Annotated in this window: 46 protein-coding genes; 25 read left to right on the forward strand and 21 right to left on the reverse strand. The window is 67.7% G+C overall.

Annotated features, from left to right (window positions below; all coding sequences use genetic code 11):
* Window positions 1–241 (forward strand): hypothetical protein (locus tag U9J39_RS21220; protein WP_326347976.1); only part of this gene is annotated, 241 nt, incomplete at its 5' end.
* A gap of 256 nt (window positions 242–497) precedes the next feature.
* Here the strand turns inward: U9J39_RS21220 and U9J39_RS21225 are convergent.
* The 10 genes from U9J39_RS21225 to U9J39_RS21270 form a co-directional block, all read right to left on the reverse strand.
* Window positions 498–974, reverse strand: coding sequence for a hypothetical protein (locus U9J39_RS21225; protein WP_115710808.1), 477 nt, complete (start codon window positions 972–974; stop codon window positions 498–500).
* A 38-nt stretch (window positions 975–1012) separates the two neighbouring features.
* Window positions 1013–1960, reverse strand: coding sequence for a carbohydrate kinase family protein (locus tag U9J39_RS21230; protein WP_012353878.1), 948 nt, complete (start codon window positions 1958–1960; stop codon window positions 1013–1015).
* Window positions 1961–2087: 127 nt separating this feature from the next.
* Window positions 2088–2588, reverse strand: a complete 501-nt coding sequence (gene tpx / locus U9J39_RS21235) for a thiol peroxidase (RefSeq protein ID WP_115681133.1) — start codon at window positions 2586–2588, stop codon at window positions 2088–2090.
* 98 nt (window positions 2589–2686) lie between these two features.
* Window positions 2687–4108: a DUF3426 domain-containing protein gene (locus U9J39_RS21240; RefSeq protein ID WP_116313065.1), complete on the reverse strand. Its 1422-nt coding sequence runs from the start codon at window positions 4106–4108 to the stop codon at window positions 2687–2689.
* Window positions 4109–4117: 9 nt separating this feature from the next.
* Entirely contained in the window at window positions 4118–5011 is an 894-nt protein-coding gene (prmA, locus tag U9J39_RS21245; RefSeq protein ID WP_115710805.1) for a 50S ribosomal protein L11 methyltransferase, read from the reverse strand.
* Between the two features lie 51 nt (window positions 5012–5062).
* Window positions 5063–6415 (reverse strand): acetyl-CoA carboxylase biotin carboxylase subunit, encoded by a 1353-nt coding sequence (gene accC / locus U9J39_RS21250; protein WP_115710804.1) that lies wholly within the window; start codon window positions 6413–6415, stop codon window positions 5063–5065.
* 240 nt (window positions 6416–6655) lie between these two features.
* Complete coding sequence (gene accB, locus U9J39_RS21255; protein WP_115681129.1) at window positions 6656–7123, reverse strand: acetyl-CoA carboxylase biotin carboxyl carrier protein; 468 nt, start codon at window positions 7121–7123, stop codon at window positions 6656–6658.
* Between the two features lie 167 nt (window positions 7124–7290).
* Window positions 7291–7788 carry a type II 3-dehydroquinate dehydratase gene (gene aroQ / locus U9J39_RS21260; RefSeq protein WP_116313063.1) on the reverse strand — a complete coding sequence of 166 codons (498 nt, stop codon included), beginning with the start codon at window positions 7786–7788 and terminating at the stop codon, window positions 7291–7293.
* A 196-nt stretch (window positions 7789–7984) separates the two neighbouring features.
* Window positions 7985–8533 carry a TlpA family protein disulfide reductase gene (locus tag U9J39_RS21265; protein ID WP_115710802.1) on the reverse strand — a complete coding sequence of 183 codons (549 nt, stop codon included), beginning with the start codon at window positions 8531–8533 and terminating at the stop codon, window positions 7985–7987.
* 35 nt (window positions 8534–8568) lie between these two features.
* Window positions 8569–9258, reverse strand: coding sequence for a UDP-N-acetylmuramate--alanine ligase (locus U9J39_RS21270; protein ID WP_116313062.1), 690 nt, complete (start codon window positions 9256–9258; stop codon window positions 8569–8571).
* 185 nt (window positions 9259–9443) lie between these two features.
* Here U9J39_RS21270 and mpl point away from each other — a divergent pair, with 185 nt between their 5' ends.
* From mpl to mtgA, 8 genes are all read left to right on the forward strand, one after another.
* Window positions 9444–10832: a UDP-N-acetylmuramate:L-alanyl-gamma-D-glutamyl-meso-diaminopimelate ligase gene (gene mpl, locus U9J39_RS21275; RefSeq protein ID WP_326347977.1), complete on the forward strand. Its 1389-nt coding sequence runs from the start codon at window positions 9444–9446 to the stop codon at window positions 10830–10832.
* Window positions 10833–10843: 11 nt separating this feature from the next.
* Window positions 10844–11458, forward strand: a complete 615-nt coding sequence (locus tag U9J39_RS21280) for a YqiA/YcfP family alpha/beta fold hydrolase (RefSeq protein ID WP_116313060.1) — start codon at window positions 10844–10846, stop codon at window positions 11456–11458.
* Window positions 11455–12120 carry a chorismate--pyruvate lyase family protein gene (locus tag U9J39_RS21285; protein ID WP_116313059.1) on the forward strand — a complete coding sequence of 222 codons (666 nt, stop codon included), beginning with the start codon at window positions 11455–11457 and terminating at the stop codon, window positions 12118–12120. The genes U9J39_RS21280 and U9J39_RS21285 overlap by 4 nt, the downstream gene beginning before the upstream one ends.
* Window positions 12117–12857, forward strand: coding sequence for a 3-oxoacyl-ACP reductase FabG (gene fabG, locus U9J39_RS21290; RefSeq protein WP_115688020.1), 741 nt, complete (start codon window positions 12117–12119; stop codon window positions 12855–12857). The genes U9J39_RS21285 and fabG overlap by 4 nt, the downstream gene beginning before the upstream one ends.
* Window positions 12858–13107: 250 nt before the next feature.
* Window positions 13108–15210, forward strand: a complete 2103-nt coding sequence (locus U9J39_RS21295) for a ribonuclease catalytic domain-containing protein (protein WP_115710797.1) — start codon at window positions 13108–13110, stop codon at window positions 15208–15210.
* 123 nt (window positions 15211–15333) lie between these two features.
* Window positions 15334–16266 carry an energy transducer TonB gene (locus U9J39_RS21300; RefSeq protein WP_115710795.1) on the forward strand — a complete coding sequence of 311 codons (933 nt, stop codon included), beginning with the start codon at window positions 15334–15336 and terminating at the stop codon, window positions 16264–16266.
* Window positions 16266–17153: a shikimate dehydrogenase gene (gene aroE, locus U9J39_RS21305; RefSeq protein WP_116313056.1), complete on the forward strand. Its 888-nt coding sequence runs from the start codon at window positions 16266–16268 to the stop codon at window positions 17151–17153. Before U9J39_RS21300 ends, aroE begins: the two co-directional genes overlap by 1 nt.
* An 89-nt stretch (window positions 17154–17242) precedes the next feature.
* Window positions 17243–17944 (forward strand): monofunctional biosynthetic peptidoglycan transglycosylase, encoded by a 702-nt coding sequence (gene mtgA, locus U9J39_RS21310; RefSeq protein ID WP_115681498.1) that lies wholly within the window; start codon window positions 17243–17245, stop codon window positions 17942–17944.
* A gap of 11 nt (window positions 17945–17955) precedes the next feature.
* Here the strand turns inward: mtgA and corA are convergent, their stop codons facing one another.
* Together corA and U9J39_RS21320 are read right to left on the reverse strand one after the other, a co-directional pair.
* Complete coding sequence (gene corA, locus U9J39_RS21315; protein WP_012353861.1) at window positions 17956–18918, reverse strand: magnesium/cobalt transporter CorA; 963 nt, start codon at window positions 18916–18918, stop codon at window positions 17956–17958.
* A 568-nt stretch (window positions 18919–19486) separates the two neighbouring features.
* Complete coding sequence (locus U9J39_RS21320) at window positions 19487–20386, reverse strand: DMT family transporter (RefSeq protein ID WP_115710793.1); 900 nt, start codon at window positions 20384–20386, stop codon at window positions 19487–19489.
* Between the two features lie 226 nt (window positions 20387–20612).
* Between U9J39_RS21320 and pyrF the strand changes: the two genes are divergently transcribed.
* Complete coding sequence (gene pyrF / locus U9J39_RS21325; protein WP_018006326.1) at window positions 20613–21431, forward strand: orotidine-5'-phosphate decarboxylase; 819 nt, start codon at window positions 20613–20615, stop codon at window positions 21429–21431.
* A gap of 77 nt (window positions 21432–21508) precedes the next feature.
* Here the strand turns inward: pyrF and U9J39_RS21330 are convergent, their stop codons facing one another.
* The 3 genes from U9J39_RS21330 to thiL all read right to left on the reverse strand — a co-directional run bounded on the left by U9J39_RS21330 (window position 21509) and on the right by thiL (window position 23724).
* Window positions 21509–22006 carry a CinA family protein gene (locus U9J39_RS21330; protein ID WP_012353857.1) on the reverse strand — a complete coding sequence of 166 codons (498 nt, stop codon included), beginning with the start codon at window positions 22004–22006 and terminating at the stop codon, window positions 21509–21511.
* Window positions 22007–22051: 45 nt separating this feature from the next.
* Complete coding sequence (locus U9J39_RS21335) at window positions 22052–22618, reverse strand: phosphatidylglycerophosphatase A family protein (protein ID WP_115710791.1); 567 nt, start codon at window positions 22616–22618, stop codon at window positions 22052–22054.
* Window positions 22619–22743: 125 nt separating this feature from the next.
* Window positions 22744–23724 (reverse strand): thiamine-phosphate kinase, encoded by a 981-nt coding sequence (gene thiL, locus U9J39_RS21340; RefSeq protein WP_115710789.1) that lies wholly within the window; start codon window positions 23722–23724, stop codon window positions 22744–22746.
* A gap of 392 nt (window positions 23725–24116) precedes the next feature.
* On the opposite strand from thiL, the gene U9J39_RS21345 reads away from it, so the two are divergent.
* From U9J39_RS21345 to U9J39_RS21355, 3 genes are all read left to right on the forward strand, one after another.
* Complete coding sequence (locus tag U9J39_RS21345) at window positions 24117–26438, forward strand: NADP-dependent malic enzyme (protein ID WP_018006329.1); 2322 nt, start codon at window positions 24117–24119, stop codon at window positions 26436–26438.
* Between the two features lie 378 nt (window positions 26439–26816).
* The gene (locus U9J39_RS21350) at window positions 26817–27188 is read left to right on the forward strand and encodes a ribonuclease domain-containing protein (RefSeq protein ID WP_115711726.1); all 372 of its coding nucleotides are present in this window, start codon (window positions 26817–26819) and stop codon (window positions 27186–27188) included.
* Window positions 27185–27802, forward strand: coding sequence for a barstar family protein (locus U9J39_RS21355; RefSeq protein WP_018006331.1), 618 nt, complete (start codon window positions 27185–27187; stop codon window positions 27800–27802). The genes U9J39_RS21350 and U9J39_RS21355 overlap by 4 nt, the downstream gene beginning before the upstream one ends.
* 81 nt (window positions 27803–27883) lie before the next feature.
* Here U9J39_RS21355 and U9J39_RS21360 read toward each other — a convergent pair whose 3' ends face one another.
* Genes U9J39_RS21360 through U9J39_RS21370 form a run of 3 tightly spaced genes read right to left on the reverse strand, consistent with a single transcriptional unit; the run spans window position 27884 to window position 29741 of the window.
* Window positions 27884–28501: a YidB family protein gene (locus tag U9J39_RS21360; protein WP_115710787.1), complete on the reverse strand. Its 618-nt coding sequence runs from the start codon at window positions 28499–28501 to the stop codon at window positions 27884–27886.
* Between the two features lie 56 nt (window positions 28502–28557).
* Window positions 28558–29316, reverse strand: coding sequence for a 16S rRNA (uracil(1498)-N(3))-methyltransferase (locus U9J39_RS21365; RefSeq protein ID WP_326347978.1), 759 nt, complete (start codon window positions 29314–29316; stop codon window positions 28558–28560).
* On the reverse strand, window positions 29316–29741 hold the full coding sequence (locus U9J39_RS21370) for a VOC family protein (RefSeq protein ID WP_115710783.1): 426 nt from the start codon (window positions 29739–29741) through the stop codon (window positions 29316–29318). The genes U9J39_RS21365 and U9J39_RS21370 overlap by 1 nt, the downstream gene beginning before the upstream one ends.
* 312 nt (window positions 29742–30053) lie before the next feature.
* On the opposite strand from U9J39_RS21370, the gene tkt reads away from it, so the two are divergent.
* From tkt to U9J39_RS21385, 3 genes are all read left to right on the forward strand, one after another.
* A complete protein-coding gene (tkt, locus tag U9J39_RS21375) occupies window positions 30054–32087 on the forward strand; it encodes a transketolase (protein ID WP_172581756.1) in 2034 nt (677 codons plus the stop codon).
* 84 nt (window positions 32088–32171) lie between these two features.
* Entirely contained in the window at window positions 32172–33170 is a 999-nt protein-coding gene (gene gap / locus U9J39_RS21380) for a type I glyceraldehyde-3-phosphate dehydrogenase (protein WP_012353847.1), read from the forward strand.
* Between the two features lie 373 nt (window positions 33171–33543).
* On the forward strand, window positions 33544–34539 hold the full coding sequence (locus U9J39_RS21385; protein WP_115681497.1) for a LysR family transcriptional regulator: 996 nt from the start codon (window positions 33544–33546) through the stop codon (window positions 34537–34539).
* Window positions 34540–34628: 89 nt separating this feature from the next.
* On the opposite strand, the gene fur is transcribed toward U9J39_RS21385, so the two are convergent.
* Window positions 34629–35060: a ferric iron uptake transcriptional regulator gene (gene fur, locus U9J39_RS21390; protein ID WP_012353845.1), complete on the reverse strand. Its 432-nt coding sequence runs from the start codon at window positions 35058–35060 to the stop codon at window positions 34629–34631.
* A 246-nt stretch (window positions 35061–35306) separates the two neighbouring features.
* On the opposite strand from fur, the gene U9J39_RS21395 reads away from it, so the two are divergent.
* From U9J39_RS21395 to U9J39_RS21435, 9 genes are all read left to right on the forward strand, one after another.
* Entirely contained in the window at window positions 35307–35954 is a 648-nt protein-coding gene (locus U9J39_RS21395; protein ID WP_326347979.1) for an outer membrane protein assembly factor BamE, read from the forward strand.
* A gap of 108 nt (window positions 35955–36062) precedes the next feature.
* On the forward strand, window positions 36063–36860 hold the full coding sequence (gene dapB, locus U9J39_RS21400; protein WP_326347980.1) for a 4-hydroxy-tetrahydrodipicolinate reductase: 798 nt from the start codon (window positions 36063–36065) through the stop codon (window positions 36858–36860).
* A gap of 170 nt (window positions 36861–37030) precedes the next feature.
* Window positions 37031–39652, forward strand: coding sequence for a leucine--tRNA ligase (gene leuS, locus U9J39_RS21405; protein ID WP_326347981.1), 2622 nt, complete (start codon window positions 37031–37033; stop codon window positions 39650–39652).
* 44 nt (window positions 39653–39696) lie between these two features.
* Window positions 39697–40212 carry an LPS-assembly lipoprotein LptE gene (locus U9J39_RS21410; RefSeq protein ID WP_115681108.1) on the forward strand — a complete coding sequence of 172 codons (516 nt, stop codon included), beginning with the start codon at window positions 39697–39699 and terminating at the stop codon, window positions 40210–40212.
* A gap of 18 nt (window positions 40213–40230) precedes the next feature.
* The gene (gene holA, locus U9J39_RS21415) at window positions 40231–41289 is read left to right on the forward strand and encodes a DNA polymerase III subunit delta (RefSeq protein ID WP_326347983.1); all 1059 of its coding nucleotides are present in this window, start codon (window positions 40231–40233) and stop codon (window positions 41287–41289) included.
* A 195-nt stretch (window positions 41290–41484) separates the two neighbouring features.
* On the forward strand, window positions 41485–42765 hold the full coding sequence (locus U9J39_RS21420) for a glutamate-5-semialdehyde dehydrogenase (RefSeq protein ID WP_326347984.1): 1281 nt from the start codon (window positions 41485–41487) through the stop codon (window positions 42763–42765).
* Between the two features lie 52 nt (window positions 42766–42817).
* Entirely contained in the window at window positions 42818–43240 is a 423-nt protein-coding gene (locus U9J39_RS21425) for a CopD family protein (RefSeq protein ID WP_326347986.1), read from the forward strand.
* A 65-nt stretch (window positions 43241–43305) separates the two neighbouring features.
* Window positions 43306–43911: a 2-hydroxychromene-2-carboxylate isomerase gene (locus U9J39_RS21430; RefSeq protein WP_326347987.1), complete on the forward strand. Its 606-nt coding sequence runs from the start codon at window positions 43306–43308 to the stop codon at window positions 43909–43911.
* 63 nt (window positions 43912–43974) lie between these two features.
* Window positions 43975–45228 carry a THUMP domain-containing class I SAM-dependent RNA methyltransferase gene (locus tag U9J39_RS21435; RefSeq protein WP_326347988.1) on the forward strand — a complete coding sequence of 418 codons (1254 nt, stop codon included), beginning with the start codon at window positions 43975–43977 and terminating at the stop codon, window positions 45226–45228.
* A gap of 27 nt (window positions 45229–45255) precedes the next feature.
* On the opposite strand, the gene U9J39_RS21440 is transcribed toward U9J39_RS21435, so the two are convergent.
* Window positions 45256–46302, reverse strand: a complete 1047-nt coding sequence (locus U9J39_RS21440) for a response regulator (protein ID WP_018006347.1) — start codon at window positions 46300–46302, stop codon at window positions 45256–45258.
* Between the two features lie 244 nt (window positions 46303–46546).
* The coding region (locus tag U9J39_RS21445) for an NAD(P)(+) transhydrogenase (Re/Si-specific) subunit beta (RefSeq protein ID WP_326347989.1) at window positions 46547–46723 on the reverse strand (177 nt) is incomplete at its 5' end.

Below are 46723 nucleotides of genomic sequence, written 5' to 3' on the forward strand. Positions count from 1 at the left end.
GGCCAAGAAGGCAGCCGCCAAGAAGGCGCCCGCCAAGAAGGCCGCTGCCAAGAAGGCTGCGCCGGCCAAGAAGGCTGCTGCGAAGAAGCCGGCCGCCAAGAAGGCTGCTGCCAAGAAGCCGGCTGCCAAGAAGGCTGCCGCCAAGCCTGCCGCGGCCCCTGCCGTTGCTCCCGCTTCGGCTGCCAAGACCGCGCTGAACCCGGCTGCTGCCTGGCCGTTCCCGACGGGCAACCGTCCGTAAGCTGCGCCGCCACGGCGTGGACCTTAGCTGTTCCGCAAGGAACCACCACGGCACGCAAGTCGTGCCTGCATGACCGGATACCGCGTATCCGGTCCGCAAGACACCTGAGTCTTGCCGACCCGCCGATGGCAACCGCCCGGCGGGTTTTTTCATGGGCGCACGCGGGCCACGTCCGCCAGAGCGGCCAAAGAAAAAGCGCCGCACCCTTGCGGGTACGGCGCCCGGGGTGCGCCTTGGGTGAGGGCCTGCGCGGCCGTCAGTGCGTGACGCGGGTCACGCCGCCGGAGGACAGCAGCCGCACCCGTTCGCCAGGGCGGAAGGCTTCGTCGGCCTCCTGCGTGATGGCGCGCATCTCGCCGTTGTCCAGGCGCACGGTGATCTCCAGCGCGCGGCGCTGGTTGATCTTGTTCTCGGCCGCGCTGCCGGCGATGCCGCCCAGCACCGCACCGAGAATGCCCGCCGCCACCGCGCCGTTGCCGCCGCCGATGGTGCTGCCGGCCGCGATGCCGCCGATGGCGCCGCCGGCCAGCGTGCCAGCGCCGGTCTGGCCGCCCTGGATGGTGACCTCGCGGATGCCTTCGACCACGCCGTAGCGCACGGTCTGCTCACGCTGCGCCTGGCCGGTGCCGTAGACGCTGTTGGAATTGGATTGCGTGGCGCAGCCGGCCGCCAGCGTGGCAACCAGGGCCGCCCCAAGGACGGCAAGCGCGCCGCCGCGTAGCGTGTTGTTCATGTCAGTTCCCGAAAAATTCGCCACGCGCCGGCCGCAGGTCAGGCGTAGCGGTACCCGAATGCAGACTGGAACCGGTTGCCGATTTCGTCGCGCGACAACCAGTGGTTCTGCGGACCCTGCTGCGCGATCTTGACCGACCCCATCAGCGATGCGAGGCGGCCGGTCGTTTCCCAGTCTAATCCGTTTTCAATGCCGAAGAGCAGGCCGCCGCGGAAGGCGTCGCCACAGCCGGTCGGGTCGACGATGCGCTCGGCCACGACGGCCGGGATCGCGTACTGGCGGCCATCGGCAAAGATGCTGGCGCCGCGTTCGCCGTGCGTGACGATGAAGGCACGAACCTTGGCGGCAACCTCGGCGCTGGTCCACGCGGTGCGCGACAGCAGGACCTGCGCCTCGTAGTCATTGACGGTTACGTAACTGGCGAGTTCAACGAACTCCCGCAGGTCGTCGCCATTGAACAGCGGCATGGCCTGGCCCAGGTCGAAGATGAACGGCACGCCGGCTTCGGCGAACTGGCGCGCGTGGTGCAGCATCCCTTCGCGGCTGTCGGGCGCAACGATGCCGAGGCTCGGTGCCTGCGCGCCGCCCAGCGCGTCCTTGACGTGGTTCAGCTGCGACTGGCTCATTGCGCCAGGGTGGAAGGCGGTGATCTGGTTGTTGTCCAGGTCGGTGGTGATCATGGCCTGCGCGGTGAAGGTCTCCGGCAGCACGCGGATGTGGCCGGTGGGGATCTCCAGCTTGCGCAGGTATTCCAGATAGGGTTCGGCGTCGATGCCGACGGTGGCCATCACCACCGGATCGCCGCCCAGCATCTTGAGCGTGTAGGCGATGTTGCCGGCGCAGCCGCCAAACTCGCGGCGCATGCCGGGCACCAGGAACGAGACGTTCAGCATGTGGATCTGGTCCGGCAGGATGTGTTCGCGGAAGCGTCCGTCGAACGTCATGATGGTGTCGTAGGCGACGGAGCCGCAGATCAGGCTGGCCATGCTCTCTCCAGGTGTCGGGTTGGTTTCGGTGGATCGGCGCCCTCGCGGGCAGAAGCAGTAACGCAGAAAACAGAAGCGGCCGCCCCGTGGTCGCGGGCGGCCGCTGACATCGCAGGCGCGCCGCCTGTTACTTCAGCGCGGCCAGGGCGGCGTCGTAGTCGGGCTCGGACTTGATCTCGGGCACCAGCTGGCTGTACTTGACGGTGTCATTCTCGTCCAGCACCACCACGGCGCGCGCGGTCACGCCGGCGAGCGGGCCGGTCTTGATGTCCACGCCATAGTTGCCCTTGAACTCGGCGCCGCGCATGGTCGACAGCGGCACCACGTTGGCCAGGCCTTCGGCGCTGCAGAAGCGGCCCATGGCGAACGGCAGGTCGGCGGAGATGGTCAGCACCACGGTGTTGGCCAGGCCGCTGGCGGCTTCGTTGAACTTGCGCGCGGACGCCTGGCACACCGGCGTATCCAGGCTCGGGACGATGTTCAGCACCTTGCGCTTGCCGGCGAAGTCGGCCAGCGTGACGTCCTTCAGGTCCTTGCCGACCAGCGAGAAGGCCGGGGCCTTGTCGCCGGCTTGCGGGAACTTGCCTGCGACTTCGATGGCGTTGCCGCCGAGGGTGACGTTGCTCATGTCTACTCCTTGATATCTGATGGGTTTCCGGTTGCGGTCCGGAGCGGGGGCAAGGCTCGCTGCAAGACTCGGATTCGGTCCGGCGGCGGGCCAGGAATTCAGGGATAAAAAATCAGCACGCGATAGTTGGCTGGCGCCTGCTGCGTCCGGAATCGTACCCGAACCGGCAGCTCCATGCCCGCGCGCAGCCCTTGCGCGGCAAAGGCCTGCTGCGACGGTTCCAGGTATTCCGCGGGCTGCAGCACCCGTCGCAGCAGCAGCTGGTCCTGCAGGTCGGTCATCACCAGCTCGATCGCCGGCAGCGCGGTGCTGGCGCGGCCCAGGTTGCGCAGCGTGACGGCCAGCAGGTAGGTGTCGCCGCCTTCATCCTGGCGCTGCAGCTGCGAGGTCTCGATGCGCAGCGCATCGATGTCGCGCCACGGCGGCACCGTGCAGCCCAGCGGCGCGCATGCCGCCTCGAGTGCCGGGCGCAGCATCGGAAAGTGCCCGGCGAGCTGGCTGCGCCCCAGGTACGCAAGCTGCAGCAGCGCGGCGATGGCGAGTACCACGGCTGCCACGCGCCACGCGGCGCCGGGCACGGCAATGGGCCGGCGCGGCTGGCGTTCACGCTCGCGCTCGCGCGCGTGCCGCAGGAAGTCAGGGGCGAACACCGGGCCGGCCGGTGCTTCGGCGCGGACCCAGCGGCGCGTCGCCTGCTCGCGCGCGACCGCGCCGCCGGTGACGCTGGCAAGGGTGTCGGGGCCGGCGGAGCGCGCTTCGTCCTGCTCGCCGACGGCGGGCAATGCGTTCGGCGGCGTGGCGGCCGGAGCCTGGTCGGCCGGGCGTTGCGTGTGATCTGGCCACGGCGCCGGCTCGGATGCCTGATCGGCCGATGCCGCGCGCAGGAATTCGCTCGCGCTCGGGATGGCGCCGGGGACCGGCGCAGCGGGTTTTTCGACCGGGCTATCGAGCGTGCCGTGATCGAGCGCCGGCCAGGCGGCTGCCGGGGCGGGCGGCTGTGCCGCCGGTGCCGGGGCCGCTTCGGCCACCGGGCTGGCAGCCTCTCGCTGCGCGTCGCGCGCATCGCGGTCGGCGACGGCTGCGTTGGCTTCGCGCAGCGCGCGCTCGATCTCGGCATCGTCCATGCCGGCCTGCGGCGGCACGGCGATGTCCTCGGGCGACGACATCAGCATGGTCGGCGCATCCAGCGCCGGCACGTCGTAGCCGGGGTCGATGGTCGGTGTGAAAGCGGGAGTCGGGGTCGGCGCGGGTGCCGCGGATGATGAGGCGGGCGGCGCGGTGGATTCAGCTGCAGCGGGGGCAGGTGCGGCGGTCGCTGCCGGTTTCTGTGCCGGTGCCGGGGCGCTGCCCGCAGTGGTGCCCGCTGGCAGCGGAATCTCGATCAGGTGCTCGCGCGCGTCGAACACCGTTTCGCACTGGCCGCAGCGCACCAGCCCCTGGCGCAGCCGCAGCTGGTCGGCGACCAGCCGGAAGGCGGTGCGGCAGGCCGGGCAGCGCGTGACTAGCTTGACGGCGGCCATCTGGCGGAATCAGGGGCGAATGCCGTGCAGGCAGACCCAGCCTTCCTCGCTGCGCCATACCGTCAGCGGCAGCCAGGGTGCGTAGGCCGCGGCGACTTCCTCGGCCTGGCGCTCGAGCACGCCGGACAGCACCAGCCGCCCGCCGGCGCGCACGCGCGCGCTCAGCATGGCCGCCATCAGCTTGAGCGGGTTGGACAGGATATTGGCGACCACCAGGTCGTAGCTGGCGTCGGACACCGATTCCGGCAGCGCGAACGAGGCCTCGACGTGGTTGCGTTCGGCGTTGTAGCGCGATGCTTCCACGGCGTTGGGGTCGATGTCGATGCCGACCGTGTCGCCCGCGCCCAGCTTGCGCGCCACGATCGCCAGGATGCCGGAGCCGCAACCGTAGTCGAGCACGGTCTCGCCTGGCTTCAGGTTTTGTTCCAGCCACTGCATGCACAGCCGCGTGGTGGGGTGGCTGCCGGTGCCGAAGGCCAGGCCCGGGTCCAGCTCCAGCACCACGGCGTCGGGTTCGGGCGCGTCGTGCCACGACGGCACCACCCAGATGCGCTCGCCCACGCGGATCGGCTCGAACTGCGATTGCGTCAGCCGGACCCAGTCCTGGTCCTCGACCGCGCGCAGCTGGTACGGCGGCACCGGGTCGATGCCGAGCTGGTTGGCGGCGGCTGCCACCACCACGGCCGGATCGGCGTCGTCGCCGAACAGCGCGACCACGCGCGAGCGGTTCCACGCGAGTTGCTTCGGTTCCAGCCCGGGCTCGCCAAACAGCGGCTGCTCGTCGGGCGTGTCGGCGTCGGCGTCTTCCACCGAAACCGACAGCGCGCCGAGGTCGAACAGGGCGTCGGACCAGGCTTCGGCCTGGTCCTGCGCCACTTCGATCACACATTCCTGAAATGCCACGGGCTTCCTTCTGTTGCTGCCTATTGCTCAGGCCGATGCTCAGGCCGATGCTCAGGCCTTCGCGCGTTCTGCCAGCCGATGCTCGAGATAATGGATGCTGGTGCCGCCCTCGACGAAGTTGGCGTCCATCATCAGCTCGCGGTGCAGCGGCACGTTGGTCTGGATGCCGTCCACCACCATTTCCGACAGCGCGATGCGCATGCGGGCGATAGCCTGCTCGCGCGTGGCGCCGTAAGTGATGATCTTGCCGATCATCGAATCGTAGTTGGGCGGGACGAAGTAACCATCATACGCGTGCGAGTCGACCCGCACACCCGGGCCGCCGGGCATGTGCCAGGCGGTGATGCGCCCCGGCGACGGCGTAAACTTGAACGGGTCCTCGGCGTTGATGCGGCATTCGATCGCGTGGCCGCGGAACTGCACGTCCTTCTGGCGGAAGCGCAGCTTCTCGCCGAAGGCGATGCGGATCTGCTCCTGCACGATGTCGATGCCGGTGATCATCTCGGTGACGGGGTGCTCGACCTGCACGCGCGTGTTCATCTCGATGAAGTAGAACTCGTTGTTCTCGTACAGGAATTCGAACGTGCCGGCGCCGCGGTAGCCCATCTTCTTGCAGGCCTCGGCGCAGCGGTCGCCGATGCGCTCGATCAGGCGGCGCGGAATGTGCGGCGCGGGGGCTTCCTCGATCACCTTCTGGTGGCGGCGCTGCATCGAGCAGTCGCGCTCGCCCAGCCAGATGGCCTGCTTGTGCTGGTCGGCCAGGATCTGGATTTCAACATGGCGCGGGTTCTCGAGGAACTTCTCCATGTAGACCTCGGGATTGCCGAAGGCGCGGCCGGCTTCTTCGCGCGTCATGTTGACGGCGTTGATCAGCGCGGCTTCGGTATGCACCACGCGCATGCCACGGCCACCGCCGCCGCCCGCGGCCTTGATGATCACCGGGTAGCCGACGCGGCGCGCGGTCGCCAGGATTTCCTTCGGATCGTCGGGCAGGGCGCCGTCCGAGCCGGGCACGCACGGCACGCCGGCCTTGATCATGGCCTGCTTGGCCGAGACCTTGTCGCCCATCAGGCGGATGCTGTCGGCGGTCGGGCCGATAAAGACGAAGCCGGACTTTTCCACGCGCTCGGCAAAGTCCGCGTTCTCGGACAGGAAGCCGTAGCCGGGGTGGATGGCCTGCGCATCGGTCACCTCGGCGGCCGAGATGATGGCGGGCATGTTCAGGTACGACAGCGGCGACGGGGCCGGGCCGATGCAGACGGCTTCGTCTGCCAGGCGCACGTACTTGGCCTCCTTGTCGGCCTCGGAGTACACCACGACCGTCTTGATGCCCAGCTCGCGGCAGGCGCGCTGGATGCGAAGAGCGATTTCGCCGCGGTTCGCGATCAGAATTTTTTCAAACATGGTCTCTCTCTGCGAGAACAGTAGCGGTCCCGCTGCGTGGCGCCATGGCGCGCCGGGCGCGCGCCGCGATGGCCTGTGGCCATCCGGGCGGCGAGACTGCGGGAACTGCATGGAACTGCACGGAACGGGCCGCGAACAGCGTCCGTGGCGCGGAAGCGCCCCGGCATGCCGTGCGGGCAGGGGCCGCAGTGGACCGCTGGCGCGGGCGGCTGCAGCATGGGCCCGGCATGCCGGTCAGGATCAGCCGATGACGAACAGCGGCTGGCCGTATTCCACCGCCTGGCCGTTCTCGACCAGGATTTCCTTGATGACGCCGGCCTTGTCGCACTCGATCTCGTTGAGCAGCTTCATGGCTTCGATGATGCAGACGGTCTGGCCTTCCTTGACCGTGTCGCCGACGTTGACGAAGGGCGCGGCGCCCGGCGACGGGGCACGGTAGAAGGTGCCCACCATCGGCGAGGTCACCACATGGCCGGCGGGAAGCTGCGCAACCGGCTCGGCAGCCGGTGCTGCGGCGCTGGCCGGGGCGGCCGCGGCCTGCGCGGCGGCGGGCAGGGCCTGCATCTGCGGCATGGCCATCGGCGCGGCGATGACTTGCGGCGGTTGCTTGACGATGCGTACCTTGCCGTCGCCTTCGGTGACTTCCAGCTCGGAGATGCCGGATTCGGCCACCAGGTCGATAAGCGTCTTCAGCTTGCGCAGGTCCATCTTTTTATCCTCCTGAATCGGGTTTTCCGCCGCTGCCCGGGACGGGCCGTGGCGGAACAATCGTTGTGCCGGCCACCGGAAATCCGCACCCGCCGTGCCGAGGCACGCCAACGGGCGCAGGCCGCCGGGCGGCGCGCGCAGGTTGTCGAAAAAATCCTTGTGGGGGTTCAGCTCCCCGAACTCTCGGGTGGAGGCTGCTCCTGGCCCAGTACATAGTCCAGCGCCAGCAGGTAACCCTGCCAGCCAAGCCCGCAGACCACCCCGACCGCCACGTCCGAGAAGTACGAGTGGTGCCGGAAGCTTTCGCGCCGGTGCACGTTCGACAGGTGCACCTCGACGAACGGGATCGCCACGCCGGCCAGCGCATCGCGCAGCGCCACGCTGGTATGCGTATAGGCAGCCGGGTTGATGAGGATGAACTCGACCCCTTCCGCGCGGGCGGCGTGGATGCGGTCGACCAGCGCTCCCTCGTGGTTGGACTGGAACGTCTCCAGCGACGCGCCGGCTTTCGCCGCGCGTTCGGACAGGGCCGCGTCGATATCGGCCAGCGTGGTGTGCCCGTAGGTCTCCGGCTCGCGCGTCCCCAGCAGGTTAAGGTTGGGCCCATGCAGGACCAGCACCTTGCGGTAGCGGGGTGAGCGACGGATAGAGCGGGATGCAGTCACGGCGGCTCGACCAGATCAACGAAATTGCGCGGAGATTACCGTAGCTTAGAGGGATTTGTCTAGCACGGGATACAGGCCTCGGCGACCCCTGCGCGCTCTTGGCGGCCCTTTGAGCACTTTCGCACCAAAGCACTCCGCAGCCGAGACAAATCCATCAGGAAAGCCGAAATTACCCGATGTTCGCGGATGAAGTGAATCAAGTGCGCGGCAGCACGGCACGCAGTTCGTCCGCGGTGACGCGGCCCATCTTGCGATACTTCACCGAACCGTCCGGATTGATGACGACGGTATAGGGCAGGCCACCTGCGCTGTTGCCGAAATTGCGGGACAGCTCGGTGCCGGCGAAGCCAGCCACGGCCAGCGGATACGCAACCGGTACCTTCTGCGTGAACTGCTGGATGTTGGCCGCGGAATCGATACCGATGCCGACAAATTCCACTTGGCGATGCTTGAACTCCTCATGCAGGGCGGTCAGTTCCGGCATTTCCTCTACACAAGGTCCGCACCAGGGGGCCCAGAAGTTGACCACCACGGTCTTGCCGCGCAGCTTGCCAAGATCGAGTTCCGTGCCAGCCGGGTCGGGCAGCCGCGACTGGAACAAGGTTTCCACGGCCTGGTCATTGGCTGGCTTGGGCGAAAAAACGAAATGCCCGGCCAGCGCGCCGGCGGCACAGGCAATCACGGCGACAGCGATCCACAACCAGAGGCGGGAGCGGCGGGCGGGCGGGGCGATGGTTTCAGTCATGGAATGGCTGGGGACCGGTAAAGATAAGAAGGGCTTCAGGCGTTGCCGGCGCCGTCAGCGGCATCGAGCAGGGCTTGCACGGCCTGCACATCGGCGCGTACGGCGCGCCCGGAGGCGTCTGCCCGCATGGCGCCGCGTTCATCGACCGCATCATACAGGGCTATATGGATGCCCACTGGCGCACCCAGTTCCGCGCGGACCTCGCCGGCCAGCAGACGCGCCTCGCGGCGGTCGGGCCACTGGCCTTTCCACAGGAAGCTGAGGGTTTCGACCTCGCCACGGCCGCCGAAGTGGCGGCTTTCGCTGGTTTCGAAGTCGACCCCGGCATTGATCAGGTGCAGCGCGGCATCCTTGGCGCTGTCGCAGAAGCACTGCAGATAGATGTCGGAGTGCTCCGTGGCGGTGCCATTGAGCACCGCGCCGACCAGGTAAGGCCGGAACGGCGCCAGGTCTTGCATTGCCATCACCGCCAGCCGGCGCAGCAGCGCCAGCACGCGCGGCTGGCTGTCGGCGTGGAACAGCGCCTGGTAGGCGCGCACCTCGGCCTCGACCTGCTCGTTGTCGGGAAGCCATTCGCCCGGCACGCGTTGTTCGCCCAGCACCTGGCGCGCTGCCTTGCGCTTGGCGGTGGCGTAGTCGGCACCGTCCTCGGCAATCATGCGGGCGGCGGCCTGGGCGATTTCCTCGCGCAGGCGGGTGGGGTCTGGGGCGGTACGTCGGTTCATGCCCCATGATACCGGAGGCGTATGCCGCCGCGCGCGCTGCCGCAGTGCAGCGAAGGGCGCTGGCGCTCGGGTACAATCGGAGGCTTCCTGCCCGGCCGCCGCCGCGCCGCAAGGCTCCAACCCAGCCGCCGCGCCGCCGGGCCCGAATCCCCACGCCTGCGGGCTTCAAGTCTTTCCGGGAACCCATGCATATTCATATCCTTGGCATCTGCGGCACCTTCATGGGCGGCCTGGCGGTGCTGGCCAAGCAGGCTGGCCACCGCGTCACCGGCTGCGATGCCAACGTCTACCCGCCGATGAGCACCCAGCTCGAAGCCCAGGGCATCGAACTGATCGAGGGCTTTGACCCAGCGCAGCTGTCGCTGAAGCCGGACCTGTTCGTGATCGGCAACGTGGTCTCGCGCGGCAATCCGCTGATGGAAGCCATCCTCGACCGCAACCTGCCTTATGTGTCGGGCCCGCAATGGCTCGGCGAGCACGTGCTGGCGCGCAAGTGGGTGCTGGCGGTGGCCGGCACGCACGGCAAGACCACCACCACCTCGATGCTGGCCTGGATCCTGGAGGATGCCGGCTACAACCCCGGCTTCCTGGTGGGCGGGGTGCCGCAGAACTTCGGCATCTCGGCGCGCGTGACGGAATCGGACTTCTTCGTGATCGAGGCCGACGAGTACGACACCGCGTTTTTCGACAAGCGCAGCAAGTTCGTCCACTATCGCCCGCACACCGCCATCCTGAACAACCTGGAATACGATCACGCCGACATCTTCCCGGATCTGGCCGCGATCGAGACCCAGTTCCATCACCTCGTGCGCACCGTACCAGGCCAGGGCCGGATCGTCGTCAATGGCGTGGAAGAGAGCCTGGCGCGCGTGCTTGAGCGCGGCTGCTGGAGCGAAGTGGAGCAGTTCGGCGTCGGCGACTGGCGCGAGAGCGACGCTGCCGGCAGCGAGGCGGCGCCGGGCAAGGACGCATTCGATGTGTGGTTCGGCGACGCCGTCGAGGGCACGGTGGTGTGGGACCTGCAGGGCACCCACAACCGCATGAACGCGCTGGCCGCGATCGCCGCCGCGCGCCATGTCGGGGTGCCGGCCGCGCAGGCGATCGCATCGCTGTCGCGCTTCGCCAACGTCAAGCGCCGCATGGAGGTGCGCGGCGTGGCCGGCGGCGTCACGGTCTACGACGACTTCGCCCACCATCCCACCGCGATCCAGACCACGCTGGACGGGCTGCGCCGCCGCGTCGGCAATGCCCGCATCCTGGCGGTGCTGGAGCCGCGTTCCAACACCATGAAGCTGGGCGTGATGAAGGCGCAGCTGCCGGCCAGCCTGGAGCAGGCCGACCTGGTGTTCGGCTACGGCGCTCCCGCCGGCAAGGACGCGCTGGGCTGGGACCTGGCCGAAGCACTGGCGCCGCTGGGCGCTACGGCGACCGCGTTCCAGGACCTGGGCGCGCTGGTGCAGGCGGTGCGCGCCGCGGCGCGGCCGGGCGACCATGTACTGGTGATGAGCAACGGCGGGTTTGGCGGCGTGCACCAGAAGCTGCTGGACGCGCTGGCCCAGGGCACGGCCGGCTGACCGGACCCGCCATGCTGCTGTATCTGCACGGATTCCGCTCTTCGCCCCAGTCGTTCAAGGCCCAGCTGGTGCAGGCACGCATGCGCGAGTGGGGCGTGGGGCGCTATTACGCCTGCCCCACGCTCAATGTCTCACCGGCGCTGGCCGTGGCCCAGGCCGAGGCGGCGATCCGCGCCGCGCGAGCGGGCGGCGACCAGGAAATCGCCATCGTCGGCTCGTCGCTGGGCGGCTTCTATGCGCGCTGGCTGGGCGAGCGGCACGGCTGCAAGACCGTATTGCTCAATCCCGCCATCCATCCCTGGACCGACCTCGAAAGCTACCTGGGCGAACAGCCGTTGTGGCACGGCGGCGGTTCGGTCACGGTCGAACGCCGCCACCTGCAGGAACTGCTGGACCTGCGCGTGGACACCCTCACCCGGCCCGAACGCTACTACCTGATCGCGGCCACCGGCGACGAGGTGCTGGATTACCGCGAAATGGTCGATGCCTGCCCCGGCGCGAAGATCCGCGTGATCGAGGGCAGCGACCACGGCATCAGCGAGTTTGCCGACTACGTCGACGATGTCCTCGCCTTCTGCGGCTATGGCCCCGGCGGCAAGACGCCGGCCGGCACCGGCGCGGCATGAGCGCGCAGTCCGTGCGCCGCTGCGGCTGGAGCCCGCACCTTGCCTTCGACGCGGCCATCCCGCCCAACCTGCGGCGCTGGGTCACCGGCGATGACGGCTCGCTGACGGCGCGGCTGGTGGCTGCCTCCGCGCGCTTTCGCGTGGCGCGCCTGCTGCAGGCGCCGCAGCGCCCGCTCGCCGACGAATGGCAGGCGCTGGGTCAGCCGGACCGCACCCCCGCGCTGACGCGCGAGGTCCTGCTGATCTGCGACGACATTCCCGCCGTGTTCGCCCACACCGTGGTGCGCCTGCGCCATGCGCGCCGCGACTGGCCGTTCCTGCGCGGCTTGGGCGAGCGTCCGCTGGGCGGGCGCCTGTTCGTCGATCCGGCGGTGCGGCGCGAGCCGTTCCAGTTTGCGCGGCTGCTGCCGCACCACCCGCTGCGCCAGGCCCTGCACCGCGTGCTGCCGGCCATGGCGTCAGTGCCCATGCTGACCGCGCGGCGCTCGGTGTTCCGGCGCGGCGACGGCGTCATGCTCGTGACAGAAGTGTTCCTGCCGGACCTGCTGTCGCGGCCATCCCCGGGGACCGAGGCGGTTCCGCATCCCAAATACATGCGGACGACAGACCGAAGCCCTGTTTCGACACACACTACCGAAACCAAGAAAGAGACCACGAGATGAAACTGCAGGGTCGGGTTGCCATCATCACCGGTGCCGCCGCCGGCATCGGCTTTGCCACCGCGCAGCGCTTTGCCGAAGACGGCGCCATCGTCGTGCTGTGCGATGTACAGGAAGCGCGCGTGCGCGAGGCCGCCGCCAGGCTGGCGGCCACCGGCGCCACCGTATCGGCCTACCGCGTCGACGTGACGCGCCGCGACGAGGTCGACGCCATGGTCGCCGCCGTGCTGGCCGCGCACGAGCGTGTCGATATCCTGGTCAACAACGCCGGTATCACCAAGGACGCGCGCCTGGCCAAGATGACCGAGGCCCAGTTCGATGCCGTCATCGACGTCAACCTGAAGGGCGTATTCAACTGTGCGCAGGCGGTGGCCGGGCTGATGACCGAGCAGGGCAAGGGCGTGATCCTGAACGCCTCCAGCGTGGTCGGCTTGTACGGCAATTTCGGCCAGACCAATTACGCGGCCAGCAAGTTCGGCGTGATCGGCTTCACCAAGACCTGGGCGCGCGAGCTGGGCCCCAAGGGCGTGCGCGTGAACGCGGTGTGCCCGGGCTTCGTCAACACCGAGATCCTGCAGACCGTGCCGGACAAGGTGCTGGACGGCATGAAGTCGTCTTGCTGGCTGCGCCGGCTGGCCGAGCCGGCCGAGATCGCCAGCATCTATGCCTTCCTGGCCAGCGATGATGCGAGCTACGTCAACGGCGTGGCGATCGAGGCCAGCGGCGGCATGTCGCTCTGAGCCCGGCGGGCGGCCGGACCGGGGTGCGGTATCATGCCAGGTCTCAGGCCGGTCCTTGGCGGCGCGGCCGCCGGTGCGCCACAGGCTGCCGGCAGGCCGCCGACAGGCCCGCGCGCCCCGCACCCGTTCCCGTTCGCACGCGTTGATGTCCGGGTGCGCGCGGTGGCACCATTTCTCCCACAGGATCCGCTCCAGCGCTGGCCACAAGGCCGCCCGGCGCGGTTCCGCGCATAGTTGAAAGTACCGATCGATGCAGTTGCTGTTCGAAGAAGGCGGCGAGATCCGCGCCGGCACCGTGCTGAACCAGCAGGGCGAGGCTTACCAGGTGGAGCTGCCGGCCGGCAAGCGCACCAAGGTCAAGTCGCGCGACGTGCTGCTGCAGTTCGCGCAGCCGTCGGCGCCCGAGCTGGTACGCCAGACCGGCGACATGGTGGCCGAGATCGACCTGGACTTCCTGTGGGAATGCGCGCCCGAGGCCGAGTTCGGCTTTGCCGAGCTGGCCGCCGAATACTACGGCGCCGAGCCCGGCGCGGTGCAGCAGGCGGCGCTGGCGATGGCGCTGCACGGCAACCCGGTGTACTTCCGCCGCAAGGGGCGCGGCCGCTACCAGCGCGCGCCCGAGGACCAGCTCAAGGCTGCGCTGGCCGCGCTCGAGCGCAAGCGCCAGCAGGCGCTGGTGCAGGCCGAGTATGAGGAACAGCTGAAGGCGCTGACGTTGCCGGAATCGTTCCGCAACAAGGTGCTGCAGTTGCTGTTCAAGCCCGACAAGAACAGCCTCGAATACAAGGCCATGGACGCGGCCTGCACCGCGCTCGGCATGTCGCCGATGCGGCTGATGGTGGCCGCTGGCGGAGTTGCCAGCGCGCGCGCGCTGCACGAGGCCAAGTTCCTTGCCGAGTGCTTCCCCAAGGGCACCGGCTTTCCCGATACCGACGTGCCCGAGCCGCCGGCCGACCTGCCGCTGGCCGAGGTCGAGGCGTTCTCGATCGACGATGTCACCACCACCGAGATCGACGACGCGCTGTCGGTAACGCAGCTGCCCGACGGCAAGCTGCGCATCGGCATCCATATCGCCGCGCCGGCGCTGGGCATCCGCCGCGGCGAGCCGCTCGACGCGATCGCACGCCAGCGCCTGTCGACGGTCTACTTCCCGGGCGACAAGATCACCATGCTGCCGGACCCGGTGGTGGAGCGCTACACGCTGCAGGAAGGCCGGGTTTGTCCGGCGCTGTCGCTGTACGTGACGGTGGACCCGTCGGTGTGGCTGATCACCGGCAGCGAAACCCGCGCCGAGATGGTGCCGATCGCCGCCAACCTGCGCCACAACCTGCTCGACGATGTCATTACCGAGGCCTCGCTCGCCGAGGGCACCGGCGACTACCCGTTCCGCGAGGCGCTGACCCGGCTGTGGCACTTTGCCGGCTACCTGTACGACGAGCGCCAGAAGGCGCGCCTGGCCAGCGGCCTGCGTCCCGAGACCCACAACCGCGCCGACTTTAACTTCTATCTCGACGACCAGGCCGACGGCAGCCAGCGCGTGCGCATCGAGCAGCGCAAGCGCGGCTCGCCGCTGGACAAGATCGTGGCCGAGATGATGATCCTGGCCAACAGCACCTGGGGCAAGCTGCTGGCGGACCATGGCGTGCCCGGCATCTACCGCACCCAGAAGGCATGGGGCATGCACCGCACGCGCATGCAGACCTACCCGGCGCCGCACGAAGGCCTGGGCGTGGCGCAGTACGCGTGGAGCACCTCGCCGCTGCGCCGCTATGTCGACCTGGTCAACCAGTGGCAGATCCTGGCGGTGGCCCAGCATGGCGTGACCGCCAAGCTGGTGGCGCCGTTCAAGCCCAAGGACGCCGACCTGCTGGCCGCGGTGGCCGACTTCGAAGGCACCTACGCCGCCTATGCCGACCACCAGTCGACCATGGAGCGCTACTGGTGCCTGCGCTGGCTCAAGCAGGAAAACCGCGAGCGCATGGTGGCCTCGGTGCTCAAGGAAGGCGCGGTGCGCTTTACCGAGATTCCGCTGGTGACGCGCGTGCCCGAACTGGTGCAGGCGCAGCGCGGCACCCAGGTGCTGCTGGAGATCGGCGAGACCGACGAGATCACGCTGGAGGTCTCATGCCGGGTGCTGGAGATCTTTGCCGGTGAAGGCGAAGTCCCCGAGGAAGAGCTGGAAAGCGACGAGGAAGCCGCTGAAATGTCTGCCGAAGCCGCAGCCGAGGCGGCGGCCGAGGAAGCCGCCGAGCACGCCGCGGGCGTGCCGGATCAGCAGCCGGCCGAAGCGGACGGCGACGCCGGCGGCGAGGCGTCGGGCGAGCGCGACACTGGCACCCCGGCGGCCGGCTGAAGCCTTCGGAAATCCGCGGGGCTCCCTTACAATGCGGGTCTGATCCGGGGCCCGCTGCCCCGCTCTGCCAGCCGGCACCGGCCATAGCGCCGCGCTGGTCTCCCGAGCCCTCATCCATCCATCGTGAACGCCACTCTTGCCGCTTCCCGCCCCTGGTGGCATGCCAGGTGGCACAACAGCAGTATGCTGGCCCGGGCGCTGGCCATTTCCGTGGCCGTGCACGCACTGCTGCTGATGGTGCGGGTGGCCGCGCCGGAAGTGTTCGAGATCAAGCGCAGCGACGCCGCGCTGGACGTGGTGCTGGTCAATGCCAAGTCCGCCCAGAAGCCGCGCAACCCGACCGCTTTGGCGCAGGCCAACCTCGACGGCGGCGGCGACCATGACCTGCAGCGCGCCACCACGCCGTTGCCGGCGCAGACCCTGACGCAGGAGGGTGACCTGGTGCGCCAGGTGCAGCGCCGCGTCGAGCAGCTGGAACAGGAGCAGCAGCGCCTGCTGACCCAGACGCGCGAAGCCGCCCCAGCGGTGCGCAACCAGCCGCTCAAGCCGGGCGAGAAGCGCCAGGACACACCGCAGCGCGGCCAGGACGAGCGCACCTCGGCAGACGAGATGGCCAGGCTGGAAGCCGAGATCGGCCGCAACCTGGAGCACTACGCCAAGCGGCCCAAGCGTTTCCAGCTGACCGCCACCAGCGCGCAGGCGGTCGACTACGCGCAGTACTACGACCGGCTGCGCCGCAAGATCGAGGCGCGCGGCACCACGGACTTCCCGCAACGCAACGGCAAGCCGCTCTACGGCCAGCTGATCCTGGTGATCAACGTCAACCGGCAGGGCAAGCTCGGCTACAACCGCGATGGCTATAACGTCGATGCCATCGACGTGGTCAAGAGCTCGGGCGATCCCGCGCTGGACCGCCAGGCGGTGGCGATCGTGCGCGCGGCCGCGCCGTTCGGCGCCTTTACCGCGGAGATGTCGGCGCGCCAGGACATCCTCGAAGTCATATCCACTTTCAAGTTTTCGCGCAGCGGGCTGGAAACCCGCTTGCAGGCACGCTGATGACATCCACTGACCCTTCCCAAGCCAGCGCCGACCGCTATGTGGTGATCGGCAACCCGGTCGCGCACAGCCGTTCGCCGGCGATCCACGCCGCCTTCGCGCGCCAGACCGGCGAGGCCGTGCAGTATGACCGCCTGGAGGCGCCGCTGGACGGGTTTGCCGACACCGTGCGCCAGTTCTTCGCCGACGGCGGCTACGGCTGCAACGTCACCGTGCCGTTCAAGCTCGAAGCCTATGACCTCGCCGACCGCCTGACCGAGCGCGCCGAGGCCGCCGGCGCGGTCAATACGCTGTGGATCGAAGAAGGGCTGATCCATGGCGACAACACCGACGGCATCGGCCTGGTGCGCGATATCCAGGACAACCTCGACACCCTGATCGAAGGCAAGCGCGTGCTGCTGCTCGGCGCCGGCGGCGCCGCCATGGGCGCGATGCTGCCGCTGATCGAATGCCGGCCTTCGCGCATCGTGGTGGCCAACCGCACCGCATCGCGCGCCAGCGACATGCTCGAGGAGTTTGTCGAGGCGGCCGACCAGTATGGCGTCGAGCTGTGGGGCGGCGGCCTCGATGCGCTCGAGGGCCTGTCCGAGGACGAGGCCGTCGACGTGGTGATCAATGCCTCGTCGAGCAGCCTGCATGGCGAAGTGCCGCCGGTGCCCGAGTTCCTGCTGGGCGAGGGCGTGCTGGCCTACGACATGATGTACGGCGCCGAGCCCACCGTGTTCCTGCAGTTCGCCGCACGCTGCGGCGCGCGCGTGAGCGACGGCCTGGGCATGCTGGTCGAGCAGGCCGCCGAGGCCTTCTATATCTGGCGTGGCGTGCGGCCCCGCACCGCGCCCGTGCTGGCCGAGCTGCGCGCCGCGCTGCAGGCCGAACCCAAGGGCTGACCGGGGCGCCGCCAGCCGTGGCCAACCGCAATCGCACGGCCAGTGCCGCCCGCACCCACGCGGCGCCGGCGCGCGCCGTCTTCAATCCGGTGCGCTGGCTCGGCTACCTGCTGGGCTGCGTGGTCGCCGGGGTGGTGGCGATGCAGCTGTACTTCTTCGTGCAGATCGCCAGCTGGCAGTACCTCAATCCCGCCACCACCACCTTCATGCGCGCCGAGCGCTGGCGCCTGTGTGGCATCAATGTGTGGAGCTGCGGCCTCGACCGGCAATGGGTGCCATACGACCGCATCTCGCGCAATCTCAAGCGCGCGGTGATCGCCAGCGAGGATGCCGACTTCGTCAACCATCCCGGCTATGAGCTCGATGCCATGCTCGATGCCTGGGAACGCAACAAGAAGCGCGGGCGCATCGTGCGCGGCGGCTCCACCATCACGCAGCAGCTGGCCAAGAACCTGTTCCTGTCGTCCGAGCAGCATTACCTGCGCAAGGGCCAGGAGCTCGCCATCACGTGGATGCTCGAGTTCTGGCTCGACAAGCAGCGCATCTACGAGATCTACCTGAATTCGGTGGAATGGGGCGAGGGCGTGTTCGGCGCGCAGGCCGCGGCGCAGCACTACTTCCGCACCAGCGCCGACAAGCTCAGCGTGGGCCAGTCAGCGCGCCTGGCGGCGGCGCTGCCGGCGCCCAAGTGCTTCGACAAGAAGGAATACTGCGCCAACGTGCGCGTGAACTTCCGCGCCAAGGCGGGCATCATCGCGCGGCGGATGGGGGCGGCGACGCTGCCCGACTGAAGCCGCCGGACTCAGCTCAGCCACCCCTTGCGGCGGAAATACACCAGCGGGATCGCCGCCGACACCGCCATCAGCGCAATCGCCCACGGATACCCGGCACCCCAGTCCAGTTCCGGCATGAACTTGAAGTTCATGCCGTAGATGCTGGCGATCAGCGTGGGCGGCATCAGCGCCACCGACACCACCGAGAACAGCTTGATGATCTTGTTCTGGTTGATGTTGATGAAACCGACGGTGGCGTCCATCAGGAAGTTGATCTTGTCGAACAGGAACGCGGTGTGGTTCTCGATCGAGTCGATGTCGCGCAGGATCTGGCGCGCCTCGTCCTGCTGCTCGGCCGACAACAGCTGGCTGCGCATCAGGAAAGACACCGCGCGGCGCGTGTCCATCACGTTGCGGCGGATGCGTCCGTTCAGGTCTTCCTCGCGGGCAATGGTTTCCAGCACGTCGGCCGCGGCGGCATCGGTCACGTTCTCGGCCAGCACGCGGCGGCTGGCTTCTTCCAGGCGCTCGTAGACTTCCTCGATCGAGTCGGCGGAGTATTCGGCGTCGGTCGCGTACAGGTCCATCAGCACATCCTTGGCATTGCGCACCGAGCCCGGGCGCATGCGCGCGCGCAGCCGCACCAGGCGGAACACCGGCAGGTCTTCGTCGTGGATGGAGAACAGCACGTCCTTGGTCAGCACGAAGGCGACGCGCACGTTGCGCGACACCTCTTCCTCGTCGAGCAGGAAGTCGGTGCGGATATGGATGTTCTCGTCCTCACCCTCGAAATAACGCGCGGACGCTTCCAGGTCGCCCAGGTCTTCCAGTTCAGGAAGGGCGACGCCATAGGCTTCCTTGATCCAGTTCAGTTCCTCGTCGTCGGGATTGACGACATCGATCCAGATCGGCTTGTGCTGCAGCAGCTCATTGCGCTCGTCGACCTGCTCCTGGGCAAGCCGGCCTTTTTGCAGGACGAACAGGTTGATCATCCCCGGGATTCCTTATTGCTGATTGCGACGAAAAACAAAGACAAGCGCGAAGACAAGCGCAGGCGGCTCGCCGCATTCCCAGGTATTGCGTCATGCCCCGTCATGGCCGCGCGGCGTGCCGCGCAAGGCCGGGCCACGGGCAAGCGTGATCGCGCTGTCCCGCGGCTGCGCGGGGCAGGCGGACAAGGCGATGGCGTTTGCCTGGGTTGGCTGGCTAGCCGGGAGAGGGAAGATCCGCCCCGGTGGGCGCGCATGGAGGCGCCGCCGGTGGCACGGAAAGACACTCGCCCGCAGTTCTGACTGCGGGCAAGGCCGACGAAGCGCGGAGCCGGGTGCTCCGGGCGGGTCGTCGTTACGCAGCCCGCAGTGACATGGCATTCGCAGAGGCCGCAGCGTTGCCGCGCCAACTCGAACACCCGATGCTACTGCCCACGTAATTTCTCCGGGATTGTGATGGCCGCGAGTGTAGCCCAACGGAGGGTGGCTTGTTAAGTGAAATCTCCGCGACGGGCGCGCGCCGTTGCCGCTCCGCGACCCGTGGCGCGCCCCGGGGACGTGCCCTGGGGTGTCAGCCGAAAGCGCCACGGAGCCGCCGCCACAGCAGCGGCGCCAGCATCACCGAGGACAGCGCCAGGAACATCAGCACGATCGCGGCGTAGTCCTGCCAGTGCGGCTGCTCGCCCAGCAGCCACATCCCGGAGAACACGCCGACCACCGGGATGAACATGATCGACAGGCTCGACACCACCGGCGGCAGGCTGCGCGCCAGCCCAAACCAGACCAGGTGGCAGAAGGCGAAGACCACCACCGCGTTATAGGCGATCGCGGCCCATTCGATGGCGGTGGGCATGCGCCAGCCGTCTTCCAGCAGCAGCGTGCCCAGCGCCAGGAAGGGCAGCGTCACGGCCAGCATCCAGAAGGTCATGGCACCGATCGGCACGTCGGTCTGGGTGCGCTTCATCAGCTGGGTGCCGAAGCCCCAGCCGGCCGCGGCCAGCAGCATCAGCAGCGTGCCGGCCGGACTGCCGGTCAGCGCGGCGAGCTCGCCCGACAGCAGCAGCACCGTGCCCGCCAGCGCGCAGCCGATGCCCAGCCAGGCCCACGCGCCGATGCGCTCGCGGAAGAACACCAGGCCCCAGACCACCGCCCAGATCGGCATGGTGTAGCCCAGGATGGCGGCGCGGCCCGACGACAGCAGCTTGACCGCGCAGATCGCGAACAGGTGCCAGATCACCATGTTGGGCAGCGCCAGCCGCAATACCGTGCCCCATTCGCGCCGCGGCACGGCCAGCGAATCGCCGCGCAGCCGCAGCGCCACCCCCAGCGCCACCAGCCCGCCGGCCATGCACAGCAGGCGGAAGCCCATCGCCGGGAAATGCGCCACGCCCACCTTCATGATGGGCCAGTTGATGCCCCAGGCGAGCGTCAGCACCACAAGCAGGAAGAGACCACGGCGATCGAGAGACATGACGGGACGCGGCTGTGCGGGATGCCGCGCATTGTTTTGAGACGAAGCGCAAAACGATAGCACGCAGCGGGTAAAATTGCCGAAAGCGACATATGCTGCAGGGATGAAAGGTTTTCACGCCGCTGCGGCCAACCGCGCCGGCCGAGTCCATCGGCCTGATCGGCCAGATCGGCCAGGATCGGCCTCACGATGAGACGCCGGCGCCACCAGGACATTCCGAGTACCCATGACTTTCACCGAGCAGCTTGCTGCCGCCTGGCAGCGCAACGATTCCCTTCTGTGCGTCGGGCTCGATCCTGATCCGCACAAGCTTCCCCTGTCCCTGACCGGAGCCGGCGGCGCCATCTTCTCGTTCTGCCGCGAGATCGTCGACGCCACCGCCGACCTGGTCTGCGCCTTCAAGCCGCAGATCGCGTACTTCCATTCGCAGCGCGCCGAAGACCAGCTCGAGCAGCTGATCCACTATATCCACGACGCCCATCCCGGCATCCCGGTGATCCTCGACGCCAAGCGCGGCGACATCGGCTCGACCGCCGAGCACTATGCGCTGGAAGCCTTCGAGCGCTACAAGGCCGATGCGGTCACGGTCAGCCCGTACATGGGCTTTGACTCGATGCAGCCCTATCTGGCCTATCCGGGCCGCGGCGTGATCGTGCTGTGCCGCACCTCCAACCCGGGCGGTTCGGACGTGCAGTTCCTGCAGGTCGACGGCAAGCCGCTATACCAGCTGGTGGCCGAGGCCGCGCGCGAGCGCTGGAACACCACCGGCCAGATGGGCCTGGTGGTCGGCGCGACCTTCCCCAACGAGATCGCGCGCGTGCGCCAGATCGTCGGCGACATGCCGCTGCTGATTCCCGGCATCGGCGCCCAGGGCGGCGACATCGAGGCCACGGTGAAGGCCGGGCGCACCGCCGACGGCACCGGCATGATGATCAATTCGTCGCGCGCGATCCTGTACGCCAGCCGCGAGAAGGACTTCGCCGCAGCGGCGCGCAACGTCGCGCTGCAGACGCGCGAGACCATCAACCGCTACCGCCACGGCTGACCGCCCCCACGCGGCATGAAAAAAACCGCGCCTGCTGGCGCGGTTTTTCGTTTGAGCGGCTTGCGGCGGCAGGGGCTTCAGGCCTCGTTGCGCAGCAATTCCACCAGGCCCCGCATCGCGTGCTCGGCCGCCTGGCGCCGGATCTGCGCGCGGTCGCCGGGAAAGCGCTGGGTTTCGACGATGGTGGTGATGCGGTTGCTCCAGCCAAAGCACACCATGCCCACGGGCTTTTCCGGGGTGCCGCCGTTGGGGCCGGCGACGCCGGTGATCGACAGTGACACTTGCGCGCGGCTGTTCAGCAGCGCCCCTTCCGCCATCGCGCGGGCGACCTCTTCGCTGACGGCGCCGTGATCGCGGATCAGCTTGGCCGGCACCCCCAGCATGGTCGACTTGGCCTCGTTGGAATACGTGACGAAGCCGCGCTCGAACCAGCCCGACGAGCCCGACACGTCGGTAATGGCGGCGGCGACCAGGCCGCCGGTGCAGGATTCGGCGGTGGCCAGCATCAGGGATTTGTCGGCTAGGGCGACGCCGGCCTGGATGGCGAGCTGGTCGAGCAGGCGGCTGACGGACATGATGGGTGCAGGGGTTGTTTGGGGAATCAGTTTGGCGTTCGCGGCTCAGAACGAGCGCCACAGGGCAAACACCAGCAGCGTGTAGAACGCCGCGAAGATATCGTCGAACATCACGCCGAAGCCGCCGCGCAGGCCGGGGCCCTTCAAGCTGCGGTCATAGTGGCCGATCGGCGCCGGCTTGGCGATATCGAACAGCCGGAACCACAGGAACGCGGCGAACTGGCCCCAGAAACCGGTCGGCATGACAAAGGCCAGCACCAGCCAGAACGCCACGATCTCGTCCCAGACCATGCTGCCGTGGTCGTGCACGCCCATGTCGCGCGCGGTGCGGGCGCACGCCCACAGGCCCACGACGAAGCCGCCGGTGATGATCCACAGCCAGGTGGCGGGCTCGATCCACAGCGAAATCACCACGAACGAGAGCCAGGCGTAGAGCGTGCCGACGGTGCCGGGGCCGACCGGCGACAGGCCCGAGCCGAAGCCGAAGGCGATCAGGTGCGCCGGATGCGCCAGCATGAAGCGCGCGCTCGGGCGCGTGACCTTGACGGTCTGGCCGGCTTCCAGGGTCAGGGCGGGGTCGCGCGGCGCGGCCCCGGGAGGGAAGGTGGACATCAAAGTTGGCTCGTGTGATGCGGATACTGCTTATGGTTATGGCCGGCTTGCGCTGCGATGCGTGCGGGACTCCCATGCCCGCGCAGGCGCCGATGCCGGCATCATGACATGCCTGTGACCCGGTGTCAGGGGGCAGCGAAATGGTCGAAGCTGGCGCCCTCGTAGCGGGTCGGGTTGCCGGCGCGGTCGACCAGCCGCAGGCCCGGCTCGGGCGTGATCGCGCCGACGCGCGTCAGCGGCAGCGCCAGCCGCTCGCTGATGGCCGCAATGGCGTCGCGGTGGCCGGCCGGCGCGGTGAAGCACAGCTCATAGTCGTCGCCGCCGGCCAGCACGCATTCGCGCTGGATGGCGTCGGGCTGGCCGGCCAGCACTGCCGATCTAGGCAGGGCGTCGACATCGACCAGCGCCCCCACCTGCGAACGCGCCAGGATATGGCCGAGGTCGCCGACCAGGCCGTCGGAGATATCAAGTGCAGCATGCGCCACGCCGCGCAAGGCCATGCCCAGTGCCACCCGCGGCGTGGGCGCGTCCATGCGCGGCCGCACCTGGCTGAATTCGGGTTCGGGCAGCAGCCATTCGCCGCGGCAATCGCCCAGCGCCAGCCGCGCATCACCAAGGGTGCCCGAGATCCAGATATCGTCGCCGGGGCGCGCGGCGTCACGGCGCAGCGCCGCGCGCAGCGGCACGTCGCCGAATACCGTCAGCGACAGCGTCAGCGGGCCGCGCGTGGTGTCGCCGCCCACCAGTTCGCAGCCGTGTTCGTCGGCCAGCGCCAGCATGCCGCTGGCCAGTTCGGCGAGCCACTCCGGCTCGGCCTCCGGCAAGGCCAGCGCCAGCGTGAAAGCGCGCGGTTCGGCACCCATGGCGGCGAGGTCCGACAGGTTCACCGCCAGCGCCTTGTGGCCCAGCGCGCGCGGCGCCACGTCGGGGAAGAAATGGCGGCCGCTGACCAGCATGTCGGTGCTGATGGCGAGATGGTGGCCGGGACGGCCCTCGACCAGCGCGCAGTCATCGCCCACGCCGAGCGCAGCCTTGCGCACCGGCCGCGTGAAATAGCGGCGGATCAGGTCGAATTCGGAAAGCTGGGCGGGCTGGACGTTGGACATGGATCGACGGCGTGCCGGGACGGGCGGTGGAGTGACGGCGGGGTTTTGCAGGGGATCAGCGGGGTTTGCCGGCAAATCCCGCAGCACCGCGCGCGGCATCAGCATGGGGCGCGTCGCGCGTTTCAGCAAGATACTGCCGCGCATCACAGCCCTGACCGCCATGCGCTGCGCCACCTTGCCGGCTGGGCGCTACGCTCGCTGGTGTTGCCCGGGAGGATGGGGCATATTGTACCGAATCGCAAAGGTGCCCCAAGCAAAACGCTTATTGTGAAATAGTTTTTCACTATATAAAATGCTGGGTTCCAAAGGAAGAGAAGGGCGGACGCGTGGAGCCGGTCCGCCGATCGTCCCCGCCTTGTCAATGACGGCTCCACCGATTGGAAGATGCGCCGATGACCAGCCCACAGTCCCCGTCCCAAGACGATCTGAAACAGCAGCAGCGCGAGGCGCTGCGCAAAGCGGCGCTCGAGTATCACGAGTTTCCCACCCCCGGCAAGATCTCGGTCACGCCGACCAAGCCGCTGTCGAACCAGCGCGACCTGGCTCTGGCGTATTCGCCCGGCGTGGCCGCAGCCTGTGAAGAAATCGTTTCCGATCCCGCCAATTCGTTCCGTTACACCGCGCGCGGCAACCTGGTCGCGGTCATCACCAACGGCACCGCCGTGCTGGGCCTGGGCGACATTGGCGCCGCGGCGTCCAAGCCGGTGATGGAAGGCAAGGGCGGGCTGTTCAAGAAGTTTGCCGGTATCGACGTGTTCGATATCGAAATCGACGAGAAGGACCCGGAAAAGCTGGTCCAGATCATCGCCGCGCTCGAGCCCACCTTCGGCGGCATCAACCTGGAAGACATCAAGGCACCGGAGTGCTTCTACGTCGAGCGCAAGCTGCGCGAGAAGATGAAGATCCCCGTCTTCCATGACGACCAGCACGGCACCGCCATCGTGGTGGCCGCGGCCATCATCAACGGCCTGAAAGTGGTCGGCAAGGATATCGCCAAGGTCAAGCTGGTGGCCTCGGGCGCCGGCGCTGCGGCGCTGGCCTGCCTGGACCTGCTGGTCGACATCGGCCTGCCGATCGAGAACATCTGGGTGACCGACCTGGCCGGCGTGGTCTACGAGGGCCGTACCGAACTGATGGACCCCGAAAAGGCGCGCTTCTCGCAAAAAACCGACAAGCGCAAGCTGGGCGAAGTGATCGACGGCGCCGACATCTTCCTGGGCCTGTCGGCGGCGGGCGTGCTCAAGCAGGACATGGTCCAGCGCATGGCCGACAAGCCGCTGGTGCTGGCGCTGGCCAACCCGAATCCGGAAATCGCGCCCGAGCTGGTCAAGGAAGTGCGTCCGGACGCGGTGATGGCCACGGGTCGTACCGACTACCCGAACCAGGTCAACAACGTCCTGTGCTTCCCGTTCATCTTCCGCGGGGCGCTGGATTGCGGCGCCACCACCATCACGCGCGAGATGGAAATCGCCGCGGCCAACGCGCTGGCCGAACTGGCACGCCAGGAGCAGAGCGACATCGTCGCCACCGCCTACGGCATCCAGGATCTGTCGTTCGGCCCCGAATACCTGATCCCCAAGCCGTTCGACCCGCGCCTGATCGTCAAGGTGGCGCCGGCCGTGGCCGAAGCCGCGATGAAGTCGGGCGTGGCCGCGCGCCCGATCGAGGACATGGACGCGTACCGCCTGCAGCTGCAGCAGTTCGTGTACCACTCCGGCACGGTGATGAAGCCGATCTACGCCGCCGCGCGCAAGGTCGAGATGGACAAGAAGCGCATCGTCTTCGCCGAGGGCGAGGAAGAGCGCGTGCTGCGCGCCGTGCAGGTGATCGTCGACGAAAAGCTGGCCAACCCGATCCTGATCGGCCGCCCCGCCGTGCTGCAGCACCGCATCGAGCGCTTCGGCCTGCGCCTGCGCGCCGGCGTGGACTTCACCGTGGTCAACCCGGAACACGATGAGCGCTTCCGCGACTATTCCGACGCCTACTACCGCATGATGGCTCGCCAGGGCATCACGCCGCAGTACGCCAAGCTGGAAATGCGCCGCCGCACCACGCTGATCGGCGCAATGCTGGTGCACAAGGGCGAGGCCGACGGCATGATCTGCGGCACCGTCAGCAACACCGCGGCGCACCTGCGCTATATCGACCAGGTGCTGGGCGGCACCAACAAGGTCTATGCGGCGATGAACGGCCTGGTGCTGCCGGGTCGCCAGATCTTCCTGGTGGACACCCACGTCAACGTCGACCCGAGCGCCGAGGAACTGGCCGCGATCACGCTGATGGCCGCCGAAGAGCTGAAGCGCTTCGGCATCGAACCCAAGGTCGGCCTGCTGTCGCATTCGAACTTCGGCTCGTCCGAGGCGCCGTCTGCGCGCAAGATGCGCGAAACCCTCGCCATCCTGCGTGAACAGGCCCCCGAACTGGAGATCGACGGCGAGATGCACGGCGATTGCGCGCTCGACCAGAAGCTGCGCGACCAGCTGGTGCCGGACGGCACGCTCAAGGGCGAGGCCAACCTGCTGGTGTGCCCGAACATCGACGCCGCCAACATCTCGTACAACCTGCTCAAGGTTGCCGCGGGCAACAACGTCGCCATCGGGCCGATCCTGCTGGGCGTGAAGGCGCCGGTGCACATCCTGACCCCGTCGGCGACCGTGCGCCGCATCGTCAACATGACGTCGCTGGTGGTGGTCGACGCCGCCGCCAAGCGCTAAGCCGATTGCCCTGGCCCGCAGCGGGCCAAGGTGACGAAAAGCCGGGTTCGCCCGGCTTTTTTTATCGCCTCGTGCTTGCAGTTAGTATGCGCACACATACGCTTAACATATTGAAACAATTGAAGAAATTGCGCTGCAACAGGGGCGGGATTGATTAATTGCGTGCATGCGCGTAACCTTACGCCTTTGATACAGGCGCTCGCCATGAGCGCCCCGGTGCGGCCGGCATTCCTTGCGCGACACTTTACGCAGCGCAGAGGGGCAGGCCAGGGTGGCCCGGACAGATCGTCTACCCAACCAGCGGCAGGCTCGATTTCCGGTTCAACCAAGACAAGCAACGTGGGTTTCCAAGTTTCTCCGATGCGGCACGCAACGCGCATGCTGGCCCGGTCCCTGACCGGCGCGGCGCTGGTGCTGGCCCTGGCGCAGCCGACGCTGGCACGCCAGGCGCAGACCGAAGGGCTGGGAACCATTGCAGTGCAGCAGTTGCCCAACGAAGCGCGGCAGACCCTGGAGCGCATCGAAGCCGGCGGCCCGTTCCCGTATGACAAGGACGGCTCGAGATTCGGCAACTACGAACGCATCCTGCCGCAAAAGGAACGCGGTTATTACCGCGAATACACGGTCAAGAGCGCCAGGAGCCGGAACCGGGGAGCCAAGCGGATCGTCTGCGGCGGGGAACAGCGCGCCGCCAACGATTGTTACTACACGGAAGACCACTACAACAGCTTCAAACGGATACTCAAATGATGACTGACATTTTCGGACTGGGCGACGCCCTTGCCGCCCGCGAAGAGCGCGGCGCCGGAGATGGCTGGCAGCGGGCTCAGCAGCAGGCCCAGAACCTATACGACAACGTGCTGATGATGCCGAGCCAGGAGCTCATGCAAAAACTCCCGCCCGCGACCGCGCCCGTGGCCATGCCCGCCGGTCCCGGTTGGAACGACGGCACCAGCGAGGGGGCCATGAACCTGTTCAAGACGGTGCGCCCGAACATCGTCCAGTCGATCCGCGCCTTCCGCGTGCCGGAACTGGCCCAGGCCGCGGCCGATCTCGGCCAGCATTTCCTCTATGCCAATTGCGCGCATTGCGCGAGCAAGGCGGAGATCCTGGAAACCATCGCCACCTCGTTCACCTTCCCCAAGCATTTTGGCAAGAACTTCGACGCGCTGGCCGACTGCCTGACCGACATGATCTACAAGGCCGGCCCGCAGCCGGGTTTCGTGATCGTGCTGGAGGGGCTGCCGATCGCGCAGAAGTTCGACAAGGAAGCGCGCGAGGTGCTGCTCGACGTGTTCCGCGACGCCGCCGAGTTCTGGGGCGAGCGCAAGGTGCAATTCCGCGTGTTCTATTCGTTCGCCTGACCGCGCCGGCTGCGGTTCCACGGCATAACAGGCAAAAAGCCCGCTGATGCGGGCTTTTTGCTTGTCGGGCAGGCGCGGCGCTTATTCCTGCGCCGGCACATGGCCATGCGGCGTGAGCCGGTCGATCAGTTCCGGCAGGCCTTCGCTCAACTGCGCCGCCACGTCGTCCTGCGACATGCCGGTGCTCTGCGCCAGCGACTGCAGCGCGCCGGTGTCGTTCAGCGCATCACTCAGCGCCGACGGCGTGACCGGCTGGTTGGCGCCGCTGCCGATCCAGGAGTTGACCTGTTCGCCCAGCCCCGCCTGCGCCAGAATCTGCTGCAGCGCGCCGATGCCGCCGGCGGCCGCGCCCAGCGCCTGGCTGTTGGCCGGCGCGCCGCCCTGGCCGCCCAGCAGGCCGCCGAGCAGCGAGCCCAGGTCGAGTCCGCCGGTGGCGCCGCCCGGCGCGGTGCCGGCGCCGCCGCCGAGCATGCCGCCCAGCAGCCCGCCGAGGCTGCCCAGCCCGCCCAGGCCATCATCGGCTGCGGGCGAGTCGCCGGCGGCATCGCCGCCTTGCGCGCGGCTGCGCATGGCCAGTGTGGCCAGCAGCCCGAGCGCCATCATCAGCTTGGGGTCGAGCCCGCCGGCCTGGCCGCTCTCTGCGCGCGCGCCGCCGAGTTGTCCGAGCACACCGCCCAGCACGCTATCGAGTAGTCCCATGGTCGACTCCTTTCAGTCAGGGTTGCAACGGAACGCAGGGCCGGGGTGCCCCGTCGTCAGAATCCGCCCAGCAAGGCGTTCAGGGTGGCCAGGCAAACGAGCCCGGCGGTTTCGGTACGCAGGATGCGCGGGCCGAGCGACACGCCGGTGAAACCCGCCTGCAGCGCGGCCTGTTCTTCTTCGGGGGCCAGCCCGCCCTCCGGGCCGATCAGCAACGTGACGCCATTGGCCAGCAGTGCCTCGCGCCGTTCCGCCACCAGTGCCGGCAGCGAATGCGCGGCACGCGGCGAGAGCAGCAGCCTGGCGCCTTCGCCGGATGGTGCGACGCGCGCCAGCCACGTATCCAAGTTAGTGACCTCCGCCACTGCCGGCAAACGATTTCGGCCGCATTGCTCGCAGGCGGCCTGGACCAGCGCCTGCCAGTGCGCCTGGCGCTTCTGCGCGCGCTCGCCGGACAGCCGTACCACCGAGCGGCTGGCCTGCAGCGGCTGGATCGCCGCGACGCCCAGTTCGACGGCTTTCTCGATCAGCCAGTCCATCTTGTCGCCGCCGGCCAGGCCCTGCGCCAGCGTGACGCGGAAGGGCGGCTCGGCCTCGGCCGCGTCATGCGCGCCGATGCGCGCCAGTGCGTGGCGCTTGCCCAGTTCGACCAGCGTGGCGGCGTGGCTGCCGCCGCGGCCGTCGAACAGGGTGATGGCGTCGCCCGGCGCCAGGCGCAGCACCTGCGCGTGGCGCACCACCGCTTTGGGCAGCGGGAAATCCGATTCGGCGGCCAGCACGGCGTCCGCGCCGCCGACAAAAAATCGTGGTGCCATCAGCTTGCCTGGCTGGCCTGGGCGAGCGGCTTGCCGAAACCCCAGCGGTAGCCGTCGGGATCCTCGACCATGCAGTAGCGGTCGCCCCAGAACTGGTCGGCCGGCGCCATCAGGCTGACCGCGCCGGCGTCGACCGCGCGCTGGTGCATGGCGTCGACATCGTCGCAATAGACGTAGAAGGTCTGCGGGCACTCCACGCCCAGCGAGCGCGGCGTGCGCGCCGTGCTGCCCCACGCGCCCTCGGGTGCGAACATCACCACCAGCTGGCCCTGGTATTGCATCTCGGCGTGGGTGGGAACGCCGTTCTCGTCGACCACGTTGCCGGGGGTGAAGCCGAAGGCGCGGCCATAGAAGTCCAGCGCGGCGCGGCCGTTGGCGACGGTCAGGTAGGGGGTGAGCCAGGGGGTATTGGCCGGTCTGGTCATGATCGTCTCCTGGTTGCGGGAAACCCGGCGCGGCGGCGTGCCGCGCGGTGCGAGAGTGCATCTTACGCGTGCCGCGCTACGCTGTCGAAGTGCCGCGCCACGGTCCGCGCCACGTCCTTGCCAGGGCGCCGGGGTGAAGCATCAGGCATGCCGGGGCCGGGATAGTTCCGGTTGCCGGCATGCGGTGGTGCGGGCGGCCTGCGATGATCGCCCGGACTCGGCCGGAGGGGGCGTCGGGAGTCCGGAAAACCCCCTAGCTTCTGCTAAAATTGCGGTTTTCCTGCCGCCAAGGCTCACGCCGAATCCGCCCGCATGTCCGCCCTTGCCCATCCCGCCACAAGTCCCTTTGCTTCCCAGCCCGCCAAGCTGATGGCCGACGCCATCCGCGTGCTTGCCATGGACGCCGTCCAGCAGGCCAATTCCGGCCACCCCGGTGCGCCGATGGGCATGGCAGACATCGCCGTGGCGCTGTGGGGCCGGCACCTGAAGCACAACCCGAGCAACCCGCAGTGGGCCGACCGTGACCGCTTCGTGCTGTCCAACGGCCACGGCTCGATGCTGATCTACGCGCTGCTGCACCTGACCGGCTACGACCTGCCGGTCGAAGAGCTGAAGAACTTCCGCCAGCTGCACAGCAAGACCGCCGGCCATCCGGAATACGGCATCACGCCGGGCGTGGAAACCACCACCGGCCCGCTCGGCCAGGGCATCACCAACGCGGTCGGCATGGCGCTGGCCGAGCGCCTGCTGGGTGAAGAATTCAACCGCCCGGGCTTCGACATCGTCGACCACTACACCTATGTGTTCCTGGGCGACGGCTGCCTGATGGAAGGCATCTCGCACGAAGCCTGCTCGCTGGCGGGCACGCTCAAGCTGAACAAGCTGATTGCGCTGTGGGATGACAACGGCATCTCGATCGACGGCGACGTGGTGCACTGGTTCAACGACGACACCCCGAAGCGCTTCGAAGCCTACGGCTGGAACGTGATCCGCGGCATCGACGGCCATGACGTCACCGCCGTCGACCTGGCGATCTCGCAGGCCAAGGCCAGCGACAAGCCGACCCTGATCTGCTGCCGCACCAAGATCGGCAAGGGCGCGCCCAACAAGGAAGGCGGCCACGACGTGCACGGCGCGCCGCTGGGCGGCGCCGAAGTGCTGGCCACGCGCGAGGCGCTGGGCTGGGCCCACGCCCCGTTCGAGGTGCCCGCAGACGTCTATGACGCCTGGGACGCCAAGGCCAACGGCCAGGCGCTGGAGCGCGCCTGGAATGCGCTGTTCGAATCGTATGCCGAGCGCCACCCGTACGAAGCCGGCGAATTCACCCGCCGCATGAAGGGCGAGCTGCCGGGCTCGTTCGACGCCGCCGTCGAAGCCTTTATCGCCAAGTGCGAGGAAAAGGCCGAGACCATCGCCACCCGCAAGGCCAGCCAGAACACCATCGAGGCCTTCGGCCCGGTGCTGCCCGAGTTCCTCGGCGGCTCGGCCGACCTGACCGGCTCGAACCTGACCAACTGGTCGGGCAGCAAGGCGGTGCGCGTCGATGCCTGGGGCAACCATATCAACTATGGCGTGCGCGAGTTCGGCATGAGCGCGATCATGAACGGCATCACGCTGCACGGTGGCTACATTCCCTACGGCGCAACCTTCCTGACCTTCTCGGACTACAGCCGCAATGCACTGCGCATGGCGGCGCTGATGAAGATCCGCTCGCTGTTCGTGTTCACCCATGACTCGATCGGCCTGGGCGAAGACGGCCCGACGCACCAGTCGATCGAGCACGTCGCCAGCCTGCGCCTGATCCCCAACATGGACGTCTGGCGTACCGCCGACACCACCGAGACCGCCGTGGCCTGGGCCGAGGCGATCCGCCGCGAGAACGGCCCGAGCTGCCTGATCTTCAGCCGCCAGAACCTGCCGTTCCAGCAGCGCGACGACGCCACCCGCGCCAATATCGCGCGCGGCGGCTACGTGCTGCGCGACAGCGTCAACACCAGGACCGGCCGGCCGGACGCCGTGATCCTGGCGACCGGCTCGGAAGTGGGCCTGGCCGTAGGCGCCGCCGATGCGCTGGCCGCCGAAGGCGTGCATGTGCGCGTGGTGTCGGTTCCCGCGACCACCGTGTTCGACAAGCAGGACACCGCCTACAAGGCCAGCGTGCTGCCGGCCGGCGTGCCGCGCGTGGCGGTCGAGGCGGGCGTGACGGACTTCTGGTGGAAGTACCAGGTCCAGGCGGTAGTGGGCATCGACACCTTCGGCGAATCGGCCCCGGCCGGCGTGCTGTTCAAGCACTTCGGCTTTACCGTCGAAAACGTGGTCCGTACGGTGAAGGACACCCTTATCTAAGCATCCGGGCGCTGGAGCCGCGCGGTGCGCCGCGTGGCAGACGCGGCGCCCACCGGTTTCAATCGATCCTCAGGAGAGACAGTCATGACCATCAAGATCGGCATCAACGGCTTCGGCCGCATCGGGCGCATGGTGTTCCGCGCCGCCGCCGCCAACTTCAAGGACATCGAAGTCGTTGCCATCAACGACCTGCTCGAGCCCGACTACCTGGCCTACATGCTGAAGTACGACTCGGTGCACGGCCGCTTTGACGGCGAAGTGTCGGTCGACGGCAACACGCTGGTCGTCAATGGCAAGAAGATCCGCCTGACCGCGGTGAAGGATCCGGCCGAGCTGAAGTGGGGCGAAGTCGGCGCCGACGTGGTGATCGAGTCGACCGGCATCTTCCTGACCAAGGAAGGCGCGCAGAAGCACATCGACGCGGGCGCCAAGAAGGTGATCATGTCGGCCCCGTCGAAGGACGACACCCCGATGTTCGTGTACGGCGTGAACCACGACACGTACAAGGGCGAGGCGATCATCTCCAACGCCAGCTGCACCACCAACTGCCTGGCCCCGGTGGCCAAGGTGCTGAACGACAAGTGGGGCATCAAGCGCGGCCTGATGACCACCGTGCACGCTGCCACCGCCACCCAGAAGACCGTCGACGGCCCGTCCAACAAGGACTGGCGCGGCGGCCGCGGCATCCTGGAAAACATCATCCCGTCGTCGACCGGCGCTGCCAAGGCCGTGGGCGTGGTGATCCCGCAGCTGAACAAGAAGCTGACCGGCATGTCGTTCCGCGTGCCTACCTCCGACGTGTCGGTGGTCGACCTGACCGTCGAGCTGGAAAAGTCCGCCTCGTACGAAGAAATCTGCGCCGAGATGAAGGCCCAGAGCCAGGGCGCCCTGAAGGGCGTGCTGGGCTATACCGAAGACAAGGTGGTCGCCACCGACTTCCGCGGCGATGCCCGCACCTCGATCTTCGACGCCGAAGCCGGCATCGCGCTGGACGGCACCTTCATCAAGGTCGTGAGCTGGTACGACAACGAGTGGGGCTATTCGAACAAGTGCCTGGAAATGGCACGCGTGGTGGCCAAGTAATCCGCACCTTCCGCGCTCACGAAAACGCGCCCGCGGGCGCGTTTTTCTTTTTTCAGGCAGGATGCTGGTCTGCTGGCGCGACTGAAATAGTTGCGTCAGAAAAGAATGATAAAAGTGGAACCCTAAGGTCGAGGATAGCTGAGGCTGAAGTGCTGGTTGCGCCGCCGCTAATGTACGCATCTACGATCAATTGCGGCAAAATCGCGCAATTTTTCGAAGTTATGCCAGGGACGGCCATTCCAGAAATGCCGAATTTGCTTTCCGAGCCTGATTTTTCCTCTTACACTATTAAGACGCTGTTGAAATCTGATGTGCAGCCAGTGCAAGTGGTGGGGCCATCTTAGCTGTGAAAAATCTGACCGGGGGCCTGATCATGGTGAACGTAGACACAAAGCTTCTAGTGATCTTCACCGAGCTGCTGAGCAAGCGTAATGCCACCTACGTGGCGGAGAAAATGCACATGACCGCGCCGGCGGTCTCGCATTCGCTGGGCAGGCTGCGCGAAATCTTTGACGATCCACTCTTTATCCGCGTCCCGCACGGGCTGACGCCGACGCCGCGCGCGCTCGAGCTGGGACCCAAGATCCGCGACATGCTGGACCTGTGGTCGTCCATCAACGAGGGCGACGCGGACAACTTCGATCCGGCCACCGCCACCGGCACGCTGAGCATCGGCTTTGCCGCGGAACTGGGCGACACGGTGTTCAACCGTTTCGTGCTGCGCATCAAGGCGCTGGCGCCGGACCTGCACATCAAGCTGGTCGAGTCCCATTCGTGGGAGACCGATGTGGCGTCGATGCGCGCCAATGAACTCGACCTGGGATTCTCGCCGTTCCCGACCCGCCATCCGGAGATCGTCGAGGAAATGGTGACGTCGCTGAACCTGTGGGTGTGCGCGCGCAAAGACCATCCGGTGCTCAAGGGTCACTGCACGCTCGAGCAATACCTGGACTGCGGCCATATCTTCATGGCGCACTCCGGCGGCTCGGGGCGCCCGGCGCCGTCGCTGATCCCGCTCGACTACGCACTGCAGCAGCGCGGCCTGAAGCGCAACGCCTCGCTGACGGTCCATTCGTGGCGCGCCCAGGCCGAACTGGCCTCGCAGACGGACATGATCTTCACCGTCAATGCGCTGACCAAGGACATGGCCTGCGAAACCTACGGTCTGAAGGCCTTCCCGCTGCCGGCGGAGCTGAACACCACGCTCGGCCTGAACATGTTCTGGCACCGCAGCCGCAACACACACCCGATGCTGGTGTGGGCGCGCGGCCTGTTCCGCCAGGTGGTGGGCGAGTTCGTCGGCCTGCCGCAGGCACGCCCGGCCCGGGTGGTGAGCGAGCAGGACCTGCAGGACCTGCAGGCGCGCTGACCCGCGGCAGCAAGCCACAACAAAAAACCGGCGCCTGGCGCCGGTTTTTTGTTGTCCGTCTGCGCTCCGGCAAGGGAGCGAGCGGTTGCTTATCGTTTGGGTCTGTGGGGACAGTTTGTTTTGGTGCAGTTGCCGTACAGCGACAACGCGTGTTCCTGCAGGGTAAAGCCGCGCTCGCGCGCAATGCTTTGCTGGCGCTGCTCGATCTCGGAATCGAAGAATTCCTCGACCCGGCCGCAATCCAGGCACACCAGGTGGTCGTGGTGCTTGCCTTCGTTGAGCTCGAAGATCGCCTTGCCGGATTCAAAGTTGTTGCGCGACAGCAGGCCGGCCTGCTCGAACTGGGTCAGCACGCGGTAGACGGTGGCCAGGCCGATATCCATATGCTCGTTGAGCAGGATGCGGTAGACGTCTTCCGCGCTCAGGTGACGCTGTTCGCTGGTCTGAAAAATTTCAAGAATCTTCAGCCTGGGCACGGTCGCCTTCAGGCCGATATTCTTGAGGTCCGCCGGACTCGGCATGTGGGTGACTCCCTAGAGTACAATGTCTGGATAGTTGAATCATAAGGGTTTTGGCAGCAAAAGTCGCTCGTGCCGACGATGTCCAGAGGTCGGCGTCGCGTGCCCGGCAAGCTTGCCGACCCATGTGGTTGCGGCGGCAGATGCCATCCGCTCGTGTGGTGCAATCGGCGCATTTTGCGCCGTTTTCATGCCCGCGCAGCCCGTTCTCTGCCGCGTTACTTTTCTTTCCCTCCGGAAACGAGATCCATGCGTTCTATCCGTTCGTCCGCCATGCGTCCGACGCTGGTTGTCTCCCTGCTGGCCGCGGCCCTGCTGGCCGGCGCCTGCTCGGCCTACGATTCCACTTCGCGCAAGGTAGCCAACGCCATCACGCCGTACCGGATCAACATCGTGCAGGGCAATTTCGTGTCGCGCGAGGCCGCTTCGCAGCTGCGCGAGGGCATGACCCGCGACCAGGTCAAGTTCCTGCTCGGCACGCCGCTGCTGACCGACGTGTTTCACGCCAACCGCTGGGATTATGTGTTTTCGTTCCGCCGCGGCAATACCTCGGTGGTGCAGCAGCGCCGCTACACGGTGTTCTTCGACGGCGACCGCCTGGTCAAGTTTGGCGGCGACGAACTGCCGTCCGAGTATGAGCTGATCGCCGAGATCGACGGCATGAAGAAGGCGCTCAAGGAGCAGACGCCGGGCAAGATCTCCACCAGCGCGGCCGCGGCCGCGGCCCCGGCCGAGCAGCAGACCACGGTCGAGAACTTCGTGCCGCGGCAGGCGCAGCAGCCGGAAGCGGCCGGCGCTCCCGCACAACCGGCGCAGGCGGCCCAGCCCGCCGCCGAGCCGTCGGCTCCGGCCCAGGCCACCGCGCCTGCCGACGCGGCCAAGCCAGCCGCCAACTGATCGATCACGCGCGCCGGCTTCGGCGCGCTGCCGGTTTTCCGCGCCGGCCAGGCATGGCCGGCTCGCTTCCCTTTCGCGCACCGCGCATATTCCGCAGAGCCAGACACCATGAACATCGCCATCGCAGGCGCATCGGGCCGCATGGGCCGCATGCTGATCGAACAAGTGCTGAACACCGAGGGCGTGAAGCTGTCGGGTGCGCTCGACGTGCCGGGCTCGCCGGCGCTGGGCCAGGATGCGGGCCTGTTCCTGGGCCGCAACACCGGCGTCGCGATCACGGCGGACCTGGAAGCCGGCCTGGCCGGCGCGGACTGCCTGATCGACTTCACCCGTCCGGAAGGCACGCTGGCGCACCTGGAGGCGGCGAAGAAGCGCGGCGTCAAGATGGTGGTCGGCACCACCGGCTTCGACGACGCCGGCAAGGCCGCGCTGGCCGAGGCCGCCAAATCGATCGGCATCGTCTTTGCCGCCAACTTCAGCGTTGGCGTCAATGCCACCTTCAAGCTGCTGGAAGTCGCGGCCAAACTGCTTTCGACCGGCTATGACATCGAGGTGATCGAGGCCCACCACCGCTTCAAGGTCGACGCCCCGTCGGGTACCGCGCTGAAGATGGGCGAAGTGATCGCCGATGCGCTGGGCCGCGACCTCAAGACCTGCGGCGTCTTTGCCCGCGAAGGCCATACCGGCGAGCGCGATCCCGCTTCGATCGGCTTTGCCACCATCCGCGGCGGCGATATCGTCGGCGACCACACCGTGATGTTCGCCGGCATCGGCGAGCGCATCGAGATCAGCCACAAGTCGTCGAGTCGCCAGTCGTATGCCGACGGCGCGGTGCGCTCGGCCCGTTTCCTGGCGGACAAGCCGACCGGCCTGTTCGACATGCAGGACGTGCTGGGCCTGAAGTAAGGCCAGGCCCGGGCGGCCAGCGCTGCCGCCACGGTTATAATCGATTGCTTTAGCATTGCACGCCGGGCGGGCGCCCACACTGGCGCCCGCCGCTTTCCTTCGAACGAATCTTCCCGGATGCCGGCAGGCCAGTTGCCGCGCAGACGCTGTCCTTGACCGCTGTCCCGACCATGCAAGACAAATACCTTCCTTCCGCCGTTGAACAAGCCGCCCAGCAGCACTGGCAAGCCATCGACGCCTATCGCGTGTCGGAGCATGCGGTCGGGGCCGACGGCAAGGAGAAGCCCAAGTTCTACGCCTGCTCGATGCTGCCGTACCCGTCGGGCAAGCTGCACATGGGCCACGTGCGCAACTACACCATCAACGATGTGATGGCGCGCTACCTGCGCATGAACGGCAACAACGTGCTGATGCCGATGGGCTGGGACGCGTTCGGCATGCCGGCGGAGAACGCGGCGCTGAACAACGGCGTGGCGCCGGCCGCCTGGACCTACGACAACATCGCTTACATGAAGAAGCAGATGCAGTCGATGGGCCTGGCGATCGACTGGTCGCGCGAGGTGGCCACCTGCAGCCCGGACTACTACCGCTGGAACCAGTGGTTGTTCCTGAAGATGCTGGAGAAGGGCATCGCCTACCGCAAGACCGGCACCGTCAACTGGGACCCGGTCGACCAGACCGTGCTGGCCAACGAGCAGGTCATCGACGGCCGCGGCTGGCGCTCGGGCGCGGTGGTCGAAAAGCGCGAGATCCCGATGTATTACCTGCGCATCACTGACTATGCGCAGGAGCTGCTGGGCGACCTGGACCAGCTGGGCTGGCCCGAGCGCGTCAAGGTGATGCAGCAGAACTGGATCGGCAAGAGCGTGGGTGTGCGTTTCGCCTTTACCCACGACATCCCGGGCGAGGACGGCAAGCCGATCCACGACGGCAAGCTCTACGTCTTCACCACGCGCGCCGACACCATCATGGGCGTGACCTTCTGCGCGGTCGCCGCCGAGCACCCGCTGGCCACGCACGCCGCGCTGAACAACCCCGAACTGGCCGCCTTCATCGACGAATGCAAGCATGGCTCGGTCATGGAAGCCGACATGGCGACCATGGAGAAGAAGGGCATGCCGACCGGCCTGCAGGTGGTGCACCCGCTGACCGGCGACAAGGTCGACGTGTGGGTCGGCAACTACGTGCTGATGAGCTATGGCGACGGCGCCGTGATGGGCGTGCCCGCGCACGACGAGCGCGACTTCGCCTTCGCCAACAAGTACGGCCTGCCGATCAAGCAAGTGATCGACGTGAAGGGCCAGCCGTATTCGACCGACGCCTGGCAGGAATGGTACGGCGACAAGGAAAACGGCACCTGCGTCCACAGCGGCAAGTATGACGGCCTCGGCTACCAGGCCGCGGTCGAAGCCATCGCCGCCGACCTGGGCGCGATGGGCCTGGGCGAGAAGAAGACCACCTGGCGCCTGCGCGACTGGGGCATCTCGCGCCAGCGCTACTGGGGCACGCCGATCCCGCTGATCCACTGCGACAGCTGCGGCGTGGTGCCGGTGCCCGAGCAGGACCTGCCGGTGGTGCTGCCCGAAGACCTGGTGCCGGACGGCACCGGCAACCCGCTGGCCAAGGACCCGCGCTTCCTGCAGTGCACCTGCCCGTCGTGCGGCAAGCCGGCGCGCCGCGAGACCGACACGATGGATACCTTCATCGATTCGTGCTGGTACTACATGCGCTATACCTGCCCGGACGCGGCCACCATGGTCGATGCCCGCAACGACTACTGGATGCCGATGGACCAGTACATCGGCGGCATCGAGCACGCGATCCTGCACCTGCTGTACGCGCGCTTCTGGACCAAGGTCATGCGCGACCTGGGCCTGGTCAAGTTCGACGAGCCGTTCACCAACCTGCTGACGCAGGGCATGGTGCTGAACGAGACCTTCTACCGCGAAGACGCCTCGGGCAAGAAGCACTGGTACAACCCGGCCGATGTCGACGTGCAGACCGACGAGCGCGGCCGCCCGGTGGGCGCCACGCTGAAGGCCGACGGCCAGCCGGTGGTGATCGGCGGCATCGAGAAGATGTCGAAGTCCAAGAACAACGGCATCGACCCGCAGGCGCTGATCGACCAGTACGGCGCCGATACCGCTCGCCTGTTCGTGATGTTCGCCGCGCCGCCCGAGCAGCAGCTGGAGTGGAGCGGTTCGGGCGTGGAGGGCGCGTCGCGCTTCCTGCGCCGCGTGTGGAACCATGGCTATGCCAACGCCGCCGCCATCCGCGACGGTGCCGCCGGCGCGCCGGGCGCGGACGATGCCGAGCTGCGCCGCGAGATCCACGGCGTGCTCAAGCAGGCCAACTACGACTACCAGCGCATCCAGTACAACACCGTGGTGTCCGCCACCATGAAGATGCTGAACGCGCTGGACGACGCCAAGACCGCGTCGCCGGCGGCGCGCCGCGAGTGCTTCGGCATCCTGTTGCGCGTGCTGTACCCGGTGGTGCCGCACATCACCCACGGCCTGTGGGAGCAGCTGGGCTATGCCGCCGAGGCCGGCGACCTGCTCGACGCTCCGTGGCCGCAGGTCGATGAAGCCGCGCTGGTGCGCAGCGAGATCGAGCTGGTGCTGCAGATCAACGGCAAGGTGCGCGGCAGCATCACCGTGCCCGCCGACGCCGACCGTGCCGCGATCGAGGCCACCGCCGCCGCCAGCGACACCGTGGCCAAGTTCGCCGAAGGCAAGGCGCCCAAGAAGATCGTGGTGGTGCCTGGCCGCCTGGTCAACGTGGTGCTTTGACAGCGCCGTCCGCCCGCCGGAACCTGACAAAGGAATCGCCAACCATGAAGCGACTGAACCTGGGACGCCGCAAGCTGCTCGCGGCACTGCTGGCAGTGCCGGCCACCGGCCTGCTGGCCGGCTGCGGCTTCCATCTGCGCGGCAACTCGGACTTCGCCTTCAAGCGGCTGTATATCGGCATCCCGCCCAACTCGCTGATGGGCGCGGACCTGCGCCGCGCCATCCGCGGCGGCTCGGACACCCAGGTGGTGGCCGACCAGAAAGAGGCCGACGCGTTGCTGGACGTGCTGCAAGACACCCGCACCAAGACCATCCTGTCGATCACGACCGAAGGCGTGGTGCGTGAATACCGCTTGACCCAGCGCTTCACCTTCCGCCTGCGCGATCCCGCCGGCAAGGAACTGATCGCGCCGTCGCAGCTGGTGCTGACGCGCGACCTGACCTACAACGAAGCCAATACGCTCGCCAAGGACTACGAAGAGCAGCAGTTGTACCGCGACATGCAGCGCGACATCGTGCAGCAGCTGATGCGCCGGCTGGCCGCCGTCAAGGCAATCTGAGCGGGCACGGCTGACGGCATGCAGCTCAAGCTCGACGGGCTCGACGCGCACCTGCGCCAGGCCAAGGCCAAGGGGCTGGCGCCGCTGTACGTGGTGCACGGCGACGAGCACTTGCTGGTGCTGGAAGCGGTCGACCGCCTGCGTGCCGCGGCGCGGGAAGCGGGCTTTTCCGAACGCGAGGTGCTGGTGGCCGAGCGCGGTTTCCACTGGGGCCGGCTGGTCGAGGCGCAGCAGTCGATGTCGCTGTTCGGCGACCGCAAGATCGTCGAGCTGCGCATCCCCTCGGGCAAGCCCGGCAAGGACGGCGGCGAGGCGCTGCGCGCCGTGACCGCGCAGGCGTCGCCCGACGTGGTGATGCTGGTGACGCTGCCGCGGCTGGACTTTGCCGCGTCCAAGTCGGCCTGGTTCCAGGCGCTGGAAGGCGCCGGCGTGTCGATCAAGGTCGATACCGTGGACCGTACCCGCTTGCCGGCGTGGGTCGGCGAGCGGCTCGCGCTGCAGCAGCAGCGCGTGCAGGCCGGCGAGCCGGGCCGGCTCGCGCTGCAGTTCATCGCCGACAAGGTCGAGGGCAACCTGCTGGCGGCGCACCAGGAGATCCAGAAGCTGGGACTGCTGTACCCGCCCGGCGAACTGAGCTTCGACCAGGTCCACGACGCGGTGCTGAACGTGGCCCGCTACGACGTGTTCAAGCTGTCGGAATCGATGCTCTCGGGCGACGTGCCGCGGCTGGTGCGGATGCTCGAAGGGCTGCGCGGCGAGGGTGAGGCCACGGTGCTGGTGCTGTGGGCGCTGACCGAGGAAATTCGCGTATTATCCAAGGTCCGGCAAGGGCTCGCGGCCGGCAAGCCGGCGGGCGTGCTGATGCGCGAGCTGCGTGTCTGGGGCCCGCGCGAGCGGCTGGTGCCGCAGGCCGCGCAGCGCCTGGCGCAGCCCCGGCTGGAAGCGGCGCTGGCGCTGGCCGCGCGGCTGGACCGCCAGGTCAAGGGCCTGCAGGACCTGCCGCCGCCAGGCAGCGCGCCGCTGCCGGCCGAGCCGTGGGACGGCCTGCAGCAGCTGGCGCTGATGATTGCGCGCTAGGGGCTGCCTGGAAGGCTTGCTCCCCTGGCGGTTTGCTCCCCTCTCCCGCTTGCGGGAGAGGGGCAGGGGGTGAGGGCAGGCGGTGGCATACCGACAGCCGTACTTCGTAGCGACTCCCGCCCTCACCCCAACCCTCTCCCGCAAGCGGGAGAGGGAGAAAACATACATTGACGGCCATCACCCCCGGCCACTGACATGACCGAGCTCGACCTCAACCAATACATGGACCGCGTCGGCCGCCAGGCCCGCGCGGCGTCGCGCGCGATGGCGCGTGCCTCCACCGCCGACAAGAACCGTGCGCTGCTGACCATCGCCGCGGCGATCCGCCGCGATGCCGACAAGCTCAAGGCCGTCAACGCACGCGACGTCGAGCGCGCCCGCGCCAACGGCCAGGACGCCGCCTTCGTCGACCGCCTGACGCTGTCGGACAAGGCCATCGACACCATGGCCGCGGGCCTGGAGCAGATCGCCGCGCTGGCAGACCCGATCGGCGAGATCTCGAACATGAAGTTCCGCCCGACCGGCATCCAGGTGGGCCAGATGCGCGTGCCGCTGGGCGTGATCGGCATCATCTACGAGTCGCGCCCCAACGTCACCATCGACGCCGCCGCGCTGTGCCTGAAGTCGGGCAACGCCACCATCCTGCGCGGCGGGTCCGAGGCGATCGAATCCAACACCGCGCTGGCTGCGCTGGTGGCCGAAGGCCTGTCCGCGGCCGGCCTGCCGTCCGAGGCGGTGCAGGTGATCGGGACCACCGACCGCGCCGCGGTCGGCCGCCTGATCACCATGACCGAATACGTCGACGTGATCGTCCCGCGCGGCGGCAAGAGCCTGATCGCGCGGCTGATGGAAGAAGCGCGGGTGCCGATGATCAAGCACCTGGACGGCATCTGCCACGTCTATATCGACGCCGAGGCCGACCTGGACAAGGCGGTGCGCGTCTGCGACAACGCCAAGACCCAGCGCTACGCGCCGTGCAACACCATGGAGACGCTGCTGGTGTCGCGGGACATCGCCGCCGCGGCGCTGCCGCCGCTGTGCCGCATCTACCAGCAGAAGGGCGTCGAGCTGCGCGTGTGCCCGGCCACCCGCGCCACGCTGGAAGCCGCCGGCTTTACCGGCCTGGTCGATGCCGCCGAGGAAGACTGGCGCCTGGAATACCTGGCCCCGATCCTCGCCATCAAGACGGTGGCCGGACTGGACCAGGCCGTCGCCCATATCAACGAATACGGCTCGCACCATACCGATTCGATCATCACCGAGAACTACTCGGCGGGCATGCGCTTTATCCGCGAGGTCGATTCAGCGAGCGTGATGATCAATGCCTCGACCCGCTTTGCCGATGGCTTCGAGTATGGCCTGGGCGCGGAGATCGGCATCTCCAACGACAAGCTGCATGCGCGTGGGCCGGTCGGGCTGGAAGGGCTGACCTCGCTCAAGTACGTGGTGTTCGGGCACGGCGAGATCCGGACCTGAAGCGCCGGGCCGCCAACAACAATAACCACTGCAAGCCAAGGTCTGTCCGCCGATGCTCTGGGTCAAAGCGCTGCATATCGTCTTCGTCGTTTCGTGGTTCGCCGGCCTGTTCTACCTGCCGCGCATCTTCGTCAACCTGGCGATGGAGACCGACGCCGCCGGCACGCAGCGCCTGCTGCTGATGGCGCGCAAGCTGTTCCGCTTCATGACCATGCTGGCGGTGCCGGCGGTGGTGTTCGGGTTGTGGCTGTACCTGGGCTACGGCATCGGCCGCGGCCCCGGGCAGGGCTGGATGCATGCCAAGCTGGCGCTGGTGCTGGTCCTGATCGGCTACCACCACGGCTGCGGCGTGCTGCTGCGCAAGTTCGAGGCGGGGCGCAACGCGCGCTCGCACAAGTTCTATCGCTGGTTCAATGAGCTGCCGGTGCTGGTGCTGCTGGCGGTGGTGATCCTGGTCGTGGTCAAGCCGTTCTGAGGCTGGCCGCGTTTCGCGTTTATTTCGCCTTTATATTGCAGCCTGATTCCGTCGCGGATACCAACATGAGCAAGCTGGTCGACTACTACCTGACGCCGCAATCGCCGTATGTCTACATGGGCCATGCCCGTTTCAGCGATATCGCCGCGCGCCACGGCGTGCAGGTGAACCTGAAGCCGTGCGACCTCGGCAAAGTGTTCTCGGTCTCCGGCGGGCTGCCGCTGGCGCAGCGTCCGCCGCAGCGGCAGGCTTACCGGCTGGTCGAGCTCAGGCGCTGGAGCGCGTTCCTGAACATCCCGCTGAACCTCGAGCCGACGTTCTTCCCGGTGTCCGGTGACGCCGCCAGCAAGCTGGTCATTGCCGCGCAGCTGGCGCACGGCACCGCGCGCGCGATGGCACTGACCGGCGCGATCGGCGCGGCGGTGTGGGCGCAGCAGCGCAATATCGCCGATGCCGCCACGCTGGCGCAGATTGCCGACGAGGCCGGCCTCGATGGCGCCGGCCTGGTCAGGGCGAGCGAGGCCCAGTCGGTGCAGGCCGCCTATGCGCAGAACACGCAGGAGGCGATCTCTGCCGGCGTGTTCGGCGCGCCGTGGTACGTGTACGACGGCGAGCCGTTCTGGGGCCAGGACCGCCTCGACTTTCTCGACCGCGCGCTGGCCGCGGCCTGACCTAAGCTACCGTTACTTCCCCGTCCGCCACGGCGGACGTTTTTGTTTGCAGGAATCCCTCTCATGACCCAAGCCTTCTTTGCCCCTTGCCCGCGCGGCCTGGAGAGCGCGCTCGCCGAAGAGCTGCGCGAGATCGCCGCGATGCCGGGCGTGGCCGCGCTGGCGCCGTTCGCGGTGCACCAGGAAGTGCCGGGCGGCGTGAACTTCTCGGGCGAGATGGCTGCCGCCTATGCGGTCAACCTGCATTCGCGCATTGCCAGCCGGGTACTGATGCGTGTCGCGGCGCGCGGCTACCGGCACGAGGACGACATCTACACGCTGGCGCGCGGGGTGCGCTGGGAGCAGTGGTTTTCGCCCGACGAGTCGCTGCGCGTGGATATTACGTCGCACAAGTCGCCGCTGCGCAGCCTCAATTTCACCGCGCTGCGAGTCAAGGACGGCGTATGCGATGCCATGCGCGAGCGGCTGGGCGCCCGGCCGAGCGTCGACACCGTAAGCCCGGATGTGCGCATCTACGCCCACCTGACCGAGCGCGACTGCACGCTGTATCTCGACACCAGCGGCGAGCCGCTGTTCAAGCGCGGCTGGCGCACCGAGAAGGGCGAGGCCCCGCTGAAGGAAAACCTGGCGGCCGGCATCCTGCGCCTGGCGGGCTGGGTGCCGGGCCAGACCTTCCGGCCCTTCTACGATCCGATGTGCGGCAGCGGCACCTTCCTGGTCGAGGCCGCGCAGGTGGCGCTGGGCATCGCGCCCGGCGGCAGCCGCAGCTTTGCCTTCGAATGGCTCAAGGGCATGGATACCAAGGCGTGGCAGAAGCTGAAGTCGGACGCGCAGCGCGCCCGCATGCTGGCCTCTGCCGATGAGCTGCAGGTGGTCGGTTCGGACATCTCCACCGACATGCTGGCGATCACGCGCGCCAACTGGGAACGCGCCGGCCTGCCGGGCGAGGCGCGCACCAAGCAGGTCGACGCACGCTTCGTGCAGCCGCCTTATGACGAGCCGGGCCTGCTGCTGATGAATCCGCCGTACGGCGAGCGCATTGCGGTGCGTGGGCAGCGCCGCGCGCCGGAAGACGAACAGCCGCGTGACGAGGTGGAAGAGGCCGCCGCCAACCAGTTTGCCAGCGCCTTTGCCACCACCCTGAAGCAGCATTTCGCGGGCTGGCAGGCGTGGGTGTTCACCGGCGACCTGGGCTTCCCGCGCCGGCTGCGGCTGAAGGAATCGCGCCGCACGCCGCTCTACAACGGCAATATCGAGTGCCGGCTGTTCCGTTTCGACATGGTGCGCGGCGCCAACCGGACGCAGCAGGCGGACTGACCCCGGCTGCGCACCGGTGCTGTGGCGTCAGGGGCGCTTGCGCCCCGTCAGCGCGTCCGGGTTGCGGCTGAAGTCCGCCAGGAAGCTCTGCAGGCTGACCACCGGCTCCTGCAGCAGGTGGCGCGGCAGGTCGAACAGCGCGTAGAAGAATTCTTCCCTGCCTTCGCAGCGCTCGGCCGGCAGGCAGTATTGTTCCCAGTCGACGCAGGCCGGCGTGTACATGCCGTTGCCGGGCCAGAAGAAGGGCACCAGCCGGCCTTCGCGCAGGCCTTCGATCAGCGCGGCGGGGGCATCGTAGGCCTCGGCCGATTCCACCTGCGTCATCAGCCCGGCGCGGGTCTCGATCACCATCAGGGTGGCGTGGCCCTGCGCGGTCAGCAGCAGGATGCCGGCGGGATTAGGGTACAGGTAGTACTCGACAAAGCCGTAGCGCGCGGTCAGCTGGCGCACGCGCTCGGTCATGGCCGGATCGGACAGGAACGAGAACGAATGCCGCGTCAGCAGCTCGCGCAGCGTGCGCGACAGCGTGGCGAAGTACGCCTGCTGCATGGCCTCGATTTCCTGGTCCAGCCGCTCCACCATATTGCTGTCGTGTTTTTTCACATAGCGGTCGATCAGCCCGTGGTTGAAGCCCTGCACGGCGATGCTTTCATCGGCGGTGCCGGTCAGCAGGATGGTCTTGCACGGCAGGTCCTGCAACGCCTGGCAGAATTCCAGGCCGTCCATCTGCGGCATCGAATAGTCGACCACCACCACGCCGGGCTGCAGGAAGCGGTTGACGTCGTGGATCTGGCGGTAGATGCGGTCGATGTCGAGCTGGACCGTGCGGCGCTCGGTCAGGAAGGTCAGGTCGTCGTGGGTGACGCGCACCGGCAGGAAACCCGGGAAGCGGGTGGCGTAGGCTTCGCGGATCCACTGCAGCGCTTCGCGCGGATCGGTGAAGGTGATCACCCCGCGCGCGGCATCCATCTGGAACGCCAGGCTGTCGATGAAGGACTTGCTGTCATCCACAAGGACAGTCAGGACCGGGTGATGGAAGACCGACAGATTCCTGTCGTGCGGATTGAAGGTCATGGAGCGGCGGGCAGGGGTTGGCACAGGCGTGGCGCAAGTGGCAAGCCAGCGTGCGTATTCGCAGGCCAGTATAGCGCGCCGTGGCTGCCTTGCAAGGCACGCCTTGCGGCCGGGGCCGCCTGCGGCGGGGGAGGGACGGGGCGCGGCCCTTGTTCCAGCAGGGCCGGCGGGCCAGGGCGGTGAACCGCGCCGGAACCACGAAAGCCCGCGCCCCCGGGGCGCGGGCCGGAGCGGCTGTGCGACCTTAGTCGACCGCCTTGAACATGTCCTCGACCACCTTCTTGGCGTCGCCGAACACCATCATGGTCTTGTCCATATAGAACAGCTCGTTGTCCAGACCGGCATAGCCGGCGGCCATCGAGCGCTTGTTGACGATGATGGTCTTGGCCTTGTACGCCTCCAGGATCGGCATGCCCGCGAT

Origin of the sequence: Cupriavidus sp. SS-3 (genome assembly GCF_035818815.1) — a bacterium.
Taxonomy (GTDB): Bacteria; Pseudomonadota; Gammaproteobacteria; order Burkholderiales; family Burkholderiaceae; genus Cupriavidus; species Cupriavidus taiwanensis_C.

Coding starts and splice junctions, on each gene's coding strand:
- U9J39_RS21225 (WP_115710808.1), bottom strand. CDS start 974: ATGAACAACACGCTACGCGGCGGCGCGCTTGCCGTCCTTGGGGCGGCC.
- U9J39_RS21230 (WP_012353878.1), bottom strand. CDS start 1,960: ATGGCCAGCCTGATCTGCGGCTCCGTCGCCTACGACACCATCATGACG.
- tpx (WP_115681133.1), bottom strand. CDS start 2,588: ATGAGCAACGTCACCCTCGGCGGCAACGCCATCGAAGTCGCAGGCAAG.
- U9J39_RS21240 (WP_116313065.1), bottom strand. CDS start 4,108: ATGGCCGCCGTCAAGCTAGTCACGCGCTGCCCGGCCTGCCGCACCGCC.
- accC (WP_115710804.1), bottom strand. CDS start 6,415: ATGTTTGAAAAAATTCTGATCGCGAACCGCGGCGAAATCGCTCTTCGC.
- accB (WP_115681129.1), bottom strand. CDS start 7,123: ATGGACCTGCGCAAGCTGAAGACGCTTATCGACCTGGTGGCCGAATCC.
- U9J39_RS21265 (WP_115710802.1), bottom strand. CDS start 8,533: ATGACTGAAACCATCGCCCCGCCCGCCCGCCGCTCCCGCCTCTGGTTG.
- U9J39_RS21270 (WP_116313062.1), bottom strand. CDS start 9,258: ATGAACCGACGTACCGCCCCAGACCCCACCCGCCTGCGCGAGGAAATC.
- mpl (WP_326347977.1), top strand. CDS start 9,444: ATGCATATTCATATCCTTGGCATCTGCGGCACCTTCATGGGCGGCCTG.
- U9J39_RS21280 (WP_116313060.1), top strand. CDS start 10,844: ATGCTGCTGTATCTGCACGGATTCCGCTCTTCGCCCCAGTCGTTCAAG.
- U9J39_RS21285 (WP_116313059.1), top strand. CDS start 11,455: ATGAGCGCGCAGTCCGTGCGCCGCTGCGGCTGGAGCCCGCACCTTGCC.
- fabG (WP_115688020.1), top strand. CDS start 12,117: ATGAAACTGCAGGGTCGGGTTGCCATCATCACCGGTGCCGCCGCCGGC.
- U9J39_RS21295 (WP_115710797.1), top strand. CDS start 13,108: ATGCAGTTGCTGTTCGAAGAAGGCGGCGAGATCCGCGCCGGCACCGTG.
- aroE (WP_116313056.1), top strand. CDS start 16,266: ATGACATCCACTGACCCTTCCCAAGCCAGCGCCGACCGCTATGTGGTG.
- corA (WP_012353861.1), bottom strand. CDS start 18,918: ATGATCAACCTGTTCGTCCTGCAAAAAGGCCGGCTTGCCCAGGAGCAG.
- U9J39_RS21320 (WP_115710793.1), bottom strand. CDS start 20,386: ATGTCTCTCGATCGCCGTGGTCTCTTCCTGCTTGTGGTGCTGACGCTC.
- pyrF (WP_018006326.1), top strand. CDS start 20,613: ATGACTTTCACCGAGCAGCTTGCTGCCGCCTGGCAGCGCAACGATTCC.
- U9J39_RS21330 (WP_012353857.1), bottom strand. CDS start 22,006: ATGTCCGTCAGCCGCCTGCTCGACCAGCTCGCCATCCAGGCCGGCGTC.
- U9J39_RS21335 (WP_115710791.1), bottom strand. CDS start 22,618: ATGTCCACCTTCCCTCCCGGGGCCGCGCCGCGCGACCCCGCCCTGACC.
- thiL (WP_115710789.1), bottom strand. CDS start 23,724: ATGTCCAACGTCCAGCCCGCCCAGCTTTCCGAATTCGACCTGATCCGC.
- U9J39_RS21345 (WP_018006329.1), top strand. CDS start 24,117: ATGACCAGCCCACAGTCCCCGTCCCAAGACGATCTGAAACAGCAGCAG.
- U9J39_RS21350 (WP_115711726.1), top strand. CDS start 26,817: ATGCTGGCCCGGTCCCTGACCGGCGCGGCGCTGGTGCTGGCCCTGGCG.
- U9J39_RS21355 (WP_018006331.1), top strand. CDS start 27,185: ATGATGACTGACATTTTCGGACTGGGCGACGCCCTTGCCGCCCGCGAA.
- U9J39_RS21360 (WP_115710787.1), bottom strand. CDS start 28,501: ATGGGACTACTCGATAGCGTGCTGGGCGGTGTGCTCGGACAACTCGGC.
- U9J39_RS21365 (WP_326347978.1), bottom strand. CDS start 29,316: ATGGCACCACGATTTTTTGTCGGCGGCGCGGACGCCGTGCTGGCCGCC.
- U9J39_RS21370 (WP_115710783.1), bottom strand. CDS start 29,741: ATGACCAGACCGGCCAATACCCCCTGGCTCACCCCCTACCTGACCGTC.
- tkt (WP_172581756.1), top strand. CDS start 30,054: ATGTCCGCCCTTGCCCATCCCGCCACAAGTCCCTTTGCTTCCCAGCCC.
- gap (WP_012353847.1), top strand. CDS start 32,172: ATGACCATCAAGATCGGCATCAACGGCTTCGGCCGCATCGGGCGCATG.
- U9J39_RS21385 (WP_115681497.1), top strand. CDS start 33,544: ATGGTGAACGTAGACACAAAGCTTCTAGTGATCTTCACCGAGCTGCTG.
- fur (WP_012353845.1), bottom strand. CDS start 35,060: ATGCCGAGTCCGGCGGACCTCAAGAATATCGGCCTGAAGGCGACCGTG.
- U9J39_RS21395 (WP_326347979.1), top strand. CDS start 35,307: ATGCGTTCTATCCGTTCGTCCGCCATGCGTCCGACGCTGGTTGTCTCC.
- dapB (WP_326347980.1), top strand. CDS start 36,063: ATGAACATCGCCATCGCAGGCGCATCGGGCCGCATGGGCCGCATGCTG.
- leuS (WP_326347981.1), top strand. CDS start 37,031: ATGCAAGACAAATACCTTCCTTCCGCCGTTGAACAAGCCGCCCAGCAG.
- U9J39_RS21410 (WP_115681108.1), top strand. CDS start 39,697: ATGAAGCGACTGAACCTGGGACGCCGCAAGCTGCTCGCGGCACTGCTG.
- holA (WP_326347983.1), top strand. CDS start 40,231: ATGCAGCTCAAGCTCGACGGGCTCGACGCGCACCTGCGCCAGGCCAAG.
- U9J39_RS21420 (WP_326347984.1), top strand. CDS start 41,485: ATGACCGAGCTCGACCTCAACCAATACATGGACCGCGTCGGCCGCCAG.
- U9J39_RS21425 (WP_326347986.1), top strand. CDS start 42,818: ATGCTCTGGGTCAAAGCGCTGCATATCGTCTTCGTCGTTTCGTGGTTC.
- U9J39_RS21430 (WP_326347987.1), top strand. CDS start 43,306: ATGAGCAAGCTGGTCGACTACTACCTGACGCCGCAATCGCCGTATGTC.
- U9J39_RS21435 (WP_326347988.1), top strand. CDS start 43,975: ATGACCCAAGCCTTCTTTGCCCCTTGCCCGCGCGGCCTGGAGAGCGCG.
- U9J39_RS21440 (WP_018006347.1), bottom strand. CDS start 46,302: ATGACCTTCAATCCGCACGACAGGAATCTGTCGGTCTTCCATCACCCG.